This is a genomic window from Gilliamella sp. X-46, from assembly GCF_057063525.1.
In genome coordinates this window covers 1-57,671 of the sequence record NZ_JBXSQH010000013.1, presented here as the reverse complement: position 1 = coordinate 57,671, position 57,671 = coordinate 1, and the positions used below count along the sequence as shown (strand labels likewise).

Genomic DNA, 57,671 nt, shown 5'->3' with positions numbered 1-57,671 from the left:
GTAAACCAATGCCATGTTCTTTCCCTTCTTGAGATGTAACGCCGGGTTCAAAAATGGAATCACGAATATTTTCATCAATACCACAACCTTGGTCACTGATCTCAAGTACAATTTCATCTGTTGCATCACTAAGATATAAATAAATTGTTTTATCGCCATGATCATTTTTTAAACTGGCATTAAAGGCATTATCAAGCAAATTACCTAAAATTGACATAAATTCTGTTTCGGTGATAAGTGAAGGTAATGCACTTAATTGGCATGCAGGATCAAATAGTAGATTTAAACCTATTTCATGTGATTTTGCATATTTACCAATTAACAATCCACATACAGCTGGTACCTTAAAATGTGCGGTAATAAAATCTAAATTACTTTGATTATCTGCAGAATGTAGCGCGATAAAAGATTGCGCTTCTTCATACCGTTTCATATAAATTAAACCAGATAACGTTGCCAACCAGTTTAAATGCTCGTGCCTTAATGCTCTTAAATTATCAACATATTGTGTCACTTGTGTTAATTGCATACTTAATATATTAATATCATCAAAGTTACGAAATGTAATGACCCAACCTTGAGTTTTATCATCAATGACCACACGAACTTTGCTAGCAATGACAATAATGTTGTTGAAATAACAAATATGATCATGTATGTCTTCAGTTTGGTTGTCATTTTTATAAATAAAATCGCTTGATTTAACAAATGTCCTTAAATCATGTTCATGTAATTCATCATCACTTATCTGAATATCTAACATTGTACGAGCAGATTGGTTAATATTGATAATTTTATAATTAAGATCAATTGCAATGACCCCTTCAAAAATCGATTCCATGATCGACTTTTGGCTTTTCACCAATAATGCAATTGCTTTAGGCTCTAAATTAAACATCTGTTTTTTAATTGCTTTTGAAAAGCAATATGAAAAGATAAATAACGCTAAAAACAATAAAGAACAAAAAAAGATAAATGGTATAAATTGCTTTATATGCAATGCATAAATACCATCAATCATGTAACCGACCGAGACTATGCCGATAATTTTACCATGATCGATAATTGGTGCTTTCCCCCTTAATGCTAAGCCAAGAGAGCCTTCACTAATAGAGATGCTACTATTACCGCTAAGAACCTCTTGGTTATCACCACCAACCATTGGCGAGTGTAACGGGCTATTAGCCGTATGAAATAAACGGTTGGCATTCGCATCGCCAATAACAATATAACTTGCGTCGCTTTGTTCAAATATCTCTGTGATTAAATTAGCAATTTTATTTGTATCTTTTTCTTTGACATATTCAATTAAACTTGGTAAAACAGATAACTCTTTTGCTTGAATTTGCGCCTTTTCGCCCAAACTTCTATATAAGTTCGTTTCGGTGGTGTTCCAAATATAGCTTTGTAACAGCGCAAGAACGATCAATGAAAAAAACAAAAGCGATAAAAAAAGTTTTGTTGCAAACGATACCTGTAATTTTTTTCGCATTCTACATTACTATTCAAATTAAATTGAAATAAGTGTAACACAGCATTAAAAAACATATAGCCTTTAAAACCATAAAAACCACAGTTAATTTATGATTTATATCACAAAAATTTCATTAATTTTCTGTAAAGATACGCACCATTAATTTCGAATAAATCAAATCATTTTGGAGAAAAAAAATAATGGTGAATTTTAACTCATCTGAAAAGGACTATAATGGCAAAAAATCAATCAGTAAGCCCTTTGAACAAAAGCTAACTGGTTGGCCATATAATTGGTGGCGACTGATGGATAACTATAAAATCGGTGTTATCCCGCTTCCATTATTCATTATTGCTGGTATTCTTATTTTTGCTGAAGTGCTAATAACAGGTAAATTACCTAGTGAAATCGTTGTAATGATAGTAGCTTGTGGTTTCTTTGGTTTCTTATGTGGTGAAATTGGTAAACGCTTACCAATCATAGGTAAAATGGGCGCAGCAGCAATTTGTGCAACATTTATCCCGTCAGCACTTGTTTATTATGGTATTTTGCCTACACCAATTGTTGAAGCAACAACAAAATTCTATAAAGATACACATATTCTTTATTTATACATTTGTTGTATCATCGTTGGTAGTATCATGAACATGGATAAAAAAACACTTATCCAAGGATTCTTAAAAATTTTCGGACCAATGGTGTGCGGTGAAATCGTTGGTATGTTAGTTGGTGTTGGCGTTGGTTATTTACTAGGTTTAACGCCGTTTGATACATTCTTTTTCTTAGTTCTACCTATTATGGCTGGCGGTGTTGGTGAAGGTGCTATTCCACTTTCAATCGGTTATGCAACAATTTTACATATGAATCAAGGTGAAGCGTTAGGTCGTGTGTTACCAATCGTTATGTTAGGTGGTTTAACTGGTATTATTTGTGGTGGTATTCTTAACCGTATTGGTAAGGCTTATCCACACTTAACAGGTAACGGTCGTTTATTACCAGCATCAGCGGATGATGAGGCGACAGATCAAAAAGCTACTAAAACTGAATCTGTCATTGATGTAACAACATTTGCATCAGGTGTATTATTAGCTGCGATTCTTTATATGATTGGTATGATCGGTCATAAAGCAACCGGTATTCCAGCTCCAGTGGGTATGCTATTTGCAGCAGTTTTTGTTAAACTAATTTCAGGTGTTTCACCTAAAGTATTAAGTGGTTCGCAAGTTGTTTATAAATTTTTCCAAACTTCTGTTACCTATCCAATTTTATTCGCAGTTGGTGTGGCAATCACGCCTTGGGATAAAATTATTTCTGCCTTTACGTTAACAAATTTGACTGTTATCGTTTGTACAGTGGTAAGTTTAGTAACAACTGGTTTCTTTGTTGCTAAAAGATTAGGTATGTATCCAGTTGATGCGGCGGTTATCTCTTGTTGTCAAAGTGGTCAAGGCGGAACAGGTGACGTTGCTATCTTGACTGCAGCTGAACGTATGGAATTAATGCCATTTGCACAAATTGCAACGCGTATTGGTGGTGCAATCAATGTTTCTGTATCATTACTTATTCTCGGCAATTTCTTAGTATAGACTTTACACATTAAAGAACAACCTTAGTTTATACTAAGGTTGTTCATTTTTATTTTATATTTACAATTACACAAACAGCTTTTAAGGAGTTTTCATGAAGCTTGTCAGTTATCTTGTCTCTGGTAGAGCAAGTTTTGGTCTTCTTACTCACAACGGTATTGTTGATTTAAGAAAAAAATTAGACGATAAATACGTTGACTTAAAATCGCTACTTGCCGATGACGAAGGACTAGCTATTGCTAAAACCTATCTTGATGCCCCAAGTGACATTGATGAACAAGACATTACTTATTTACCTGTAATCCCAAATCCAAACAAAATTTTATGTGTTGGCATGAATTATGCTGAAAAACGAGCAGAATTTAATGAAACCAGTTCAGCGCCAACTCTATTTGTTCGCTTTCCTGATTCTCAAACAGGAAATAAGACTAATATTATAAAACCAGCTATCACTAATGAATTAGATTATGAAGGCGAGTTAGCCATTATCATTGGTAAAGCGGGTTTTCGTATTAGCCAAGAAGAAGCTTTATCATATGTGGCAGGATATAGTTGCTATATGGATGGCTCAATCCGCGATTGGCAGTATACTTGGTTTACCGCAGGTAAAAACTGGCCAAATACAGGTGCATTTGGTCCATGTTTAACTACCGCGGATGAAATTCCAGATCCTAAAGTTTTAACACTAGCAACTTATTTAAACGGTCAAGAAATGCAACATGATTCAATCAAAAATCTAGTGCATACTGTTCCCGAATTAATTGCCTATATTAGTACCTTTACCCATTTGTCACCGGGCGATGTGATTTTGACCGGTTCACCTGGTGGTGTAGGTAAAAAACGTAATCCTCCCGTATTTATGAAAGATGGTGATACAATAGAAGTTGAAATTTCTGGCATTGGCCGTTTAACTAATTATGTGGTAGCTGAAAAAAGGTAAATTTATGTACGATTCAGTTGATTATACCGTTGTCGATATTTCTAAATCAGATCAAAACTGTCAAGAAATTAAGCAATTATTATCACAATATGATCTTGATTTAGATTCACAAGTTACCATTTTCATGGTAGCTAAAATGAGCAACAAAATTATTGCTTGTGCAGGAATTGATCGTAACATTATAAAATGTGTTGCTGTTGATTCTGAATATCGAGGTAATCAACTTAATCTAACATTAATGGATCACACCATAAAATATGCCAACGAAAATGGCTATTTTCATCTTTTTTTATATACAAAACCTGAAAATATAGATTTTTTTAAAGGATGTGGTTTTTATCCTCTTGTTGAAATAACAGATCTTGTTGTCCTAATGGAAAATAATCCTGTTGGCATAAAACACTATTGTAAACAACTGCACACACAGCAAAAAGACGGAAAAAAGATTGGTAGTATTGTGATGAATGCCAATCCTTTTACTAAAGGTCATCAATATCTTGTACAATACGCTGCCAGTCAATGTGACTGGTTGCATGTTTTTGTCGTCAATGAAAATGCATCACTATTTTCATTCGATACACGCTTAAAGTTAGTTAAAGATGGCACGAAGCAGATAAACAATGTTACAGTGCATGCAAGTTCACCTTATATTATATCAAGAGCAACATTCCCTACTTATTTTCTAAAAGATAAGGCAAAAATAGATCGCGCTTATATGGGTATCGATCTCCTTATATTCCGAAATTATATTGCGCCAACGCTTAATATAACCCACAGATTTGTTGGAACTGAGCCTTATGATGAAGTTACTAAGGCTTATAATGAAGCAATGCGTTATTGGCTAGAGGATAATACTGTCAGCCATTATTCGCCTATTACCGTTGTTGAGGTTGAACGGAAAACTGAAGGTGATACTATCATATCAGCTTCACTGGTAAGAAAGTTATTAGCTTCCAAGCAATATGAAGAGATAAAAAAGTTAGTTCCATCAACCACGTGGGATTACCTTTCAGCTAATTTAGATAAATTTAAAATTTAATACATTTTAAAAGGTAAAAAAATGAAAATACAAAAAGAAGCCATGGCAGGGACTCTCGAATCAAGCGATTTGTTAGTCAAAGTCATGCCTAATACCGGGGTTGAAATTGTTATTAATAGCGATGTTAATAAACAATTCGGCGATCAAATTCGCGCTGTAGTTGAGCAAACATTACAAGATCTGAACGTAACAGATGGCTTAATTATTATTGATGATAAAGGCGCTCTTGATTGCGCTATCAAAGCAAGAATTCAATGTGCAGTATTACGTGGCGCAGAAGAAGAAAACTTAGATTGGAGTAAATTACTATGAAAAAATTACGTCGAAGTATGTTATTTCTTCCAGGCGCAAACGCAGCAATGTTATCAACCTCTTTTGTTTATAAACCTGATTCAATCATGTTTGACCTTGAAGATGCTGTTTCCATTAAAGAAAAAGATTCAGCACGTTTATTAGTAGCACAAACATTGCTTCTTCCTGTTTATAAAGAGCACGGAATTGAAACAGTAGTACGAATTAACGCCCTGAATACTCCATTTGGTTTAAAAGACCTTGAAGCAGTGGTAAGAGCTGGTGTTGATGTAGTACGTTTACCGATGACTAACAGTGCTGAAGATATTCATGAGCTAGAAGCACACGTTGCAAGAATTGAAAAAGAGTGTGGCCGTGAAGTGGGTAGCACTAAATTAATGGCGGCAATTGAATCCGCTCAAGGCGTTGTTAATGCCGTTTCTATTGCTCAATCTTCTCCACGCTTAATCGGTATTGCACTAGCTGCATTTGACTATCTTGTTGATATGCAAACTGAACGTGGCGATGGTACCGAGTTATTTTATGCTCGCTGCGCTGTTTTACATGCTGCGCGTGTAGCTGGCATTGATGCCTTCGATGTGGTGTATTCAAATGTTAATGATGATGAAGGCTTCTTAAAAGAAGTCAGCCTAATCAAAAAACTTGGTTATAACGGTAAATCACTTATCAATCCACGACAAATTGAACTGTTACACAATGCTTATGCGCCAACAGCCGCTGAAGTTGAAAATGCCCAAAAAGTGGTTGAAGCAGCTGAAGAAGGTGAAAGAAAAGGCCTTGGCGTGATTTCTCTAAATGGCAAAATGATTGATGCACCGATTATTGCTCGTGCTAGAAAAGTAATTGAGTTAGCAAAATATTCCGGTGTACGTAAAGAAATTTGATAGGATTAAAATGATGACTTCTATAAATAAAAAAATTGATGATTTGCTTAAACAGCATCCAGATCTCAAAAATATCACGCCATTTATTGACGCTAACGCTACGACTCCTTATTTAAAAGATGAGTCTAAATATACGCGTAAATTGTGTGACTCTATCGAACAAGCAATCCATAAATGTGAATTACGTGATGGTATGACTATTTCTTTCCATCATGCATTTCGTGAAGGCGATAAAGTTATCAACAAAGTAGTTGAAACGATTAGCAAATTAGGAATTAAAAACCTAACATTGGCATCAAGTTCCCTATTAAGTTGTAACTCAGCACTTATTCCTCATATTGAATCTGGTGTGATCACTAAAATCTATACATCAGGTTTACGTGGTAAATTGGCTGATGCGATTTCACACGGTTTAATGGATAATCCTGTTCATATCCATTCTCATGGTGGACGTGTAAAACTTATCCAAAGCGGTGAAATTAATATTGATATCGCATTTTTAGCGGTTTCAACTGCCGATGAGCAAGGTAACGCGAATGGTGTATCAGGTAAATCACAATGTGGTGCACTTGGTTATGCTATGGTTGATGCGCAATTTGCGAAGAAAGTAGTATTACTTACTGAAGATATCGTTGGTTACCCTAACCATCCAGCAAGTATCCGTCAAGATCAAGTCGACTATATAGTGAAAGTTGATGAGGTTGGCGATCCAACTAAAATTAGTGTCGGTGCTGCTCGTATTACTAGTAACCCTCGTGAACTGATGATTGCACGTTATGCAGCAGATGTTATTGAGTATTCTGGTTATTTTAAAGATGGTTTTTCTATTCAAACCGGCTCTGGTGCGTCATCAACTGCAGCAACGCGTTTCCTCGAGAATCGTATGCGCGCAAAAAATATCACGGCATCATTTGCATTAGGTGGTATTACCGCAAGTATTGTTGATCTTCATGAAAAAGGTTTGGTTAAACGCTTATTAGATACTCAAAGCTTTGATGGCACCGCCGGTCAATCTTTAGGTAAAAATAAAGATCATATTGAAGTGTCAACCAATGTTTATGCAAACCCTGCATCAAAAGGTGCAAGTGTTGATGAACTCGATATCGTTATTTTAAGTGCCTTAGAGATTGACCTTGATTACAATGTGAATGTATTAACGGGTTCTGACGGCGTTATGCGTGGTGCATCTGGTGGTCACTGTGATACTGCTGCTGGTGCAAATTTAACCATTATTGTTGCTCCATTAATCCGTAGCCGAATCCCTACAGTGATTAAGAAAGTCACAACAGTTGTTACACCAGGTGAAAGTGTCGATGTTCTTGTTACTGACCATGGTATAGCAGTTAACCCTGCTCGTCCTGAAATTGCAGAGCGACTTAAAGCAGCTAATTTGCCAGTCATGAGCATTGAAGAACTATATCAACGTGCTGTTTCGTTAACTGGAGAACCAAAACCAATCGAATTTAACGATAAAATCGTTGGTGTTGTCCATTTCCGTGATGGCTCAATCATTGATGTGGTTCGTCAAGTTAAAGACTAATTAACCACAAGTAGCGTGATATTATCAGATATCATGCTACTTATATCTCTTACTATGAACAATATATCAATAAAATTCGACGATGGTACACCAATCACACTTGAACAGATGTTATTGGCTAAAGAAAGACGAGTGCAAAACCAACAAAATGCAATAAATCTTTACCATTATCCGCTTATTTCGCTAAGTTTAGTTATCCCCGGTCCAATAAAAAATAGTAGTGGTGCAAATCGGTTATTTAAAGAAGCAATCACCGCTATACACAAAGCCTTATCAAAAAATGCAATTCCATTAGTACATGAATCTCATTTTCATAATATCACTGGCTATGAAGCAATTATTTCAGCAAAATGCTCTGCCAATGCACTAAAACAATGCTGTATTGATATAGAAGATAACCATCCATTAGGTCGACTATGGGATATTGATGTGATTGATCCAATTACACAACAAAGTATTTCACGCGCTAAATTTGATCATCAATCAAGACAATGTTTAATCTGCCAAGATATCGCAAAAATATGTAGTCGAAGTAAAAAACATACTATCGATGAGATTTTTTCTGCCATTGAAAATAAGATGAAAGACTATTTTGGCGTATCAGTACGTTAAGTTATATCCAAAATATAGCAAGAAGTAAGATTAATGAAATAATCATATTTCATTAATCCAAACAGCCAAGTATAGATGGGTCTTAAGTCTAAATTAGACTTGTTCCAATGCTTGTTCCAAATCTGAAAGTAAATCGGTAATATCTTCTAACCCAACAGAAATACGCAATAATTGATCTGAAACTCCCGCTGTTTTTCGTGCTTCAGCACTAATGCCTGAATGCGTCATTGTTGCAGGGTGGCACACAAGGCTTTCAACTCCGCCTAGAGATTGAGCTAAAGTGAAAATATTGAGTGCTTTTAAAAAAGCAGGCATAACATTAGCATCGCCAGCTAATTCAAAACTGAGTAACGAACCAAAGCCTTTTTGTTGTTTTTTAGCTATATCATGTCCAAGGTTTGAAAATAAAGATGGATGATAAACGTTGGCTACCTTCGGGTGATTGACTAAAAAGTCCACAACCTTTTGCGCATTATCTTGCTGTAACCTTACTCGAGCGGAAAGTGTACGTAATCCACGTAACAAGAGATAACTATCAAATGATGAAGTCATCGTACCAATATTATTAGCCCACCATAATACCTCTGTAAAAAGGTTTTGATCTTTAAATACCAAAATACCTGCAAGTAAATCGGAATGACCATTTAAAAATTTAGTACAAGAGTGAGTAACAATATCAGCACCAAGAGCTAAAGGTTGTTGTAAAATAGGCGTCATAAAGGTGTTATCAACTAAAACTAACGCCCCAACTTTATGAGCTTGTTCTGCAATTTCCTTAATATCCACAACTCGCAATAAAGGATTGCTTGGTGTTTCAATTAGTACCAGTTTTGGACGTAAACTAAGTGCTTCTTTTAATGCTACAGGATCTGACTGATCCACAAATTTAGCTTTAAAATAGCCTTTCTGACTTAAACTATTAAAAAGTCGATAGCTACCTCCATAGCAATCATGTGGTGCAACAACTAAATCATTAGGCGTTAATAATGCAACAGTGATTAAATGAATGGCTGACATACCACAATTTGTTAAAATGGCATCAGTGCCACCTTCTAATTTTGCAATCGTTTGTTCAACCAGCCGACGGCTAGGGTTAGCTTTTCGACCGTAATCAAACGCCCTTGGCTTAGCAAACTCTTCATAGCGATAACAAGTAGAAGGTGTGATAACAGGCACGACACTACCATATTGCTCATCGGTATTTAACCCACCGCGAACCGCAATAGTCCCCTGACTTAAATTTTTAGTTTGAATAGTCATGATAATGCCCTCAAACAATACTTTTAATATAAGATTAGTCTTGTAAGCATAACACATTAAAAAAAGACGTCAACATGTCTAGACGTCTAACTGTCTTGGTGTATAGATTGCAGTAATATGAAAAAAACGATAAAATTATCCATATTATTTGTGATGTATTTTTTGGTGAACAATGATGGAATGGAATGGCGAATACATAAGCCCTTATGCAGAGCATGGTAAAAAAAGTGAGCAAGTAAAAAAAATTACAGTGTCAATTCCACTTAAAGTATTGAAAATTTTAACTGATGAGCGTACTCGCAGACAAGTGAATAATTTACGCCATGCCACAAATAGTGAATTATTGTGTGAGGCTTTTCTTCATGCTTATACGGGCCAACCTTTACCTTGTGATGAAGATTTGCAAAAAGACCGTGAAGATGGCATCCCAATGAAAACACAAAAAATGATGCGCAATTTAGGTATCGATCCAGATTTCATTGATGAGTAAAATAGTTATTTTATCAATATTAAAATTTTATTAAAAAACAAAAAGGCGCATTAAGCGCCTTTCTAGTTATTGCTTATCGCAATATTATTTTTTACCGCCAACCATAGCAAAACGTTGTTTAAATTTATCTACACGTCCACCGGTTGCAACATCACGTTGTTTACCTGTATAGAATGGGTGACACTCACCACATACGTCAAGATGAATATCATGACCAATAGTTGAATGAGTTTTAATCACGTTACCACAAGAGCAAGTTGCATTAATTGCAGTATATTCTGGATGGATACCTTCTTTCATAATAAACCTCTAAAGTTTGTTCGTATCGCTATATAAATGGCTAAAAGCAAAATCTATACACCATACGAGTGTTAAAAAAACATGATAAGGCTGCGAATTATATGCCTTAAAGGTTAAATAATCAAGCTATAAAAGACAAATTAAACTGGTAATTGCCCTATTGTCACTTGTAGTTCAACCTTTTCACCATTCCGCAATACAATAATGGGGACAATCGTACCCGGTTTCAACTCGGCAATTTGATCCATTGTTTCAACAATGGATTTAACTGGCTGGTTATTTACCATAATCAAGATATCATTAGCTTGTATACCGGCTTGTAATGACGGTCCCTCAGTATTGGTTACTAAAATACCTAATACAATTGGCATATCACTTGGATTTTGAGTTGGTGCAAATTCTAATCCATCAATACCAATATAACCGCGAATAATTTTGCCATCCCGAATCAATTTATTCATAATTTTAACAGCTAAAGCTGTGGGAATCGCAAATCCAATTCCTTCAGGAACTTCGTTACCTAAATTTTTTGCAAAGGTAAGAGTATTAATCCCCATTAGTTCACCTTTGGTATTAACTAATGCCCCCCCAGAATTACCATGATTTATTGATGCGTCAGTTTGAATAAAATTCTGTCTTCTGTATGGACTCAACCCATCACGACCCGTTGCACTGATAATGCCTTGTGTTATAGTTTGCCCTATATTGTAAGGATTCCCTATAGCTAAAACAACATCACCAATCTTTGGTTCACGCCGAGGATTAATAGATATAGTTGGAATGTTAGTTGCTTCAATTTTTAACACCGCAATATCAACTAGCTTATCAGAACCGACCGAAAGTGCTTCAAAAATTCGCCCATCTTGCAGAGCAACAATGATTTGTTCAGCACCATCAACAACATGATAATTAGTGATAATATAACCCTGTTCACTCATAATCACGCCTGATCCTAATGGAGTTATAGCACTATCTTGTGACTGCTTAGAAACAGAATTAATTGATCGGCTATATATATTAACCACTGCTGGGGCCGCGATTTTAACGGCATCAGAGTAGCTCAGAGGATCATCATTGAAAATAGATCTTGGAAAGCTTGATTGTTTTCCATTGCGCAAAGATGGAAAAATAGTTAATAATACAATGGCTAACACTGTACCAATCAATATTGGCCACAAAAATTTTTTAAGCATTAGTGTGATTATTCTGATAAAAAATGATTGGATATAATTTTATCATATCTAATCAAAGGTGAATATGTATGTTTTTCGCCGATAAGACTATCGGCGAAATCAAAGCTTGATAAGCAATTAGCGTAAAATTAGATAAATTCGGCTATCACCTCTTATAATATTTAAAGCAATAACTGAAGGTTTACTATCAATAATTTTACGCAAGTCAGCAATGTTATTGACTCTTTCTTTGTTCACACCGGTGATAAGATCACCTTCTTGTAAGCTTAAGCGAGATGCTGGCGAATTTTTAGCAATGCTTTCAATTAATACCCCTTTTTGCCCATTTACTTCGCCATTACTCAAGTTTGCACCATCAAGAGCGGCATGAAGTGATTTGGCCTCAGTAGCTGATTCATCACTGTTTTTCAATTTGACATTAACTGTCATTTGTTTGCCATCACGAATTAATCCTAACTGCACAGTTCGCCCTGCTCCAGTTGTTGCAATTTTGGCTCGTAATTCAGCAAAACTATCAATGGGTTTACCATCCATCGAAACAATAATATCGCCAGATTTAATTCCTGCAGCTTGTGCGGCTGAATTTTCAATAACCTCGCTAACAAAAGCACCTTTTTGAACATCAACATCAAACGCTTTTGCTATATCTGATGTCAACTCATTACCTTTGATACCAAGCACTCCACGCTTTACTTCACCAAATTCAATAAGCTGCGAAGTTAAACTTTTTACCATATTACTAGGAATTGCAAATCCGATCCCAACATTACCACCGCTTGGCGCAATAATCGCTGTATTGATTCCAACAAGTTCACCTTTTAAATTGACAAGTGCTCCACCAGAATTTCCTTGGTTAATTGAAGCATCTGTTTGAATGAAATTTTCAAAACCATTCATATTAAGCCCACTGCGGGCCAAGGCTGAAATAATCCCCGAAGTAACAGTTTGACCAATACCAAATGGATTACCAATAGCAACAGCATAATCACCAACACGCAAAGTATCAGAATCGGCCAATTTAATCGCGGTTAATTTTTTTGCATCATCAACTTTAAGTAATGCAATATCACTTTGCGGATCTTTACCTATTAGTTTTGCTTTAAACTCATGCCCATCATTTAGAACAACTGTAATTTTATCTGCATTATCAATAACATGATTATTGGTAACAACATAACCCTTTTCGGCATCAATAATTACACCCGAACCTTCACCAATAAACGATCTTGATTGGCTATCAGGATAACCAAAAAATCGTCTAAATTCTTCTGGCATATTATTTTGCGTTTGCGCAGTACCCTCAACCTTAATACTAACAACTGAAGGCAATACAGTTTCCAGCATAGGAGCCAAACTTGGTTGCTGTGCATTATTATCGGTTGGGATAGAAGGAAAAGAGGCATAAGAATTCGGAAGCACAGATAAACTGACGCCTACACTTAATGCTAAAATGCTTAACAATTTTTTTTGTTTTTTTAATGAATCAATCATTTTATAACTCTCTCTTTTACAAAAAGTTAATCTATATAAAAATGCTTCGTTATTAATTAACGAAGGATAAAACTATAATAGTTAAGGCTTATTTTCATCTGTTTTAAATAAACCAGAAGGGTTATCAGAATAATCTCTAGGTTGCTTATCAAGTGTAATTTCCTTTTTTTCGACTGAATTGTCGTTAGAATCGGAATCAAAATTCAAAGTTGGAACATTCTCGCTATCGATAAGTTTATTAGAGTTTTCTGCCATATGTTGATAAAGGCGACGAAACTCTTTAGCCATATTATCCAATATCTCAGCACTGTGAGAAAAATGTTTAGCAATCATTTGTTTTTGCATTATTAGTTCATCTTTTGCTTGTTCTAATTCTTGTTTAACCTTGGCATATTTACGAGCCTTAGGGCTAATCACGCTTATAAAAATAAAACCAATAATAAAACCAATTATTAATCCGCTTATAAGATAAGTAAGCATATCTTTATCCATTATTCACTCCTTATATCCTTTAGATATATAATTTTATAAAATTGACATCCAATTATCAGTACTTATTTTGCATGGTTAGCAAGTTTTATCAATTGTTTTTTTAATTTATCTGGCGCATTTTCCGCTAATGCATATAAAAACATTGCACTTTGATGTGTCATCACACTCGAAACTAAAGGTAACTTAGATGCCTCAAAATGGCACTGTGACAACTTTGTCGAAATATTTGGGTTAATCTTATATTGGATAGAAGATAAGGAAGGTAAAATATTTTTCCGTATCTCAGATATTAAATTGCTTTGTTCATATTTTAATCTAGTTAACCAGCTCGCAGAACTCACTTCAAGAACAAGCACACCTTGACGATAATTAGCAACCCGACATTGTTGTTTCAATAAAGACGGTAACAACTCATCGACAATATTGCTTAATTTACTTAATGCAAATGTTCTATCTTTTATCTCAGATAAACACGATTCTTGAGATAAAATTGATGATAACATTTTTGGCTCATTATAACGCATATTTTATATTTACTTCCTAATAAAAAATAAGTCAACTAATCCTGTATAAATTAACAACTCAATCTCAATAATTTACCTCATTTCATTAAAAATGTCCTGTTTAAAAAATATATTTACAGTTTGATAAAGATTTCTTTATTAAAAATAATAAAAATAAAAAAGATTAACTGCTACATTTTGCAGTTAATCTTTTTAAGAAAGGACAATCAAGCAATAATACTTATGATAAGTACAACAGTTAAGCCAACAATTGAATTAACTAATTCTAATAAGCCCCATGTTTTTAAAGTATCTTTAATCGATAAATCAAAGTAACCTTTAAATAACCAAAATGAAGCATCATTGATATGAGTTAACGTATTAGAGCCAGCTGCAGTTGCAAGAACGAGTAGTGCTGGATTAACTCCATTCATAACGCCTGTTGTTGGATCAATCACAGCAGCGCCAATGATTCCCGCAGCTGTCATTGCAGAAACAACACCTTGCCCTGTAGCTAAACGAATTAACACTGTAATTAACCATGCCATAATATATGGTGATACGCCCCCTGTTGACATTAATTGTCCAATAACATCGCCAATTCCAGTATCAATAATAATTTGTTTTAGTGCACCACCAGCCCCGATAATTAATACTACCATTGCAATACCTTTTAAGGGCATTTTTTATTTACTACGAAAATAATATAATTCAAAAATGAAAATTACTCATTTGTAAATACAATTAATTTAATATTATAAAAGTAGTTAACATAATTAATATTTTGTAAACATCGCTCAATAATACATAAAATGCTATTAAATTATAATCACTTTGACTTTTCCAATTTCTGAGCGTTATATATGAATTAGTATCTACATCTAAATAGTTCAACAATAAAAATAGTGGAGAGTGTAATATGGGTATCTTAAATAACATTTTTTCTAAAGTATTTCCTAACGCTCAAGCAGCAGTAGATCATGCAGTTGATGCGGTGAAAGATAAAGTTGAAAATATGACTGGATCAGCCAAAGATACAGTATCAAATGGTTCAGAACAAATTAAAGAAAAGGTAGAACAAAGCGTTTCGGCAGCTAATGTTGATGTCACCTCTATTCTTGATAATTTAGCTAAAAAGCATCCAGAATTGCTTAATTGGAAAACGTCTATCGTTGATCTATTGAAATTATTAGGTATGGACAGTAGTTTAGATGCACGTAAAAAATTAGCGCAAGAACTAAATTATACTGGTAACACTGATGATACTGCGGCAATGAATACATGGCTAATTAAAGAAGTTATGAAAAAAATAGCTGAAAAAGGCGGTAATGTCACTCATCTATTTTCTTAACCTAGCCGATTAAGGTAATTATAATCCACCTGATTTTCGGGTGGATTTTTTTATACAAGCCACTGGGTTTTTTATTAGTATTTTTTGATTCATTAAATAAACTAAGCTTTAAAAGAGTGTAACTGATTCATTGCAGCTTCGACACTTTTCGATAATAAAATATCGGTGCAACGCACTGATTCGTCAATAACTTGATCAATCAAATTTTGTTCAGGTCTAGAGGGTTTATTGAGAACATAGCTAACAACTTTATTTTTATCCCCAGGATGACCAATGCCAATCCGTAACCGATAAAAATTCAAATTATTACCTAATTTGCTAGCAATATCTTTTAACCCGTTATGCCCACCATGGCTACCACCAAACTTAAGTTTGGCTATACCGGGATTCAAGTCAAGTTCATCATGAGCAATTAATATCTCTTCTGGCTTTATCTGGTAAAATGTTGCCATAGCTTGCACCGCTTTACCACTTAAATTCATAAATGTAGTTGGAACCAATAAACGCACATCATGACCTGAAATGTTGATTCGAGATGTGTAACCAAAAAATTTTGGTTCATTTTTTAATGATTGATTATAACGCTGGGCCAATTGATCAATAAACCATGCACCTGCGTTGTGTCGCGTTTCTGCATATTCATTTCCGGGATTGGCAAGACCTACTATCAGTTTTATCGTTGTCATAATATTTTTATTGTCACTGATTTTATTGTGAAAAATGCCCCAAAAGGGGCATTTAACTCAATGATAAAATAGATTATTGATGGAACATAGCTGAAATCGATTCTTCATTACTGATTCGACGAATTGCTTCAGCAAGCATACCTGACAAAGTTAATTGGCGAACATTTTTCAATGCTTTTACTTCGGCCGTTAATGGAATTGTGTCACAAACAACAATTTCATCAATAGCGCAGTTTTTTATATTACTTACTGCTTTACCTGAAAAAATTGGGTGCGTTGCATAAGCAAACACTCTTTTTGCACCTCGTGCTTTTAAAGCATCAGCTGCTTTACAAAGTGTTCCCGCTGTATCAATCATATCATCAACTAAAATACAATCTCTATCAGCAACATCACCAATGATATTCATCACTTCAGCTTCATTTGCGCGTTGACGGCGTTTATCAATAATAGCCATATCAGTATCATTAAGTAGCTTAGCTATCGCACGAGCACGTACCACCCCCCCAATATCTGGAGATACCACAATCGGACGGTCAAAATCACGTTGTAACATATCTTCTAAAATAACTGGGCTACCAAATACATTATCAACAGGCACATCAAAAAAGCCTTGAATTTGTTCTGCATGAAGATCAACGGTTAATACCCTATCAACACCAACTGTTGATAGAAAATCAGCAACAACTTTAGCGGTAATAGGTACACGAGCCGAACGAACTCGACGATCTTGCCTTGCATAACCAAAATAAGGAATAACCGCAGTAATACGACCAGCAGATGCACGACGCATTGCATCGATCATGACAAGTAATTCCATTAAATTATCATTGGTTGGAGCACAAGTTGATTGAATAATAAAAACATCTTCACCACGGACATTTTCATTGATTTGGACATTAACTTCACCATCACTAAAACGGCTTACAACAATGTCACCAAGAGAAGTATAAAGACGATTAGCTATACGCTTTGCTAGTTCGGGTGTGGCATTACCAGCAAAAAGCTTCATATCAGGCACGAGAAATCCTCAAGCATGTTATCATGATTACTTATACGTAATCGGTTAAATCGGAATGACAATTATATAATCATTTACAGATTATGCTCAACCACATTATAAAAATTTATTAAAAATATTTTGTATATATCACAATAATAAATAAAAAAATAAGTAGATAATATGTTTTTTGAAGTGAATTAAAAATCGGTTAAACTATTACTTATTATTAGTCATAGTGAATAATAAATTTCAACAATTCTCAAACCAAAAGACAACGTAATGAATGAACAATTAATTACCAATCAGATTGAAGATATAAAACCCAAAAGAACTATTCGCAGCTTTGTTTTAAGGCAAGGTCGCTTAACCAAAGGTCAACAGCAAGCTTTAGTCAATTTATGGCCAGTATTTGGTATTGACTACAATGCAAACTCAACGGTGAGTTTCGATACAGACAAACCATTAGTATTAGAAATAGGTTTTGGCATGGGTGCTTCATTAGTTGAAATGGCAAAACATGCTCCAAACAAAAATTTTCTAGGTATTGAGGTACATAAACCTGGTGTAGGCGCTTGTTTAATGGCAATTGAAGAAAACCAATTAACTAACTTAAAAGTCATGTGCCACGATGCAGTTGAAGTGTTAGTCAATATGATAGGGAATCATTCGCTAGACAAAGTGCAAATTTTTTTCCCTGATCCATGGCATAAAGCAAGACATAATAAACGCAGAATTATTCAACCAGAATTTGTACAATTAATTCGCCAAAAATTAAAATCCGGTGGCATTTTGCATCTTGCAACAGATTGGCAACACTATGCAGAACATATGCTTGAAGTATTAATCCAAGCAGAAGGGTTCGAAAATTTATCCCCAACAGGTGATTACATCCCTAGACCAGATGATAGACCAATTACTAAATTTGAAAAAAGAGGAAAAAATCTTGGTCATGGTGTTTGGGATTTACAATTTATAAAAAAATCATGATGGATCTCAAAATGAAAAACAACCATTACCGATTAGATAAAATCGTTATACTTAGCCGCCATGGTATTCGCACACCTTTACAAAATACACTTGAATTTCTTGAGCAAGCAACGCCTTTTAAATGGCCTAAATGGCAACATCCTTATGGCTATTTAACAACACGAGGGGGAGCTTTAGAGGTTTATTTTGGCCGCTATTTATCACAATGGCTTGAGAGCCACGGCATTAAACCGTCGGTAACTATGCCAGAAGTATTTGTTTATGCTAATAGCCTACAAAGAACGGTGGCAACCGCACAATTTATTATAGCTGGTGCTTATGCTGGTTATGATATTGCTATTAACCACAAATATCCAATCGAAAAAATGGATCCTATTTTTGATCCAAGTCTAAAGGATGATTCCCTGGAATTAAAACACGCGGTATTAAGTGATATTGAAGAAATAAATAAAGCAGAAGCCATCTTTAAAAATTTAGCACCTGCTTATGAAATTTTATCAGACATTTTAGATTATCGTCACTCAACACTATATGCTCAATACCAATGCCCGCTAGCTGATATCCCGATTGAACTTCATTTTAAGAAAAATGAAGAACCAGCATTGCTTGGCGCATTAGCCATAGGTGCATCTGCGGTTGATGCATTTTTATTACAATATTATTCCGCATTCCCTCAAGAACAAATTGCATGGGGCAGGATAAATGACTTAGCACAGTGGAAACAAATAGTTGAAATTCGTAATCAATATATTAATTTAATATTCCATACTAAAACATTAGCCAAACATTCAGCTGCACTCATCATCAACACCATAAGCGATCTTATGCAACAACAAAATAAAGTCAATCTACTTGTGGGACACGACAGTACAATTGCATCGTTGTTAGGAGCATTAAATTTTGAAACTTACCAACTTCCAAAGCAATTTGAAACCACACCAATTGGCGGAAAACTGGCTTTACAGCGTTTTCAACATTTATCCACGGGCGAATATTTCTTTAAGGCCGAATATATTTATCAAAGTTTTGAGCAACTCTATAACGGACAAGCACTTGATGCTAATAACCCACCTGAGCATTTTCAACTTAAATTGAAAGATGCGCCATTAAACAGTGATGGATTTTATGCTTGGAAAGATTTTGAAAAACGGCTTAACATTTACCAAGCGGAGTGAGTACAACAGTAAAAAGTTATTATTTTGCCATTCTATTTATGGCCATATTTTTAAGTCTAATGTATATTAAAATAAATTTTTGAAGGAGCATATCTAGTTCTTGGCTTGATCGTATTTAATTTTACGCTAATTTATTCCTTCATATTATCAAAGCGTAAGCCATAGGACAGATAGAAATATAAAAAAAGTGAAGATACTGAAAACTAACAGAAGATCACTATAATTATTATAATTAGATGAAGGTTTATTATGAAAATATTAGTAACTGGTGGCTGTGGATATATAGGAAGTCACACCTGTGTACAATTAATTCAATCAGGTTATACTCCCATAGTGATTGATAATTTATTCAATAGCAAAGTGTCAGTATTAGATAGAATACAGAAAATCACCGGGAAAAAAATTGATTTTTATCAAGGTGATGTTTGTGATGCACAATTATTAGAAAAAATTTTTGCAAAACATAGCATTAGTGCAGTTATTCACTTTGCAGGACTCAAAGCGGTAGGTGAATCAGTACATAAACCCCTTGAATATTATGAAAATAATGTTTATGGTAGTATTGTACTTATGAAAGCAATGCGCGATGCAGGGGTTAAACAGTTAGTATTTAGCTCATCGGCAACAGTTTATGGTGAACTTGCACCAGTCCCTTATGTTGAAACTTTACCTCAAGGTTTACCAACTAGTCCATATGGTAAAAGTAAATTAATGGTCGAGCAATGTATCATGGATTTAGCTGTTGCTGAACCTGATTGGTCATTAACTTTACTTCGTTATTTTAATCCTGTTGGTGCTCACCCAAGTGGTTTAATGGGAGAAGATCCTCTCGGTATTCCCAACAATCTTATGCCATATATAACACAAGTTGCTGTCGGCAAACGGGAATCATTAGCCGTTTTTGGTAATGACTATCCAACGACAGATGGCACATGTGTTCGTGATTTTATACATGTTGTTGATTTAGCTGATGGGCATATTGCCGCACTTAAGGCTGATCATAATAAAACTGGCGTACATATTTATAACTTAGGTTCCGGTGTTGGCTACAGTGTGTTACAAGTCATCAATGCCTTTGAAAAAGCCTCAGGAAAATCACTCAATTGGCACTTCGCAGCAAGACGCTCTGGCGATTTACCCGCATTTTGGGCTGATGTAAAAAAAGCTGAACAAAAATTAGGGTGGAAAACAAAACTAACACTTGATGACATGGTAAAAGACTCGTGGAATTGGCAATCAAATAACCCGCAAGGTTATCCTGATTAAGTAATACGAATCAATAAAATCAGCATCAAAAAAAGTAAAAAAGGTTAAGTTTAACCCAGTTAGCTGTCATGCTCCCTACTAGCTAACCAATGGGGATAGTTTCGCCATATTGAGCCAAAGAATTTTGTAGCGTTAAACTAACAATCCAAAGAAAAATTAGGTATGATACAGCTATCATACCTAATGGATAATATGAAATATGAAAAGCAAAGCCTTGACAGCTATTTTTCCGGGCACTTTTGATCCCATTACTAATGGTCATATCGATCTTGTTACACGTGCGTCGTTATTGTTTCCTCGATTAATCGTTGCTATTGCTCAAAACCCTAACAAAAAAACACTGTTTACATTAGAAGAACGTGTTAACTTGGCTTCAACTGCTGTTGAACATCTACTTAATGTTGAAGTTATCGGTTTTAACAATTTAATGGCCAATTTTGCGCAAACACACAATGCCACTGTTATCGTTCGTGGGGTACGCACCACACATGATTTTGAATACGAAAGACAACTTGCTGAAATGAATCGTGCGTTAAAATCTGATTTAGATACTATCTTTTTGATGCCATCTATTGCAATGGGGTTTATTTCATCAACAATCGTAAAAGATGTCGCCTATCATGGTGGTGATATTACAAATTTAGTACCACTGCATGTCAAAACAGAATTATTAAAGCGCTTAACATAAATAAACGTCTATGGTTAATTTTTATACTCCACAGAAAAAAAAGTTCATACCACAAAAATTGACAGTAACAGTCTCATCTTTAGATGCTTTTGGACAAGGCGTTGCCAATCATAAAGGTAAAGCAATTTTTGTTAAATCTGCCTTGCCTGATGAAACCGTTGATATTGAACTAACTGAAAATAAAAAAAATTACGCTAAAGCCAAAGTCATTCGATACCATAATCAAAGCAAAGAGCGTGTGAAACCACAATGTGAATACTATGAAAAATGCGGTGGTTGTGAATTACAACATATGGCTCCTCATCTACAACAACAAGCAAAGTATGATTCATTAATCAAACTGTTACAAAAAGAAACAGGACAACCCTTAGCTAATATTATTCAACATTCGCCCCAAATCATTGCCGATCAACCTTACCATTATCGTCGACGAGCAAGACTTTCGATCAATATTGTTAAAGGTGAATTAGTTATTGGATTTCGCCAAGCCGAATCAAACCAGATAACTAATATTAAGCATTGCCCAGTATTAGTTGTTGAATTAGATTCCTTGCTAGCACCCTTACAAGACGTACTAAATCGCATAAAACAAAAAAAAGCACTTGGCCATATTGAATTAATTTCAGTTGATAGTGGTATCATTATAGTTTTAAGACATACCATACCCTTAACTGAGCATGATGTTAAATTGTTAAAAACATTCGCTGAAGATAATAATATTTCACTTTATTTTCACGGAAAAGATTTAGTACATATTACCGGTAGCACTGAACATTTTTATTTGCTTAATCATTTAAAATTAACGTTTAGCCCTCTCGATTTTATTCAAGTAAATTGTAAAATTAACCAAAAAATGATAGTGCAAACGCTTGATTGGCTATCATTAAGGCCAACTGACCAAGTTTTAGATCTCTTTTGTGGCATGGGTAATTTTTCGTTACCTATGGCAACATTATGCAAAACTGTAACAGGCGTTGAAGGGATTGATGCACTGGTTGAAAAAGCAAAATTTAACACTATATTAAATAATAATAAGATTTGTGCTGAAACCAATTTTTTAACTAGCAACTTAGACGATAACCAACAATTTTCAATATGGAGTCAATCGAAATTTAATAAAGTACTATTAGATCCAGCGAGAGCTGGTGCATTAAATGCAATGATAGAAATTATAAAATTAGCTCCGTCAAAAATCGTTTATATATCGTGTAATCCTGCGACTCTAGCTCGAGATAGTAAACAACTTATCGAAGCTGGATATCAAATTAATCAAGTTGCTATTTTGGATATGTTTCCACAAACCAAACACATTGAATCAATGTTGTTGTTAACGAAATCAGGAACATAAATTATGGTATCGATTAGAGGCGCACACCAACATAGTGAAAATCATTATTCTCTTACCCAATTTGATGTTGAGCGATGGATAAAGCAAGAATTGTTATTAACCAACCCTGCATCTTATAAAAAATTTAGAGAGGTTTTAGATTTTTGTTTTGAAAACAGCGCTGGCGCACCAGAACAGATCCATTGTTTCCAAAATGCAATAGAAATGGTCGAAATTTTATCGACACTGAATATGGATATCAATAGTTTATGTGCTGCTTTGTTACTTCCTTTTGTCGATACAAAAATAATTCGTCGAGAAGATATTCCTGAAGATTTCGATCGTGAAATTTCTCATATCATTTCTAGCATTGTCAGAATGAAAGAAATTCGCCAACTACGAGCGATCCGTAACGGTAGTGCCACTACCGAACAAATTGATAGTATTCGTCGCATGTTACTAGCAATGGTAAATGACTTCCGAAGTGTAGTCATTAAATTGGCAGAACGCATTACCTATTTGCGCAATTTAATCAATGCTCCCTTAGAAGAACAAGTACTTGCTGCTAAAGAATGTTTTAATATTTATGCACCTTTAGCCAATCGCTTAGGAATAGGCCAATTAAAATGGGAATTGGAAGATTTTTGCTTCCGCTATCTACATCCCGATGAATATCGCTTTATTGCTAAAAAATTACAAGAAAAACGATTAGATCGTGAATTATATATCAACCAATTTGTTGACCGTCTACAAGAGCTAATGGACCAAGATCATGTTCGTGCTGAGGTTTATGGTCGTCCTAAACATATTTACAGCATATGGCGAAAAATGGAACGTAAACATCTTGAGTTCGAAGATCTATATGATATCCGAGCAGTGCGTATTATCAGTGATAGTATTGAAGATTGTTATAATGCATTAGGAATTGTTCACAGCCATTACAAACATATCGCCAAAGAATTTGACGATTATGTTGCTAATCCTAAACCAAATGGTTACCAATCTATCCATACTGTTGTTTATGGACCACAAGATAAAACCATCGAAATTCAAATCCGAACTGAACAAATGCACAATGATGCTGAACTTGGTGTTGCCGCTCATTGGAAGTATAAAGAAGGCAGTACCGATAAAATGACAGCTTATGATCAACGGATATCTTGGCTGCGCAAATTATTAACGTGGCAACAAGAAATGTCCGAAAGTGGTGAAATTCAAGAAGCCGTTCGTAGCCAGATTTTCGATGATCGAGTTTATGTTTTTACACCGAAAGGCGATGTTGTTGATTTACCTGCAGGATCAACACCACTTGATTTTGCTTATCATATCCATAGTGATGTTGGGCATCGTTGTATTGGTGCTAAAATAAGTGGACGAATTGTACCATTTACCTACCATTTAAAAATGGGTGATCAAGTTGAAGTCATTACCCAAAAGCAACCTAATCCAAGCCGAGATTGGTTAAATCCTAATACCGGATTTGTTAACAGTAGCCGTGCAAGAGCAAAAATTCAAGCTTGGTTTAAAAAACAAGATCGACATAAAAATATCGCTGCCGGACAACAAATTTTAGAACACGAACTGGAACCATTAAATATTAGTATAAAAAGCGTTGAAAAAATCTTAATTAATAAATATAACGCCCATTCGTTTGACGAGGTACTAGCTGGTATTGGAAGTGGTGATATAAGGATTAATCAATTAGTTAATTTCATCAATGCACAATTTAATAAACCAACAGCAGAGGAAGAAGATGAAGCCGTATTAAAGCAGATTGCCCAAAAATCAAATATACAAACCAAAAATGCTAATAAAACCAGCAGTAAAAAAGGCTGCGAAATTATTATTGAAGGTGTTGATAACTTAATGTACACCATTGCAAACTGCTGCCGCCCTATTCCTGGCGATCCAATTACTGGTTTTGTTACCCAAGGGCGAGGTATTTCAATTCATCGCTCTGATTGTGAACAATTACAAGAACTTAAAAATCACGCTCCCGAACGAATTACTCATGCTATTTGGAACAATAGTACCAACTCAAGCTATACCATGATGGTACAAATTGTTGCCAACGATCGAAGTGGTTTATTGCGAGATATTACTACGATTTTAGCTAATGAAAAGGTTAATGTCCTTGGTCTAATTAGTCGCTCTGATATGAAGCAACAGTTAGCGACTATTGAGGTCGATATGGAAATTTTTGATCAGGACTCGTTAAATCGAGTGCTCAATAAAATAAAACAACTACCTGATGTTATCGAAGCTAAACGTTTTTAAGGTTAATTAATGTATTAACTTGCTACTTTTTAATTTTAGTGGCAAATTTAATCAAAAAAATTAGCCTTTATGGCTTTCTCTCTAAAACTTCAAATTGGTACAAATAACCATTTTTATCGTCGCGTTGATGACTTTCCTGATGAATGACTTGCCATTGCTCAGACAAATAATCAGGAAAATAAGTATCACCTTGTAGTTCTGCATCTATATGAGTCAAATAAAGCCGATCAACTAAAGGTAACGCCTGTTGATAAATATTTCCCCCCCCAATAATAAACGCTTCATCAACATGCCGTGTTTGAGCTAACAATATAGCTGCCTCAATCGATTGCACCCAACTTACATGCGGAGTTGCGTGACCTCCTATTGCTGCTTGTCTTGAAATAATAATATTGTGACGGTTAGGTAATGGGCGCCCAATAGACTCAAATGTTTTTCGTCCCATAATAACAGGTTTATTAAGCGTGTTTTTTTTAAACCAAGCTAAATCCGCAGGTAAATGCCAAGGCATTTGGTTATTTAAACCAATAACACGATTATGCGCCATCGCCACAATAATACTTAAAATCATTTTTGTTCCTTTATACATAACCTAAAGATTTAATACGATTATTTACATTTTCAGGAAACACCGTCTGACTCCAAAGCCGTTCACTTAAAGAAAGTAACGATTCTTTTTGACCTGCAACAATCCAATTAGCTAACTCGGTAGCCACATCAGGATAAATTATTTTTTTTGGAGAAGGTAAATCAAGCCAATACTTAAGTTTGATACAGTTTAAATTTTCCATAACCGTTGCCATATCAAGAGATTGCAGACATTGTGCATTATAAATTTGCTCAAATTGCCCTGAAACAGGTTTAGTCAAAATCTTTTTACCTAGCGCTAAAGCTTCTGAAATTAAGGCAAAACCTGTATTTGAAATAATACCAGAGCAACTAATTAAAGCGTGAGTAAAGCTATCTCGCCCAAGCGGCTGCAAAGATACATTGCTATATTTATAAGACTGCTGGACATCAGGATGGAAACAAATAAAATGTTGATTTTGAAATTGTTTTAACATAGCCATGATTTCATCTAAGCCTTCAAACGGCAAATAAACCACAACATTACCGTCTTCTGTTGGCATAGTTTGGAATGTATCAATCATTGGTGGTAGTAATTTATGCCCAAAATGGAACCAATGTAAACCAATCGGCTTTGTAACAGGTGCATAATATTTCATAATGACATTAGCAATCAGCCCATATTCTTTAGGCTTAAGATATTGACATACCGCCTGATTGCTTATCCCTAAACACTCTCGATGCTGATGATGCGCCGCCCAAGCACTCACTGGTTCAAAATCGCTAATAATGCAATCATACTTTGATAAATCTAGCTCACGCACATCTTTAATAAGCCGAAATGCTCGTATTCGTTGTACAGTCTTCCGAAAATTAATTTTACCATTAAGCGTTGCAAAAGAGACTCCTCGATAAGTTTTATAATCTCCAAAAGCTTGCATATCAAAATAGTCTTTAGGATCTCGCCCACTAAAAATATAATCCACATCAGCACCAGCTATTTTCAAAGCTTTAGCTAATGTTCTACAACGACTGACATGGCCATTTCCTGTTCCTTGAACACCAAAGAGAATTTTCATATCAATATTATTTGCCAATTATTATTAATAAATATCATACCAGAACACTTTATAATTATCTTATTTTTTTACTAAAAAACACATAAAAACCAAAACATAACTTAATATACATAGACAAGCCAGTAAATTATCTAATTAAATTAATAAAGGAAAATACAAATTGGTTAATTAATTAGTTCATATAAATAAAATCAACCATATAAAAATCATTATGAAATAAGCAGTTATAAAAAATAATAAATGTTTTTTATTTTTGTAATAAATGCTAAAATATTGCGTTATGATCGTCATTTACTACTGGCAAAAACTGAACAAACGGTTGATCATTAAAACCGCTTTATCACACTTATTATTAGGTGCAATTGCTGCTGGGTTCAGTTTGTATCAACACGAAACGCTTCCCTCAGAAGCTCCTGTTTCGCAAATTGGGATTATTGCAATTGCATCCATTGTGCAAGATAACCAAGAAGTAGATCGAAAAAAATCACAAACGCTACCGCATGCACAAAAACAATGCATTGTAGCGATCTTTATCACACCCAATGATATTGAACTTTCATCCAGTAAAGTTATTCGACTATCTCCTTATAATGGCATAAGAGCTGGGCCCAACACTACCGCTTAATGCATTTATAACTCAAATAGAACTAATATTTATATAAGGTTAATTCCTTATATCCGCATTGAAAAAACAAGAGAAAAGTTATGTTATTAAAATTATTAACAAAAGTATTTGGTAGCCGCAATGAACGCGTACTAAAAAACATGCGCAAGAGAGTTGAAAACATTAATGCACTTGAACCAACCATGGAAGCATTAACCGATGATGAACTAAAAGCAAAAACCACGGAGTTTAAACAAAAAATTGCTGCTGGAACCCAATTAGATGATATTTTAGAAGAGGCTTTTGCGGTAGTACGCGAAGCGAGTAAACGTGTATTTGGCATGCGTCATTTTGATGTACAACTAATTGGTGGTATGGTACTCAATGAACGCTGCATTGCAGAAATGCGTACCGGTGAAGGAAAAACCTTAACAGCAACATTACCTGCCTATTTAAACGCATTAACCGGTAAAGGCGTGCATATTATTACAGTTAATGATTACTTAGCACAGCGAGATGCTGAAAATAACCGCCCTTTATTTGAATTTTTAGGTTTAACAGTTGGAATCAACCTGCCAAATATGCCTGCACATATAAAACGCGAGGCTTACAATGCTGATATCACCTATGGTACGAATAATGAATACGGCTTCGACTATTTACGCGATAATATGGTATTTAGCAAAGATGCTCGAGTACAGCGTCCACTGCATTACGCTTTAGTCGATGAAGTCGACTCAATTTTAATTGATGAAGCGAGAACACCACTGATTATTTCAGGTCAAGCCGAAGATAGTTCTGACAGATATATTAGTGTTGATAAGATTATTCCTTATTTAACCAGTCAAGAAAAAGAAGACTCTGATCAGTTCCAAGGGGATGGAGACTTCTCTATTGATGAAAAATCACGCCAAGTAAATTTAACTGAACGTGGATTAGTAAAAGTTGAAGAATTACTTATTAAACAAGGCATCATGAAAGGTGATGAATCACTTTACGCACCGAACAATATCGTATTAATGCATCACGTTAACGCCGCACTGCGCGCTCACCACCTATTCCATCGTGATGTTGATTATATTGTTAGAGATAATGAAATTATCATCGTTGACGAACATACAGGCAGAACAATGGATGGGCGACGCTGGTCTGATGGTTTACACCAAGCAGTTGAAGCAAAAGAGCACGTTAAAATCCAAAATGAAAACCAAACGCTTGCTTCAATCACTTTCCAAAACTATTTCCGTTTATACGAAAAATTAGCAGGCATGACGGGGACAGCTGATACAGAAGCATTTGAATTTAACCAAATTTATGGTTTAGATACGATTGTTATTCCAACTAATCGCCCAATGCAACGAAAAGATCAATCTGACCTTGTCTATATGACCGAAAAAGAAAAGATTAAAGCAATTGTTGCGGATGTACAAGAATGTGTAAAACGCGGTCAACCAGTTTTAGTTGGGACAGCATCAATTGAAAAATCAGAGCTTGTTTCGCAAGCATTTAAAAAAGCCGGTATTAAACACAATGTTTTAAACGCCAAATTCCATGCTCAAGAAGCTGAAATTATTGCTAATGCTGGTAGCAAAGGCGCTGTGACTATTGCCACCAATATGGCCGGGCGTGGTACCGATATAATGCTGGGTGGAAACTGGCAAAGCGAAATAGCAAAAATCGAAAATCCAACCCCAGAAGATATCGAAAAAGCCAAACAAGCTTGGCAAGTAAAACACGAAGAAGTGATTGCATTAGGAGGGCTGTATATTTTAGGTACAGAACGTCATGAATCACGTCGTATCGACAACCAGTTACGTGGTCGTGCTGGTCGTCAAGGTGACCCAGGTGCTTCACGTTTTTACCTATCACTTGAAGATCCGTTAATGCGAATCTTCGCCTCTGAACGTGTAGGTAACATGATGCGTAAACTGGGCATGAAAGAAGGTGAAGCCATTGAACACCCATGGGTAACTAAAGCCATTGCCAATGCGCAAAAGAAAGTGGAAAGTCGCAACTTTGATATACGTAAACAACTTCTAGAATATGATGATGTTGCCAATGATCAACGTAAAGTTATTTATCGTGAACGAAACGGCTTACTGGATAATACCGATATAAAAGATACTATTGATTCAATCCGAAACGATGTATTTAATACGCTAATTGACCAATATATTCCACCACAATCAATTGAAGAAATGTGGGATATTCCGGGGCTTGAATCGGCGCTAAAAACAGACTTTGACTTAGATTTACCAATAGCAAAATGGTTAGATGAAGAACAAAATCTACATGAAGAAACACTACGCGAACGTATTTTACAAATGGCACAAGACAGATATTTAGAAAAAGAAAATACTGCTGGTGCTGAAGCATTTAGACACTTTGAAAAAAGTGTTATGCTACAAACACTTGATACGCTTTGGAAAGAACATTTAGCTTCAATGGATTATTTACGTCAGGGTATTCACCTACGTGGTTATGCGCAAAAAGATCCAAAACAAGAATATAAGCGAGAATCATTTAATATGTTTGCCAGCATGTTAGAATCATTAAAATATGACGTTATCGGTATTTTAAGCCGTGTACAAATTCGCTCACAAGAAGAAGTAGACGAAGCCGAACGCCAACGCCTTGCCGAAATGGAAAAATTAATGGCTAAGCAGCAAGCTAACCATGAATCACTAGCCGGTATGAGTGGTGAAAGTGAAGCGCAGCCAACTAGTGCACCACAACCAATGGTACGCTCACAATCCAAAGTAGGACGCAACGATCCATGTCCTTGTGGTTCAGGTAAAAAATATAAACATTGTCATGGTGCTGTTAATTAAGACAAAAATTTAGTATTATCGAATAAATTGATGTTTAAATCACCGATTAAAGTCGGTGATTAAATAAAAAAGGAAAGCTTCTACTTTCCCTAAATTTAAAGATAAACAGACAGAATTATGAAAAAACATACTGAAATTGCTGTAGGTATTATTCGTTCACAAAATTGTCAAATTTTTATCACCCAACGCGGCGAAGATTCCCATCTTGCCGGTTTTTGGGAGTTTCCGGGTGGGAAAATTGAGAACGGTGAAACCCCATATCAAACCTTACTACGCGAAATTGCCGAAGAAGTCGACATTCACATCCATCAAGCCCAATTCTTAAAAGTCTTTAAACACAGTTATGAAGATCGCAACATCACCATCCATGCTTATTTAGTCGAAGAATGGGATGGCGTTCCTTTTGCTAAAGAAGGACAACCAAGTCGTTGGGTTGACCAAGAAGATCTCAATGCTGACGAATTCCCAGACGCCAATAGGCCAATTATTGAGATGCTAAAGAACTTAGATAAGCAAATTTAGTGCTTTTATTTTTATAAAAAACAAATAAAATCAATATCTTTCCTGACCACTTTTTGCAAGCTAAATGGTTGTTATTAGGGGCTCTATTCATGATTTTATGGGTTTGTTAGCTATCAATATCTTGCCTAGGTTGTATAAACGCTTGATTTTACTTGAAAACGTCAAAATAAAAACTTCAATAAAATCAATACCTTTCCTGACCGCTTTTTAAGTGGCAACTAGTCCTCTTTTAACAAAAAAGCAACTCAAAAAAAACACTCAAGGTTATTTGGATTGTATCGTCTCAGAGTCAGCATATGCCGACAGCAAAGCATATTAATACACCACAGGAATGTTTGGCGTATTATTATTTATCAGGAACAATTTGAACATCATAGCAAAACGAAAATGGCCTTGAAGAGACAAGCATCAGGATGATACGATTAGCGTAACCGCAGACTTACATTACGCAGCCAATGACACCTTCGGCGTCGTCTGCCGGGAGGCGCTTTTGGGGATTTCAGTCATTAAAGCGCAAGGCTGGCAAGCCAGCCCCGCTCGGCTCCGCAACTCAGGGACTTGTTTCTTTGTTATATTACTCTCTATTGGATTCATAAGCGTCCCCACGCATAAAGATTAAGAACTAAGGCGTAATGCAAACAGCTGGATGTTCGCCGTCCTCGTATCTGGCGACGTAACCATTCATCGAGTTGACATCAAACTTATTGTCAGATATCACATCACTCGTCCAGTAGCCAGTGAAAAACATGAAGTCAGCATCGGGGTAATTGTTCATTCCACCCCACTCAGTGAAAAAGCCTGCACCTATTCGACGCTGAAAATAATTAGTACCTGACGACGGCGTGGCGCCATCAATCCCTCCTAAACATGGAAAATTCAGATTCACACCACATTTCGCATTGGTTAAATCCTTTATCCTAGGCAGACGATAGCCCAAACTACCACACCATTTTATTTGACCTGAAACAGTATCTATTATACTACTTCGATTGACGAACCACTGCCTCAACTTAAATCCATACTTGACCACCACATTACCTCGACTATCCTTACCCTCTAACTCAAAAACCTGTGGTAAACTAGGTCTACTAAGTGGACTAGGATTATCTGATTGTATTTGAGTGCTATCTGCCCTAGGACCACTTAACTGAACACGAGCGAAAACTTCTCTCCTATCAGGGATAGGAATCCAAGTTTCATTAGGAATTACCATTGTTACGGTAGCCGTTATGCCACTACGCGTGACTGGAGCCCACTTCAACTTACTTACATCAGTCCCACCACCTACAGCTAAATAAAAATACAACCCATCAGCACCCGTAGTAGGAAAATTAAGTCCATAAGATGAAGAACTTGTTGACTGAACCAAAAAACCCTCATAAGTATTCCATATACCAGCAACGTTAGCCCAACCGCCAAGATATGGCCTTGCATAACAAACTCTAGGCTGATTCAAATTGATATAATACGTCTTTTCCTGAGCATCAAGATAAGAAGCACGAGGCACCCCATACCGTGTCATTAAATTATGCCTTGTATTACTTAATATTACCTCATAAGGCCCCTTACATACATCCACTGTATCACTACGACTTACTGTACTACCATACTTATTACGAATACTCATCGATATACTTCCGGTCGCCGTTACACTATACTCCACAGGCGGTCGATTAGTACCCTGACCATCCCCATCATCATCCCCCCAATTACCTTGAGCAATTAAGTCACTAAAACTCATGGTATTTTTCCCCGATGGCACCAGCGTGTGTATATCATCAAAAGTACTTATATTCCTTACCAGCATTGGATTTGTTCTACTTGAGGTATCGGATGAAGGGATGACCCTCGATCCATCTGGCAACGTGATGGCCAATACATCATTTATTGTCGCCCTAGTTCGTCCCCCATCAAACGTCAAATACGGTGCACTACCCTCAATAACCCTTGTGGTTTTCGCCGATAACGCCTGCGAATCAAACGAATACGACAATAACGACAACGGCGCAAAGGCTAACTGAGATAAGGAGGGTAAGAACTTGAACCTCGGCGATTTCTCTAAGTCTCGTGATAAAAATAAGCATTCCATCTGTTTTTGACTACAGAGATAATTAAATAAATTTAATACATAGGCTTGGCAAACCTGAGGTTTGATGCTCAAAATGATACTGAAACAATTCTTCATAATGTCCTACCTATCAAGTAACTTTTGAATTTTATTTTCAATAGTTTTATATTGGTTTTATGCTCTATTTGAGTGATTATTTATTTCAAAGTATAACTAGTTAAAAGCAGATAACCACTTTTTTTTATTAAAGTTTTGTAATGTTTTGTTAGTTTTGGTATTGAAACTTTAATTGGAAAAACTTGTTAGGTACGTGTAAATAAATATTTTTTTATAAGAAAACAGCAATTTAAAAAACATTAATAAAATCAATGATATTTTTGAACGTTTTTTTGGCTAATTTTTTTAATTGTATATATATTAGTTAACAATTGATAGAACAAAAATCGATTAAACGTATCTATTTTTAAACAAACTGATTATGCTCTTGAAAGTAAAAAATTAAAAAGTATATAATTCCTTCCCATTTTTTGGGGGTACTTATCATTAAAAATAATGATTTATAAAAAGTTAAGGAATTAATTATATGAAAGAATATAAGGTTATTGTTTTTCAAGAAGGAACTTTGTCTTCGTTACTTTTGGGTAACGCTAATGTTAATGAGGTTAAATTTACTGAAGCCTTAAATAAGAATGCAGAACAAGGTTGGCGAGTTGTTACGATGGAAAAAGACATGCGTCGCTTATTTTTATTTTGGAAAAGAGAAGCTTATTTAGTGGTACTTGAACGAGAACGAAACTAAATAAACCTAAATTCGCTTATCTATTTTTACACATAATTTGTCTTACAAAGCAAAAATAGATAAGGAATGTCTGATAGTTAGATTGGGAACCAATGCAGTTATTCACTCGCCTAAATAAACTCAACTTCATCTTCATACACAAAGTAATATCGCTTATTTTTTTATAATTAAGTATAAGTTTCGATACAAGAAGCTAAAAAAACTAGGATTTACGCTGCAATCTTTGCTCCGCTAAGGCAAGGAAAATGATGCCAATAATAATACATAACGCGCCTAACAACCGAGTGATGGTAATTTGTTCATCAAAAACAATAACCGATACCAGCATAACTGTAACCACTTGTAAATGAGAAGCCGCAAACGCAGGACCTACTGGTGCTTTTTTTAATAATACCATCCAAGTAATAAAAGCCCCTGTATAGCCCAGCATAACTAAGTAAGCCCAACCATAAGTAAAAATTCGGACTAACCAATCAAAACTAGCTTCAAAAGGCAAGGCTGATAGTGCGGTTAATTTAAAACTAGTTTGCCCAAAGGTGTCAAAAAATAGCAGTAAAATAAAACCGATGATGTAAAATTTTTTCATTAAGTGAGCCCCACTAATACTACACCAGTCGTAATAAAAAATATCCCCACGATTCGGAACAAAGTAAGGTGTTCTTTAAATAAAATCCGCCCAGCTAACATCACTGTGATAATATTAAATGATCCCAATAAAATGCCTGCCGATAATGGCACTTGACTTAAAAACGCCAACCAAAAAATAAACCCAAGAAAGTAAGCACTAAAGCCGATCCAAAGCCAGAGATTTCCAAATAATTTTTGCCAATAATATAAGCCTTGCTTTTTTTGGGATGTGATCGCCGCATACTTGAACGCTATTTGCCCAATAGTATCGCAAACAATATTTATTAACCAAAGGACAATAATTAAAGTTGACACTGCTGACAAAGTCCATGTATTTCAAGCACGCTATGCTTTATTAAGAATTGATTTTGGTGCGCAAGCTGTTTTAGCTGTTCTTCGATTTGCTCAGAGTGTTTTTCAATAATTTGTTGGCATTTATCGCAAATCAATAAAATAGAAATATGTTCTGGGTCTTGAAAATGTGGGCAGATAATATAGCTATTCGAAGATTCCACTTTGTGGATAAAGCCTTGCTCAAGTAGAAATTCAAGCGCACGATAAATTGTTGGCGGTTTAGCTTGTGGTTCGCTGACTTTAAGTAGATCAAGAAGATCATACGCACTCATTGCTTTATTAGCCGTTAACATGATGTCTAAGACAGTTCGACGTTGCGTTGTCAATTTAATACCACGTTTTTTGCATAAAGTTTCAATCTTTTCAATTAGCATATTATGCATTCGGTTTCCTTTGCCTTTAGTGATGATTTTTTTGTGTCGCTTTTTTTCGTCTTATTTCTTTAGGATCATTGATTAAAGCACGGTATAGTTCAATACGATCACCATTTTTAACCAATTCATTAAGACCACAACGCTTTCCATAAATGCCAATTAAATGCTCATCTAATTTTATTTGACATATTTTTAAGATATTGGATTTTGTAATTGCTTGCAAGACGTTCGTTTGCTCGTCGACATTGCAATCAATGACTGTCGAGTTATTCGGTAACGCATAAACAACTTGAATATTAATCATCTTGATAAATCTGCCTTGCTCGTTTTGAAAACGCATTAACCATACCTGTCATGACTTCTTTAAAAACAGGGGTAAAAGTCATACCTAATAATTTATTTTTGAACTCAAAATTTAAATTAAAACTGATTTTACTTTTGTTTTCAGAAATTTCAACAAATTGCCACTGCCCCGATAATTGTTTAAATGGACCATCTAAAAGTCTCATATCAATTGAATTAGGTTCATTGATTTGATTTAATGTCGTGAACGATTTTTTAAAGCCAAACTTTTCAACCTCAATAAATGCAGCAATAGTGTTATCTTGTTTTCTAATAATACCTGTTGCTATACAATCAGGGACAAATTCTGGGTATTTTTCAATATCGTTGACTAAAGCAAACATTTGCTCAATTGAATAAGGTTCGATAACTTCGTGAAAAACATGTGCCATAATAATAAAATAAAAAAATAAAATTAGTAGCATATAATATCACGTAACTCTATAATAACGCACATTATGACTAAGAAAAAATCACACAAGCCAGGTTCAGCAACCATAGCATTAAATAAACGAGCACGCCATGAGTACTTCATTGAAGAAGAAATCGAGGCGGGCTTATCCCTGCAAGGCTGGGAAGTCAAATCACTGCGAGCAGGCAAGGCCAATATTAGTGATAGCTATGTTCTACTCAAAGACGGTGAAGCATGGCTGTTTGGGGCAACCATTACACCGCTAAATGTCGCCTCGACGCATGTTATTTGCGAACCAATGCGTAATCGTAAGTTACTACTAAATGAGCGAGAGCTCAATTCATTATTTGGTCAAATTAATCGCCAAGGTTATACCGTTGTTGCCCTTTCTTTATATTGGAAAAACGCATGGGCAAAAGTAAAAATTGGTATTGCCAAAGGGAAGAAAGAATACGACAAACGCACTGATATTAAAGAACGTCAATGGCAAGTTGATAAAGCACGCATTATGAAAAATGCAAATCGATAATACGTTATTACTTGGTAAAGCATAGGTCTAGTGGTGACGTATATTTTGTGGTTTGATAAAAAATGCATGGTTTTTAATTGATTAAAGTTAAGTAAGTCATCAATTACATTAATACAATGTATGAGCCATACTTTGAAAGTCTTGTGCAATAGCATTAATCGGATAGTAAGAATAATTAAGATAAATATTATAATCATAAGAACACAAACAAATCTGTTGCGATTTGGAGTCTACTTCAACTAAATAGCTCAGCACTTCTTTCAGTAAAGTGCCTGTTGAATGTTGAGTTGGATATTGACTATCATCATCAAGATAGAACTTAAATTCCCCTTCTCCCCACCAGTAACAATCCAAAGCTGTTAATCCTAAGTAAGTACCAACATAATAGCCATAGCCTTCGATATTATCTAATAATACATAATCTTCGGCATAATTAGTTACTCGTTACGCCATTGAACATGAAAATAAAGTAGTACTTCAAATGTTTTAAGCATTAAGGCAATTAATAGTTAAAAAGAAATGCTGTAAATCTGCTTCATGTTCATTTTGAATTTCAATCCTCGCTTTTCTATTAAACGGCATTCTAAAATAGTTATTAAATCCACCTGTTGGATTGACCACAATTGGCATTGAGTTAATATCACACCGTGCGCCAAAATCATTACAGAAAAAATCATCGATTGGGCTTTCGACTGATGGTACTTTTTCATCATCCCAATAAATGTGGATAACAACATCACGTAACACAAAACATGACCGCCGTTTCTAAAAAAACTTGAAACGAATTTAATATGCCATATAACCGATAACAATCATTGATATAGTCAAACTGCTAAATAAAATAAACAGGGAATAGCTGTTGATCATAAATATTATAAGTTCCAAGCATATAAATAACAAATATCCAGAATTTTTCAGTGTAAAGACTGATATAATTTCATTAAAACTTAGCTTGTTTTTTTGGAAGACAGCTTCTGATGATTGACTTAAATCGTGTTTAAAATTGAGATTAAGTAGCATAAAGCAGATACCTACACCCGATGCAGTCCAAAAATTTGTGGATTAAGACTAATTAACATACCGGCAATAAAGGTTCCTACTGCATAAGCGATACACGCCCATGTGCAACATTGACCAAAGTAGAAACCAAAAACGCGGCGATTTTTTCACAGTAAGAGTCAATTAACCCCATTAATACAATCCAACCAAAGCCTAAAAAGAAACTACCAAATATGACACCAACGTAAAAACTATGCTTTAGTAGCAGTTCATAAACATAAATTAATGTAGGCGCTGCTAATGTGATAATAATACTTTGAAACCAGATAAGCTGTTTTTTCAGTACTAATTTATCGTGATAAACACCATCCACAATCATAAGAATGAGCGAGACAAAATAATTAAATAAATAATGCCAGTGTGTTTTACCGTTAAACCAGTCTCCTTATTTAGCATAGCATAAGACGAAAAAACGAAACTACCTGTAGCGTAATTCATAAAACTATAACAGGAAGCAAACCAATAAGACGGCTTATTATAAAATACACTTGTCATAATTTATCCTATAAAGAGTGAACCACTGCAATTGAGTATGCAGAGCTAAAAATTTAGCTTTAAAAGGTTTATTGGATAAATGTGATCAACATCAAAATTATTTTAATATTCTTACTAATAAAAACATCTGAACCATAAAATATAATATTTAATATCAATTATTTATATGAAAATAAAATAAATTTTTTATAAAAAGGGAGATATATTAAAACTAACCAAGATGTAATATAAACGATGAAAAAATAAAAACACAAATTAAAAACAGAAAAATATTATCCAGACCACAATCGAACAAACAATTCCTTATCTAAATAAATTTTTTCTCTACTATCAATATAGCCATTTTAGTGAAATGACTTATTCGTTAGTCATCTTTATGATTGTTACCCAGACTAAGATAACTAAATGAATATATTATTAAATAATTTATAGAAAGAGGTTTTGTATGCCTAAAAAAAATAGTCGTGTTCGATTCCACATAGCAATACTTATGTTATTTGCTATTGTGATTAATTATTTAGATAGAACTGTCATGTCTGCAGCTGCACCTATTATTGCGATTGATTTAGATATTTCACCTGAAGCAATGGGATGGATCATGTCTGCATTTTTCTTAAGTTATGCCTGTTGTCAAATTCCTGCTGGCTTCCTTGCAGATCGTTTTGGGCAAAGAAAAACTCTTGCAGGGTCGGTAACTTGGTGGTCTTTAGCAACTGGTGCAACGGCATTAGCAACCTCCCCTATCGGTTTTATTTTTGCTCGGGTGTTTATGGGCATTGGAGAAGCTGCAGCATATCCTTGTAATGGGGGAATAACCGCAAAATGGTTCCCTGATAGAGAAAGAGGACGCGTAACTGCACTATTTGATAGTGGTTCACGTTTCGGCACGGCATTTGCGATGCCTCTTGTTGTTTGGATTATTGCTGCTTGGGGGTGGCATGCGGCGTTTTTTATTTGTGGAGCTTTAGGTCTTATTTGGGTTGTTTGGTGGATATATATTTACCGAGATCCAGAACAACATCCAAGTATTAGTGCAACAGAATTAAAATATATTCGTGACGGCCAAATCAAAAAAGAAGGGATCGATACCATACAACCAATGAAATGGTATCAATTATTAAAGTATCGCAATGTGGTTGCTATGTGCATTGGATTTTTTATGCTTAATTATGCAGTCTATTTTTTCATTACTTGGTTCCCTACTTATTTAATGAAAGAACGAGGTTTAAGTTTAACAGAAATGGGCTTTTTGGCTATGTTACCGCCTTTATGTGGTATAATTGGACAATGGATTGGAGGGTGGTTAACTGATTTTATTTACATAAAAACCAATAATATCAATCTTGCTAGAAAATGTAATTTGGTCGGAGGAATGTTAATTGCAACCTCAATTTCATTTGCTGGCTTAGTTGATTCTATAACCATAATGATGGCTTTACTTTGTATTTCATATATTGGTCTTGCCTTTGCTGGTTCAGCTATCTGGTGCCTACCTGGCGATGTAGCACCAAGAAATATGACATCCGTTTTAGGAGGGATTCAAAATACGGTTTCAAATTGCGGAGGAATATTAGGTCCAATTGTAACAGGATACATTATTGGCGCAACAGGCTCATTTATGTATGCCCTAGTGGTTTCAGGTTGCGCTTGTGCAATAGGCGCGCTTGTCTACTCACTTGTATTAAAAGATATTAAACCGATTACAGAAAATCAATCTACTTTATAACTTAGCCATTTTATTAGAAAATCCTATTAAAAATATTCGATAGGATTTTCTTAAACTCCTATTATTATAATAACATTATTGAGAAAATAATATGGGCAGAAGTCAAGCATTAAGGCAAAATACCATTAATCAATTTATTGATTGCATTAATAACAAAATATTATCTTTTCCATTACCTTCTATTTCAATTCTGGCTGAGGCTTTTAATGTTAGTAGAACAACTATCCGAGCAGTACTAGAGCATTTATGCAAAAAACAAATCCTACTGTTTAATAATAATGAATACCATTTATTACGAGAACCAACAAATGAGGATAAGATAGTCTGTACTTTTGAAAAAAGAGCGGTACAAGATAAAAATTTTGAAACCTATTTTTACCATTTAATAAATCATAAGAAGTTATTGCCTGGTGATAATTTTAACGAAATCCAACTTGCTAAAGATACAAAAGTAAATCCCGTTGTGGTACGTGAATTTTTATTACGTTTTTTACACTACGGGCTTATTAATAATATAAAAAAAGGGGAATGGGAATTAGTTACATTTGCCAAAGATTATGCAGAAAAACTTTATGAATTTAGGAGTGTGTTAGAAATATTTGCACTTAAAGCATTTATGGCTCAACCAGATAATCATATCAACTGGATAAAAGCACGAGAATTATTACAACGTCATAAAAATTTTCAGAAAAATATACAAGATGAATATACTCTTTTTTCAACACTTGATCGTGATTTTCATCAGTTAATTTTATCTTGTAATGATAATCCGTTTTTCATGCAGTCTTTTGATTTAATTTCGGTCATATTTCATTTTCATTATCAGTGGGATAACAGCAATCTAAAAGAACGTAATAGTATTGCCGTATCAGAGCATATTGCTGTTTTAACAGCAATTTTACAAAAAAATGAACAAGCGGCCATCGCAGCGTTGTGTCGTCATTTAAATACAGCAAAAACATCAATGCAAGAGTCAATTGGTCGAACATTAGCTATAAAAAACAGATAAAAAACAAAAAAATTTTATATTCAACACGAAACAATTAAAAAAATAAATACTACTTTGTATCTTCTTTTATAGTTCTCTTTACTTACTACCTAATAAATTAATTAAAGAGAACTATACCATGGTTAAACAATTAAATAGATCTAATTTTTCTGGACCAAATTACCCTGAAAAGATTATCCAATTCGGTGAAGGTAATTTTTTAAGGGCTTTTGTCGATTGGATCATTGATAATCTAAACCAAAAAACAGACTTCAATAGTGGTGTAACAATTATCAGGCCTATTGATACCCATCACCCCTCAATTAACGAACAAGATGGACTTTATACAACGATTATTCGAGGTCTTAATGAACAAGATGATGCTATTGCTACTCCTCGAATTATCTATTCAGTTAATCGCGAAATATTGATATATCAAGATTATCAGTTATATTTAAAATGTGCACAAAATCCTGATTTAGAATTTATTTTCTCAAATACCACTGAGGCAGGAATAGCATTTAGCGAGAAAGATAAAGCTACCGATACGCCACCAACAACCTTTCCTGCTAAATTGACCTGTTTTTTGCATCATCGATTCAAATTTTTTAACGGAAAGAAAGATAAAGGTTTAATCATTATTCCATGTGAACTAATTGATTATAATGGCGAAAAACTAAAAGAGTTGGTACTAAAATATGCAAAATTATGGCAACTTAGTAATAGCTTTATTGCATGGATAAACGAAAGTAATACATTTTGCTCAACGCTAGTAGATCGTATTGTAACAGGTTACCCAAAGGATGAAGCCACTCAACTTGAACAACAACTAGGTTACCAAGATCGATTTTTAGACACAGCAGAATACTTCTATTTATTTGTTATCCAAGGACCAAATTGGTTAAAACAAAAATTAAAGCTTGATCAAGTAGACCTAAATATTTTAGTTGTTGATGATATTAAACCTTACAAAGAAAGAAAAGTTGGCATCTTAAATGGCGCCCATACAGCAATGGTTCCCGTTGCGTATCTTGCAGGACTACGCACTGTAGGACAATGTATGGATAATTTGCAAATTGAAACGTTTGTGAAAAATTTGCTTAACCAAGAAGTTATCCCAACGCTATCTTTGGATAAAGAACAACTAAAACAATTTGCAGATGAAGTATTAAAACGTTTTAAAAATCCATTCATAAAACATGAATTAATATCTATTTCACTAAATTCACTAACGAAATTTAAAACTCGCTTGTTACCGCAGTTATTAACCTATAGTAAACAATTTAACCAACCACCCAAATATATTTCTTTTTCATTAGCTGCACTTATTGCTTTTTATCGTGGAAAGTACCAAGGTCAAACTATTTCATTAACTGATGATGCTCATTTATTAGCAAAGTTTAATGAATGGCAACCTCTTTATCAAAATGATGTAAAAACACTAGTCACAAATGTCTTAAAAATGACAGAGCATTGGGGAGAAGATTTAAATAACGTCACTGGATTAACTGATTTAGTAACGGAAAATTTGAAAAGTATTTTATCCCACGATATTAAAAACTATATTCCAAACAATTAAACATTAGGAGTCAATTAAATGCCTAAAATGAAATATATTGTTATTCCAGAACCAGGAAAAGTTGAAATTAAAGAGATGGAAAAACCAACGTTACAAAAAGGAGAAGCGATCTTAAAAGTATTATATGGTGGGATTTGTGGTTCAGACATGGGAACGTATAAAGGGACTTTCCTTTATGCCAGTTATCCTCGTATTCCTGGCCATGAATTCTCGGCCGAAGTTGTTGAAGTCCAAGACAATGATCATGGTATCCAAAAAGGCATGATAGTTACAGCAAATCCTTATTTCAACTGTGGTCAATGTTACTCTTGTCGACGTGGATTTGTTAATTGCTGCACAAGTAATCAAACACTTGGCGCACAACGCGATGGTATTTTTAGAGAATATTACAGTATACCAATTGAACGTATTTATGATGGTAAAGGATTAGATGCATTAACACTTTCCATGATCGAACCATTTTGTATTAGCTATCATTCCATTCAACGAACATCAGTAAAAAAAGGAGATAAAGTCTTAGTGGTTGGCGCCGGACCTATCGGCTTATTTGCAGTTATGGCTGCTGTATTAAAAGGTGCTGAAGTTTATGTAAGTGATGTAATGCAATCACGATTAGATAAGGCATTATCACTAGGTGCAAAAGGTGTTATTCGAACAGATAAAGAAAATTTTGAGGAAAGAGTAAAAAAACTCACTCAAAATGACGGTTTTGATGTTTGCATTGAATGTGCAGGACTACCACAAACTTTCCAAAACTGCATTGATGCAGCAGCTTTCCGAGGACGTATTGGTTTAGTTGGTGTAAGCAAACAAAAGTTAGATTTTGCCTTTACCCAAATTCAAACAAAAGAGTTGGATATTTTTGGATCTCGCAATGCCCTAAAAAACGACTTTATCGAATTAATTGATTTAGTCAGTTCAGGAAAATGTGATGTCAAAAAAATCATTACCGATGTATATGAGTTAGCTGATGCTGAAAAGGCATTCCAAGAAATGCGAGATGATCCAAGTGCTCGACTCAAATCAGTCATAAAAATCAGTTAAAACAATAACAATCTGCCAATTTTTTCCGCTACCAAACGTAGCGGAAATGAGCATTTATAGGAATTAGCTATGAAAAAAACAATTAAAATCAATGATAATGATAATGTCATTATTGCATTAGAACAATTACATCAAGGCGATAAAATCATTAGTGAACTATTGGTAGATCAACATCAAATTACTGCATTACAAGATATCCCTGCCGGTCATAAAATAGCAATAAAACCAATTGCACAAGGTGAAAATATTATAAAATATGGTTTTCCAATTGGCCATGCCACACAAGCGATTCAAGTTGGTGAGCATGTTCATACGCATAATGTAAAAACTAATCTTGGTGCACTTAATGAATATCAATACCAACCGGCTATAGGACATATTTCAACGCAATTTAGTGATAGAGAAGTCAAACTTTATCGAAGAAAAAATAAAGATGTTGGTATCCGTAATGAGCTTTGGATTATTCCTACAGTTAGCTGTGTTAATGGTATTGCCGCACAGATTCGTAATCAATTTTTAGCCGATATTTCTCAAGAACTTTTACAAAAATCATATAATTTTGATGGTGTTTATTTACTTTCTCATCCCTATGGTTGTTCACAATTAGGTTGTGATCATCAAACAACCAAAACTATATTACAAGATATGGTTAAACATCCTAATGCAGGCGGAGTTTTAGTCATTGGCTTAGGTTGTGAAAATAATCAACTCAATTCTTTTAAAGAAAGTCTTGGAGAGTATGATAGCGAGCGAGTACGCTTTATGATTGCTCAAGAAGTTGAAGATGAAATAAAACAAGGTGTCAATTATTTATTTGAAATCTACCAAATAATGAAATCAGATCAACGGCAATTAGGTAAACTAAGTGAACTTAAATTTGGGCTTGAATGTGGTGGTTCTGACGGCCTATCTGGCATTACAGCTAATCCTCTATTAGGTAAATTTTCTGATTATATAATTTCGCATGGGGGGACAAGTGTACTAACAGAAGTTCCAGAAATGTTCGGCGCGGAAACAATTTTAATGTCTCGTTGTGTCAATCAACAAATATTTGAAAAAACCGTAAATATGGTTAACAACTTCAAACAATATTTCATGTCATACAATCAACCTATCTACGAAAACCCCTCTCCTGGTAATAAAGCAGGAGGTATTACTACACTAGAAGACAAATCTCTAGGTTGTACGCAAAAAGCAGGTAATAGTACGGTTATTGATGTATTAGAATATGGTGATAGACTCCAAAAAACAGGCTTAAATTTATTATCTGCACCCGGTAATGATGCAGTTGCAACAGGCGCATTAGCTGCAGCTGGTTGCCATATGGTGTTATTTTCTACAGGAAGAGGAACACCTTATGGTGGAGTTGTGCCAACCGTAAAAATTTCAACTAATTCAGCTTTAGCTCATAAAAAACAGCACTGGATAGATTTTGATGCAGGGCAGTTAGTAAATGGCATCAAAATGGATAAATTATTAGAACAATTTATTGATCTGATTATACAACTGGTTAATGGTAAACCCACATGTAATGAAATTAATCAATTTAGAGATTTATCCATTTTCAAAAACGGCGTGACTGAATAATTTCTTTTATTCTAAATCATGGCTCAAATTTAATCACAGTGATAACTCTAGCATAGAACAAAGAAGTCGGTCACAACAAATTAAATTTGAGCAAAAGAAAATCAACTAACGTTGATCATCAATTGTTACACCTGCCGGCGGAGTAAATTTAAATTTATTCGGTTCCACTTTACCTAGTACTTGATGAGACAAATCATAAAAACTACGTTGGCCATCTTCTTCAATGATAGTGAAATTTGAAATCATACCTGTAGGTAATACAGAAATAATAAAATCTTGATTAGATCCATCCGTCGGTTTAAGTGTAAATGAGTCTTGCTTGCGAGTCACTTGATAAACATCCCAAATTGGATTGTGGCTATCAGTAATAAGTAACATTAAACGATTATCAACCGCTTTTTTTAAATCCATTACGCTTACTTGCTCAACCGCTGGCGTATACACCCACATATTTTTTCCATCAGAAATAATTGAAGTTTCATCTGGCTCATTCATTGTCCAATTAAAATAGTAAGGCCTATTAACCCATAAATCTCCTTTACCGTCTTGCACAGGTTGATTATCTTCAGTCTTCACTTTTTGAGAAAAGCTTGCATAAAATCCTTCAATTTTATCTAAACGTTGTTGTAATACTTCTTTATCACCAGCCCATACTGATAAGCTCGCCAATAACCCAATTAACAATAAATACTTCTTCATACCCAATCCTTACTTTTCATCTAACAACTTAAATAAAGTCCAGTAACTAAATTAGTTCAAAATATTAACGTTTTTATTCTGATGGGAAAAGATATTTTCTTTTCTTTTTTCACTTATTAAATAACAAGTATATAATAGATTCAATTTATCAATTTGGATAATGACCTGCCATGCCGAGTATGTCTTTTGAATTTACCACTGATGAGTTTAAACCGTTAGCAGCAAGAATGCGTCCTAGAACCTTATCTGAATATATAGGACAAGCTCACTTGCTAGGTGAAAATAAACCGCTACCAAAAGCCATTGAAGCTGGTAATTTACACTCAATGATTCTTTGGGGGCCACCAGGTACCGGTAAAACAACATTAGCAGAAATTATTGCTCACCATGCGAATGCAAAAGTTGAACGAGTGTCTGCCGTTACATCCGGTATAAAAGATATTCGCGAAGCGATTGAACGAGCTAAAATTGATCAACAAGCCGGTATTCGTACTATTTTATTTGTTGACGAAGTTCATCGTTTTAACAAAAGCCAACAAGATGCTTTTTTACCCTATGTTGAAAATGGCACCATAACATTTATTGGCGCTACGACCGAAAACCCATCATTCGAACTCAATTCAGCCTTACTATCGCGTGCACGAGTTTATTTACTAAAATCATTAACCAACTACGACATTGAACAGATTTTACAACAGGCAATGAACGATCCCGAACGAGGTTACGGTAACCGAAATATTTTGCTGCCCGAAGAAACCAAAAAACAGATTGCTGAATTTGTAGGAGGGGATGCAAGGCGTGCTCTTAATACACTTGAGCTATTGGTTGACATGTCCGATGGTCAAGAGCTATCCCCTGAACTACTCAAGGAAGTAATGGGTGAACGCAGCGCTAGATTTGATAACCAAGGTGACCGTTTTTATGATTTAATTTCAGCTGTCCACAAATCGATTCGAGGCTCAGCACCCGATGCTGCACTTTATTGGTATGCTAGGATTATCTCGGCTGGTGGCGATCCACTCTATGTCGCCCGCCGGTTATTAGCCATTGCATCAGAAGATGTCGGCAATGCTGACCCAAGAGCGATGCAAGTGGCACTAGCAGCATGGGACTGTTTTACCCGAGTTGGTCCAGCTGAAGGAGAACGTGCAATTGCACAAGCAATTGTCTATATGGCTTGTGCACCCAAAAGTAATGCTGTTTATCTTGCTTTTAAACAAGCAATGAGTGACGCCCAATCTAAATCAGATTATGATGTACCCGAACATTTGCGTAATGCACCAACTAACTTAATGAAAAATTTAGGTTATGGTGCTGAGTATCGCTACGCTCATGATGAACCTAATGCTTTCGCTGCAGGTGAAAATTACTTTCCACCAGAAATGGCTAATACAAAATATTACCGGCCTACAACACGAGGGGCAGAAAAAAACTATGCCGATAAATTAGCATGGATAGATGCACAAAACCAAGCAAGTCCAATTCAACGTTATAAGTCTAAAAAAAATCAAGTTTAATTTCATGTTGTTACATAGCAATCCAATTAATCAACTAAAATTTGGTCAATTAGCAATCTTTAAAAAAGATACCATTTGACTAAATATCACGGCCTAATCTAAAATCGGCGACTTTTAAAATATAGTCATCATCTAGTAATTTCCTTAATTTCTTTTAGGATAAAAAATGATGAAAAGGAATTCAAAGATGAATCAAGCAGTAATAAAAAAACATTTAAAATCAGTCATATATACAACAATCTTATCGCAATTTTCCGAAATAAGTTATGCAAGTCTTAGCTCTCAAACAACTCAGGTTATTCACGGAATAAAACCATCTTTATCACCCATAATTGAGCAGCGAATAGATGATTTGAATTTATTTGGTTTAACTGTAGACAATAGAAACTATTATGGAGATGAAGTAAAATACTTACCTATTCAACACAATTACCCTTTTAAAAATAAAATCGATGCGGCACCAATAAAACAGCCAGATAGTCATGAATATTTTGATCCCGATGGAGACGAATTAGAAGCACTTGTACCCAAAGGGCAACAAAAAGTTAGTATGACTTGGTATTATACAGACATAAATAATAAACTCATTGAATTTACCCCTAAAGATACTGATACTTTTTGTAGCTTATCCACAGAAGGTATGTATGCGCCTTTTAAAATAAAATTATCTGCTGATCTAATTTTATCTTCGCAGTATGGTATCCCTAATAGCAATACCTATCCTAATGTGGATGTCATCACTCATCCCTCTAAAACGTATACCATATTAGATGATGCTTTTGTCTGTTATGCTAGACCTTCATTAAATCCATCAGGAATTACAGGAAGTAAAAAAAATCAATGGGATCCAAGATATGGTTTCTTACATCAATCGAATGTTGATCCAACAAAAAACTTCCCAACTACAGGTTTTTATGGTGCTAAATTTGATTTGCTCTTGTCCAATCAGGGCATCGCTTCAAACTACATTTGGACAGTTAAGCAAGGCAGTGCACTAGTTAATGTCACCAATAATACTAATTTTGTCACGATAGCTTTCAATACCGTTGATGCAAAAGATCCAGGCAAAGCTTGGCAATATATTATGGGATCTGACTCTGGATATACTGTTGTCATTGAAGGAAGAAATCAAACAAAAAATACAATAGTTCAATACTCATTTACCCTTACCAAATGGTTTGACGCTTGGAATCAAACGTATAACAATAAAGAAGAGCCTCTCTCTATGAGAGACGAGCTTACGGAGGTAATTGCAGCATGTTCACATAAAAGTGGTCATTATCGCTTAAGTCATGCTGACGAAGTAAGTAATGTGATGTTAAGTGGTAATAACAAAGTAGCGTTATATACACGTGAAATAGGAACATTATTTAGTGAATGGGGCGATCTGGGTCAACAGATTTACCCTGGTTCTTTGGCACCGCATGAAAACCAATCAAATAGTTTTAGGCGGTACTACTTATGGGATACATGGAAAGGAAAGTATTGCGATATACATACTTATAATGGTATATATCATTGTCGCGATAGAGAAAAAGAAAATAAAAATGGCATATGCGTCTCTGTACCTAGAAGATAAAGTATTGTCAATGTTCGTGTAAATTTTAGGATCTATCTATTCATAGGTAGATCTTATCATATACAATATTTTAATTTTTTCCACTTGTACCTATCTTTATGGGACTGTTAATAAAAACTGACAGTACCTTTTAAAATCAATAAAACCTGATTTTCGTTAATAAAATCAGCATTACCGATTAACAAGCACACTATATATAGTAATTAAATGATTAATAGGTACTATATATTGTATATTTTGATAAATATCAATTACTATAGCTATCACAAGAATACATAATTACAGTGAATGAAAAATGAATAAATCAATACTTGTCACAAAGCGAAACGGCAAAAAAGAACCAATAAATCTTGATAAAATCCATAAAGTCATTACATGGGCAGCCGAAGGATTAGATAATGTTTCGGTATCACAAGTTGAATTGCGCTCTCATATTCAATTTTATGATGGAATCCGGACATCAGATATCCATGAAACAATTATTCGTGCTGCAGCCGATCTTATCTCTCAAGATGCTCCTGATTACCAATATTTAGCCGCTCGCTTAGCTATTTTCCATTTACGTAAAAAGGCCTTTAACCAGTTTACACCACCATCTCTTTATGAGCATGTCAAAAAGTTAGTAGAAAGTAAACGATACGACGAACATCTACTTGAAGATTATACTCAAGAAGAATTTGCGGAAATGGATAAGTTTATCGATCATTGGCGAGATATGTCTTTTTCGTATGCCGCAGTTAAACAGCTTGAAGGAAAATATTTGGTACAAAATCGCGTTACTGGAGAGATTTATGAAAGTGCACAATTTTTATATGTTCTAGTCGCAGCATGTTTATTTGCCAATTACCCAAAAGAGACACGCCTTAGCTATATAAAACGCTTTTATGATGCAGTGTCTACCTTTAAGATTTCACTACCAACCCCAATTATGGCAGGTGTTCGAACACCTACTCGTCAATTTAGTTCCTGTGTATTAATTGAGTGTGATGATAGTTTAGATTCAATCAATGCAACAGCAAGTGCTATTGTAAAATACGTATCGCAACGTGCAGGAATTGGGGTCAATGCTGGGAGAATTCGCGCTTTAGGAAGTTCAATTCGTGGTGGTGAAGCATTTCATACTGGTTGCATTCCCTTTTATAAATATTTTCAAACTGCGGTTAAATCATGTTCACAAGGCGGTGTGCGTGGTGGAGCCGCAACCGTTTTCTACCCTCTTTGGCATTTAGAAGTCGAGAGCTTATTAGTCTTACGCAATAACCGTGGAGTAGAAGAAAACCGTGTTCGCCATTTAGATTATGGGGTACAAATCAATAAATTAATGTATCAACGGTTAATTAACAACGAAAATATTACTTTATTCAGTCCATCAGACGTCCCTGGGCTTTATGATGCCTTTTTTGCCGATCAAGATAAATTTGAAAAGCTTTACCACCAATATGAAAAAGATGTCAATATTCGCAAACGAGTAGTTAAAGCCGTTGAACTCTTTGCTCTATTAATGCAAGAGCGCGCATCGACTGGACGCATTTATATCCAAAATGTCGATCACTGTAATACCCACAGCCCATTTAATGCCCTATTAGCGCCTGTTCACCAATCGAATTTATGTATGGAAATTGCATTGCCTACCAAACCCCTTAATAATGTTAATGATGAGCACGGTGAAATTGCACTTTGTACATTATCAGCCTTTAATTTAGGTAAAATTGAATCACTAGATGACTTTGAAGAATTAGCCGATTTAGCAATACGGGCCCTTGATTCACTGCTTGATTATCAAGATTACCCTGTGCCTGCTGCTCGCAATTCCTCATTAAATCGTCGAACATTAGGTATTGGTGTTATTAATTATGCCTATTATTTAGCAAAACATGGAGTCAAATATTCTGATGGTAGTGCTAATAACTTAACTCACCGTACTTTTGAAGCCATGCAATATTACTTGCTAAAAGCATCCAATAACCTTGCTAAAGAAAAGGGAGCATGCCCATTATTTAACGAAACAACGTATGCACAAGGTATTTTACCAATCGATACTTACAAAAAAGATTTAGATACTCTTACCAAAGAGCCTTTACATTATGATTGGGAATCACTACGAGAATCGATTAAAATACATGGGCTTCGTAATTCAACTTTATCAGCATTAATGCCATCAGAAACTTCGTCACAAATATCTAACGCAACAAATGGCATTGAACCACCACGAGGCTTCATTAGCGTTAAGGCGTCTAAAGATGGTATTTTAAAACAAGTAGTTCCAGATTATAACAATCTGAAAAATTTCTACGAATTACTTTGGCAAATTCCAAATAATACTGGTTATTTACACTTAGTAGGAATTATGCAGAAATTTGTTGACCAATCAATTTCGGCTAATACGAATTATGATCCGACTAAATTCCCAAATGATAAAGTACCAATGAAACAGCTATTATCAGACTTATTGACCGCTTATAAATTTGGCGTGAAAACGCTCTATTATCATAATACACGCGATGGTGCTGAAGATATTCAAGGTGACATTATTCCAACAACACACAGTGACGATGGTTGTGAAGGTGGTGCTTGTAAGATTTAACCATTATTAAAACCTAAATGGCAATATACTAAAATAAAATTTTTATGAGGGGAAAATCATCCCCCCACTCATTTACCTTTTACACTGTCGAAAGGTAGCGGTAAAAGCAACGATAAATTAGTAGGAGTTCTTTTATGAGTATGAATTACAGTACCTTTTCGCATGTGCATAACGACCAGCTTAAAGAACCCATGTTCCTTGGACAACCGGTAAATGTTGCGCGTTATGATCAACAAAAGTATGAAATGTTTGAAAAATTAATTGAAAAACAACTATCTTTCTTTTGGCGCCCTGAAGAAGTCGATATTTCTCAAGATCGTATTGATTATGCCGCATTGCCTGAACATGAAAAACATATTTTTATTAGTAATTTAAAATATCAAACCTTGCTTGATTCCATTCAAGGGCGCAGTCCCAATGTTGCATTATTACCTCTAATTTCTATTCCGGAACTTGAAACATGGGTAGAAACTTGGTCGTTTTCAGAAACCATTCACTCACGTTCATATACACATATCATTCGTAATATTGTTAACGATCCATCTGTCGTTTTTGATGATATTGTCACCAATAAAGAAATACAAAAACGTGCCGGTGACATTGCAGGTTATTACGACGACCTGATTAGTTACGCAAGTTACTATAATTTATTTGGTGAAGGTAAACATAACATCAATAATCGCACGGTCTCCATTAATTTACGCGAACTAAAAAAGAAACTTTATTTGTGCTTAATGAGTGTCAATGCACTCGAAGCTATTCGTTTTTATGTTAGTTTTGCTTGTTCCTTTGCCTTTGCAGAACGTGAGCTTATGGAAGGTAATGCAAAAATCATTAAACTTATTGCCCGTGACGAAGCCCTACATTTAACTGGCACACAATTTATGATTAACACACTACGAAGTGGCGAAGATGATCCTGAAATGGCGGACATAGCCAAAGAGTGTGAACAAGAATGTTATGACCTCTTTTTGCAAGCGGCAAATCAAGAAAAAGAGTGGGCTGAATACCTATTTGAAGGTGGATCAATGATTGGTTTGAATAAAGACATTTTATGCCAATATGTCGAATACATCACCAACATTCGCATGCAAGCAGTTGGGCTAAAATTGCCGTTTGAAGCTAAATCAAATCCAATTCCATGGATCAATAATTGGCTAGTGTCTGATAATGTGCAAGTTGCGCCACAAGAAGCCGAAATGAGCTCTTACTTAGTTGGGCAGATTGATGCTGAAATGAATGAAGACGATTTAAGTGACTTTACCTTATAGGTTTTATACTAAAACTTATATTTTCTTGAAAGTTTTTTTAAAAAGGAGCAAATTATTGTTCCTTTTTTATGACAACTATCGGTCATAAATAGTCGTCTTATTCTAACAGTAGCTTGACACTCATTGAAAATCGGGTAAGGATATGGCTATTGAATTATCTTGATTTGATAATATGACCATGACTAAAGCACATCTATTTTACCCTGTATCACCGCTTGATTTCAGCGATGAACAGATAAATATCTCCTATCTAAAGCAACAGCTTGAAGCTTTTCAACAATGGTCTATGGTGCAATTTGAGCAACAAGTTGATATTGATACGCTAGTACATTTACGTAGTCAATTTATCGATCGTTTACTTGATCGATTATGGTGTTTTTACCAAATACCTAAACATGTCTCCTCATTCTTTAAACGCAACCGTATCGCTTTAGTTGCCGTTGGCGGTTATGGACGGGCTGAATTACATCCATTGTCAGATATTGATATTTTGGTTCTTAGTGATTATCCGTTAAATAAAGAAATAGAAAAACAAATTGGTGATCTTGTTCGCTTGTTATGGGATTTACATTTAGATATAGGGCATAGTGTTAGGACATTAAGAATTTGCCTACAAGAAGCGAAAAATGACATCACCATAATGACTAATTTGATTGAATCAAGGCTCATTTCGGGTAATCAATTACTGTTAGATGAACTACATAAACAAATTTTTAGCAATAAAATTTGGCCTTCCCGTGCCTTTTATAAAGCCAAAATTCAAGAGCAACAAGAACGTCATAAACAATATCACAGTACCTCTTATAATCTAGAGCCTGATTTAAAGAATAGTCCTGGTGGTTTGCGAGATATGCAAATCATTCAATGGATCGCAACTCGCCATTTTGGTGGGGAATTTTTGCAAAAAATGTCCGATTTCAACTATTTAACCCCTGAAGATATTGCAGACTTTAAAACGTGTCGTAAATTTTTATGGCGAATGCGTTTTGCTTTGCACTGCGTGATCTCTCGTTATGATAACCGATTGCTTTTTGATCGACAACTTAGCATTGCCAATATGTTAGGTTACCAAGGTGAAGGTAACACACCAGTAGAAAAAATGATGCATGATTATTACCGTGTTGCTCACAATATTACTGAACTCAATCAAATGCTATTACAACTGTTTTATGAGTCTATTCTTGAGCATGGTCCACAAAATAAACCTTATGATATCGATGAATATTTTCAAATTAGAGACAAACTCATTGATGTAAGAGATGATGAGATCTTTAAAAAAGATCCTGTCATGATTATGCAGCTTTTTTATACAATATTGCTTAATCCTCAAGTGGTTGGTCTTTATTCTAATACCATTAGACAATTACGCTCAGCAAGACGATCTCTAACTAATTTACTTTGTGAAAATGCTAAAGCAAGATCGCTTTTTATGTTAATTATCAAACACCCAGATGCAATTGAAAAAGCAATTTTGCCCATGCATAAATATGGCATACTTTCGGTCTATATACCGGGCTGGAAACAGATATCTGGCATGATGCAATTTGACCTGTTTCACGCTTACACTGTTGATGAACACACCATCCGCTTATTGCTTGAGCTCGATAGTTTAAAAACAGAAAGTGGCAAACAAAAACACCCTAATAGCGCAAAAGTCTTTGCTAAATTATCTAAACCTGAATTATTAGTTATTACAGGGTTATTTCATGATATAGGTAAAGGACGACATGGTGATCATTCTGAAATTGGAGCACATCTAGTTGAAGAATTTTGCCAATTACACGGACTAGAAACCAAAGATACCGAGTTAGTTATTTGGTTAGTACGTTATCACCTACTAATGTCGGTAACAGCGCAAAGTCGCGATTTACAAGATCCTGCCGTTATAAACGAGTTTATTCAAATTGTCAAAAGTAAACGTCGTTTACAGTATTTACTTTGCCTTACAGTTGCGGATGTCTGTGCAACAAACGAAACGCTGTGGAATAGTTGGAAACAAAGTTTAATGCGTGAACTCTACCTTAATGCAAAAAATTCCTTTGATTCAGATATCCGCCAAATTCCTGAGCAACGAAGTATAGCACGTAAAAATAAACAAGAAGCATTAGCCATTTTAGTTAATCAAAATTATGATGAACAGATCATTAAAGATCTTTGGCAACGCTATCGTTTTGATTACTTTCTTCGTTATACAAAAGAACAAATTGTATGGCATACACAAATTTTATTACAGCACGATTTGACCAAAATATTGGTAGCCATAAACCCTCGCCCATATCATGGTGGCAGTGAAATTTTTATTTATTCGCCAGATCGACCTTACTTATTTGCAACTGTTTGTAATACGCTAAGTATGCACAATTTAACGATTCACGATGCGCTTATCATTACGAATAAAAAAGGTTTTGCACTTGATACTTTCATTGTATTAGATCCTAATGGACAAACAGTGCAAGAAGATCGGAATCAAGGCCTAGTAAATGCTCTTGACAAAGCACTACAGCAACCTGTTTATAAAGGTGTAACCATTAAACCACCTAAACAACGGTTACGATCGTTTTTAGTACCCACTCAAGTTAACTTTCTTTCTGCTTTCAATGACAGCCAAACTTATATGGAGCTCATTGCACTTGATAGACCGGGGTTGCTTGCTTATGTAGGTGAAATATTTGCTAACTTAGACTTATCATTACGCAGTGCAAAAATTGCAACTATCGGTGAACATATTGAAGATCTATTTATTCTAACAGATAAACACAACCAAGCACTTGATGATGATACTTGTCAAAAGCTTCGAGAATCAATCATTATTGCTCTTGATTCAATGAATTAATGAAATTAACTACAAAAGATATAACTTATGCAATTTTTTATTATTTTATTTCCCATTTTTGCTATTTTTATTGTCGGGTTTATCGCACAAAAAGCCTTAAATTTTGATGTTGCTAATCTATCAAAAATGTCACTTTATGTACTATCCCCATTTTTGGCATTTAAAACATTTTATACGCATACGTTAACTGCCGATTATCTATTTTATATCTGTTATATTTTTGGTCTCTGTTTTTTATTAGTCCTTATCATTTCCATTTGGTCTATAATGATGAAATATTCAGCCAAAGAGCGCTGCGCCATGATTTTAAGTTCGTGTTTTATGAATAATGGGAATTATGGTACCCCAGTACTGTTAGTCTTTTTTGGCTCCGTGGGATTTGACCTTGGCGTGATTATGATGGTATTGCAACAATTTGTAATGAGCACAGTTGGCATCTATTACGCAGCAAAAGGCAGTGCCCGTAGTGATATTGTCAGTCAAAAAGATGTCATCAATAAAGTTATCCGCATGCCAGTAGCTTATGGCGCTTTATTAGGTATGCTTTTTCAGTTGTGCCATATTCCTTTGTCCAAATCCATAATGACATCCATTGGCATGATTGGCGATTCATCAATCGTTGTCATTATGATTATTTTGGGAATGCAATTAGCCAAAATCAAGATCCAACAACTAGATTATCCTAAACTTTCATTTTCATTACTAACCCGAATGATCATTTCACCGATAGTCGCATTTGGCATGGTCTATTTTATGCCTATTTTGCCGATTTATAAGCAAATCTTAATCGTATTAGCTGCCATGCCAAGTGCCGCCAATACAACACTCATGTCAGTACAGTTTGACACTCATCCAGAACTGGTATCAAGTGCAACCTTAGTTAGTACATTATTAAGCTTAATCACATTACCTATTGTGCTATGGCTTGTCGGTGCACCAATACCGTTTTAATCGTAAAAGCGCTCTCTAGTCAGAGAGCGCTGAGCCAGATAGTTTAAAATCCGTTTTGCAGTCGCCAAATCATTGCCCACACTTTACCTTTTATAAAAAATAAAACAGCGACTAATTAATTCTTACCTAGCCACTCTTTTTCAAACTGATTTACAAACTGAACCAAAAAATGATGCCGTTGCTCAGCGAGCTTTTTAGCTATCGGGGTGTTCATTTTATCTTTAAGCAAAAAAAGTTTTTCATAAAAATGATTAATAACGGTATTGGCTTGTTTATAATTATCTTCATTCAATGTAGTTCGTGGTGAAATATCAGGATCGTACATAATATGATGTTTATTGCCACCATAATAAAAAGTGCGAGCAATACCAATTGCTCCCAATGCATCTAACCGATCAGCATCTTGCACAATTTGCCCTTCTAATGATAATGTTTTTTTCTGATTAATATTTTTTCGATATGACATATTTTCAATAATGTCAAAGATCATTTTAATTTCGTTATCGGTTAACGCCTGTAATATTAAATAATCACGCAACTCCATGACAGCTTGATTCACATCATCAACCACTTTTTCATCAATCACGTCATGTAAATAAGCACTAACAATCACAATAAAGCCATTCGCTTTTGGTTCATGCTTTAAAATCTGCTCGGACAATCTCACCACGCGCTCAATATGCGCCATATCATGACCGGAAAAGTCATTAGCCAATTTTTGTTTAACAAAAGCTTGTATGGCTTGAATCACACCCTGCTTATGTTTATTTGTTTTATTATTCATAATATTATATCGACATTTTAATTTACACATATCGTGCCATCACTCGTGTAACCCCAAGTACTAACCATTCCCATATTAGAGTATACTTGAAGATTGATAAGGGGCTGGTAAGAAGGTTTATGTGTATTTTGCGTCCAATAAGTTCGACGATCTGCGAAATTACTACCAGGGTAACCATCGTTAATATTATCATAGCTATAAGTTTCTCCCCATTCTGAAAATAGCCCTCCATCAATACGACGTTGATAATTATTACCCTGACCTGCTAAACCTTGATTCCAATATTGAGAATTAGCATTAGTTAGTTGATCAACTGTAGGTATTTGATAGCCCAACTGATTACAGTATTGTTCAGCCTGAGCATAACTATAACTACTACCATTATCATTCTTTCTTGCGATAAACCATTTTTTAATGGTAAAACTATATACTTTATTAGTTTTGGCTTTATCGGAATATAAGAAAAAGGTCGTCGGTACTGCGGTTGCTGCTTCGGCGGCGCTAGCCCCCTCTTTGGGTCCGACTAATCGAATCTTGGCAATACTACCATTGCCCGTTATAGTTAAATCAATGCCCGATGTTGCTGGTGACTTGTCAAATGTCATCTCACTACCTAAGCTATCAACCATATCCATGGTAAAAAATAGCCCATATGCCCCCATGGTTGGAAAGTTTGATGCTGGATTATTTAAATCTTGACGTTTAAAGCCTTTTGCATCGTCCCATTCGCTCGGTGGCCCTGAATAATTCAACCCACCCCAATTATGTTTGCGACTATTACTTAAATATAAGTTGGGCTTGGCAGAATAAGTACAAGCGCCTTTAGGAGGATTTAGGTAATAAGTGGCGTGAACTGCACCCCAAAAGTTGTACAAAAAAACTAAGCTGCTGGAAAATAATACTCCCGATATTGAACAGGACTCTTTTTGTCCAAGCTTAATTTAATTCTTCTATGATTATAATAATGGATATATTCCTCAATATCCGCTTT

At 35.0% G+C, this 57,671-nt stretch carries 53 protein-coding genes and 3 pseudogenes (1 of these 56 running past the window's edge); 31 read left to right on the top strand and 25 right to left on the bottom strand.

Annotated elements, in window-relative coordinates:
* On the bottom strand, window positions 1–1,492 hold the 5' portion of the coding sequence (locus ACYIAJ_RS08700) for an ATP-binding protein (RefSeq protein ID WP_483560479.1). Its footprint begins 98 nt before the window's first position; the window shows 1,492 of its 1,590 coding nt (coding positions 1–1,492); its start codon is at window positions 1,490–1,492; its stop codon lies beyond the left edge, outside the window.
* Between the two features lie 182 nt (window positions 1,493–1,674).
* Here ACYIAJ_RS08700 and ACYIAJ_RS08695 point away from each other — a divergent pair, with 182 nt between their 5' ends.
* The 7 genes from ACYIAJ_RS08695 (at window position 1,675) to citX (ending at window position 8,387) form a co-directional block, all read left to right on the top strand.
* A complete protein-coding gene (locus ACYIAJ_RS08695) occupies window positions 1,675–3,060 on the top strand; it encodes a 2-hydroxycarboxylate transporter family protein (protein ID WP_483564670.1) in 1,386 nt (461 codons plus the stop codon).
* Between the two features lie 94 nt (window positions 3,061–3,154).
* Window positions 3,155–4,000 (top strand): fumarylacetoacetate hydrolase family protein, encoded by an 846-nt coding sequence (locus ACYIAJ_RS08690; protein ID WP_483564669.1) that lies wholly within the window; start codon window positions 3,155–3,157, stop codon window positions 3,998–4,000.
* Window positions 4,001–4,004: 4 nt separating this feature from the next.
* Complete coding sequence (citC, locus tag ACYIAJ_RS08685) at window positions 4,005–5,039, top strand: [citrate (pro-3S)-lyase] ligase (RefSeq protein ID WP_160403387.1); 1,035 nt, start codon at window positions 4,005–4,007, stop codon at window positions 5,037–5,039.
* A 21-nt stretch (window positions 5,040–5,060) separates the two neighbouring features.
* Complete coding sequence (citD, locus tag ACYIAJ_RS08680) at window positions 5,061–5,351, top strand: citrate lyase acyl carrier protein (protein WP_091346340.1); 291 nt, start codon at window positions 5,061–5,063, stop codon at window positions 5,349–5,351.
* Entirely contained in the window at window positions 5,348–6,235 is an 888-nt protein-coding gene (gene citE / locus ACYIAJ_RS08675) for a citrate (pro-3S)-lyase subunit beta (protein ID WP_091346342.1), read from the top strand. Before citD ends, citE begins: the two co-directional genes overlap by 4 nt.
* Window positions 6,236–6,245: 10 nt before the next feature.
* Window positions 6,246–7,775 carry a citrate lyase subunit alpha gene (gene citF / locus ACYIAJ_RS08670; protein ID WP_237410337.1) on the top strand — a complete coding sequence of 510 codons (1,530 nt, stop codon included), beginning with the start codon at window positions 6,246–6,248 and terminating at the stop codon, window positions 7,773–7,775.
* 33 nt (window positions 7,776–7,808) lie between these two features.
* On the top strand, window positions 7,809–8,387 hold the full coding sequence (citX, locus tag ACYIAJ_RS08665; protein ID WP_483564668.1) for a citrate lyase holo-[acyl-carrier protein] synthase: 579 nt from the start codon (window positions 7,809–7,811) through the stop codon (window positions 8,385–8,387).
* 93 nt (window positions 8,388–8,480) lie between these two features.
* Here the strand turns inward: citX and metB are convergent, their stop codons facing one another.
* Entirely contained in the window at window positions 8,481–9,647 is a 1,167-nt protein-coding gene (gene metB, locus ACYIAJ_RS08660; protein ID WP_483564667.1) for a cystathionine gamma-synthase, read from the bottom strand.
* A 172-nt stretch (window positions 9,648–9,819) separates the two neighbouring features.
* Between metB and metJ the strand changes: the two genes are divergently transcribed.
* Window positions 9,820–10,137: a met regulon transcriptional regulator MetJ gene (gene metJ, locus ACYIAJ_RS08655; protein WP_091346351.1), complete on the top strand. Its 318-nt coding sequence runs from the start codon at window positions 9,820–9,822 to the stop codon at window positions 10,135–10,137.
* A gap of 84 nt (window positions 10,138–10,221) precedes the next feature.
* Here metJ and rpmE read toward each other — a convergent pair whose 3' ends face one another.
* From rpmE to ACYIAJ_RS08625, 6 genes and pseudogenes are all read right to left on the bottom strand, one after another.
* Window positions 10,222–10,437: a 50S ribosomal protein L31 gene (gene rpmE, locus ACYIAJ_RS08650; protein WP_065636780.1), complete on the bottom strand. Its 216-nt coding sequence runs from the start codon at window positions 10,435–10,437 to the stop codon at window positions 10,222–10,224.
* Between the two features lie 140 nt (window positions 10,438–10,577).
* Window positions 10,578–11,630, bottom strand: a complete 1,053-nt coding sequence (degS, locus tag ACYIAJ_RS08645) for an outer membrane-stress sensor serine endopeptidase DegS (protein ID WP_483564666.1) — start codon at window positions 11,628–11,630, stop codon at window positions 10,578–10,580.
* A 117-nt stretch (window positions 11,631–11,747) separates the two neighbouring features.
* Window positions 11,748–13,121, bottom strand: coding sequence for a Do family serine endopeptidase (locus ACYIAJ_RS08640; protein ID WP_483564665.1), 1,374 nt, complete (start codon window positions 13,119–13,121; stop codon window positions 11,748–11,750).
* Window positions 13,122–13,202: 81 nt separating this feature from the next.
* Window positions 13,203–13,613, bottom strand: a complete 411-nt coding sequence (locus ACYIAJ_RS08635) for a Z-ring associated ZapG family protein (protein ID WP_483564664.1) — start codon at window positions 13,611–13,613, stop codon at window positions 13,203–13,205.
* Window positions 13,614–13,675: 62 nt separating this feature from the next.
* Window positions 13,676–14,116, bottom strand: a complete 441-nt coding sequence (locus tag ACYIAJ_RS08630; protein ID WP_483564663.1) for a DUF721 domain-containing protein — start codon at window positions 14,114–14,116, stop codon at window positions 13,676–13,678.
* 227 nt (window positions 14,117–14,343) lie between these two features.
* Window positions 14,344–14,793, bottom strand: a pseudogene (locus ACYIAJ_RS08625) (GntT/GntP/DsdX family permease); the annotation flags it as partial.
* A gap of 242 nt (window positions 14,794–15,035) precedes the next feature.
* Here ACYIAJ_RS08625 and ACYIAJ_RS08620 point away from each other — a divergent pair.
* A complete protein-coding gene (locus ACYIAJ_RS08620) occupies window positions 15,036–15,467 on the top strand; it encodes a DUF3597 domain-containing protein (RefSeq protein WP_483564662.1) in 432 nt (143 codons plus the stop codon).
* Between the two features lie 101 nt (window positions 15,468–15,568).
* Here ACYIAJ_RS08620 and pth read toward each other — a convergent pair whose 3' ends face one another.
* Entirely contained in the window at window positions 15,569–16,153 is a 585-nt protein-coding gene (pth, locus tag ACYIAJ_RS08615) for an aminoacyl-tRNA hydrolase (RefSeq protein WP_483564661.1), read from the bottom strand.
* Between the two features lie 73 nt (window positions 16,154–16,226).
* Entirely contained in the window at window positions 16,227–17,174 is a 948-nt protein-coding gene (locus ACYIAJ_RS08610) for a ribose-phosphate pyrophosphokinase (protein WP_483560487.1), read from the bottom strand.
* A 261-nt stretch (window positions 17,175–17,435) separates the two neighbouring features.
* Here ACYIAJ_RS08610 and trmB point away from each other — a divergent pair, with 261 nt between their 5' ends.
* The 6 genes from trmB to relA all read left to right on the top strand — a co-directional run bounded on the left by trmB (window position 17,436) and on the right by relA (window position 24,876).
* On the top strand, window positions 17,436–18,143 hold the full coding sequence (trmB, locus tag ACYIAJ_RS08605) for a tRNA (guanosine(46)-N7)-methyltransferase TrmB (RefSeq protein ID WP_483564660.1): 708 nt from the start codon (window positions 17,436–17,438) through the stop codon (window positions 18,141–18,143).
* Window positions 18,144–18,154: 11 nt separating this feature from the next.
* Complete coding sequence (locus ACYIAJ_RS08600; protein WP_483564659.1) at window positions 18,155–19,318, top strand: histidine-type phosphatase; 1,164 nt, start codon at window positions 18,155–18,157, stop codon at window positions 19,316–19,318.
* Between the two features lie 249 nt (window positions 19,319–19,567).
* The gene (gene galE, locus ACYIAJ_RS08595) at window positions 19,568–20,584 is read left to right on the top strand and encodes a UDP-glucose 4-epimerase GalE (protein WP_483560490.1); all 1,017 of its coding nucleotides are present in this window, start codon (window positions 19,568–19,570) and stop codon (window positions 20,582–20,584) included.
* Between the two features lie 199 nt (window positions 20,585–20,783).
* Window positions 20,784–21,272, top strand: a complete 489-nt coding sequence (coaD, locus tag ACYIAJ_RS08590; RefSeq protein WP_091346382.1) for a pantetheine-phosphate adenylyltransferase — start codon at window positions 20,784–20,786, stop codon at window positions 21,270–21,272.
* A 10-nt stretch (window positions 21,273–21,282) separates the two neighbouring features.
* Window positions 21,283–22,620, top strand: a complete 1,338-nt coding sequence (gene rlmD / locus ACYIAJ_RS08585; RefSeq protein ID WP_483560491.1) for a 23S rRNA (uracil(1939)-C(5))-methyltransferase RlmD — start codon at window positions 21,283–21,285, stop codon at window positions 22,618–22,620.
* Window positions 22,621–22,623: 3 nt separating this feature from the next.
* Window positions 22,624–24,876, top strand: coding sequence for a GTP diphosphokinase (gene relA / locus ACYIAJ_RS08580; protein ID WP_483560492.1), 2,253 nt, complete (start codon window positions 22,624–22,626; stop codon window positions 24,874–24,876).
* A gap of 67 nt (window positions 24,877–24,943) precedes the next feature.
* Here the strand turns inward: relA and folA are convergent, their stop codons facing one another.
* Complete coding sequence (gene folA, locus ACYIAJ_RS08575) at window positions 24,944–25,447, bottom strand: type 3 dihydrofolate reductase (protein WP_483560493.1); 504 nt, start codon at window positions 25,445–25,447, stop codon at window positions 24,944–24,946.
* A 10-nt stretch (window positions 25,448–25,457) separates the two neighbouring features.
* Window positions 25,458–26,522, bottom strand: coding sequence for an MJ1255/VC2487 family glycosyltransferase (locus tag ACYIAJ_RS08570; protein WP_483560494.1), 1,065 nt, complete (start codon window positions 26,520–26,522; stop codon window positions 25,458–25,460).
* Between the two features lie 262 nt (window positions 26,523–26,784).
* On the opposite strand from ACYIAJ_RS08570, the gene ACYIAJ_RS08565 reads away from it, so the two are divergent.
* The 3 genes from ACYIAJ_RS08565 (at window position 26,785) to mutT (ending at window position 30,479) form a co-directional block, all read left to right on the top strand.
* Window positions 26,785–27,147, top strand: a complete 363-nt coding sequence (locus ACYIAJ_RS08565; protein WP_483564658.1) for a hypothetical protein — start codon at window positions 26,785–26,787, stop codon at window positions 27,145–27,147.
* A gap of 80 nt (window positions 27,148–27,227) precedes the next feature.
* The gene (secA, locus tag ACYIAJ_RS08560) at window positions 27,228–29,957 is read left to right on the top strand and encodes a preprotein translocase subunit SecA (RefSeq protein ID WP_483560496.1); all 2,730 of its coding nucleotides are present in this window, start codon (window positions 27,228–27,230) and stop codon (window positions 29,955–29,957) included.
* Window positions 29,958–30,074: 117 nt separating this feature from the next.
* Window positions 30,075–30,479, top strand: coding sequence for an 8-oxo-dGTP diphosphatase MutT (mutT, locus tag ACYIAJ_RS08555; RefSeq protein ID WP_483560497.1), 405 nt, complete (start codon window positions 30,075–30,077; stop codon window positions 30,477–30,479).
* A gap of 622 nt (window positions 30,480–31,101) precedes the next feature.
* On the opposite strand, the gene ACYIAJ_RS08550 is transcribed toward mutT, so the two are convergent.
* A complete protein-coding gene (locus ACYIAJ_RS08550) occupies window positions 31,102–32,664 on the bottom strand; it encodes a hypothetical protein (RefSeq protein ID WP_483560498.1) in 1,563 nt (520 codons plus the stop codon).
* A gap of 466 nt (window positions 32,665–33,130) precedes the next feature.
* On the opposite strand from ACYIAJ_RS08550, the gene ACYIAJ_RS08545 reads away from it, so the two are divergent.
* Window positions 33,131–33,346: a DUF4177 domain-containing protein gene (locus ACYIAJ_RS08545; RefSeq protein WP_160403544.1), complete on the top strand. Its 216-nt coding sequence runs from the start codon at window positions 33,131–33,133 to the stop codon at window positions 33,344–33,346.
* Window positions 33,347–33,548: 202 nt separating this feature from the next.
* Here the strand turns inward: ACYIAJ_RS08545 and ACYIAJ_RS08540 are convergent, their stop codons facing one another.
* From ACYIAJ_RS08540 to ACYIAJ_RS08520, 5 genes are read right to left on the bottom strand one after another with little or no spacing between them, the layout of a single operon-like run.
* The gene (locus tag ACYIAJ_RS08540) at window positions 33,549–33,932 is read right to left on the bottom strand and encodes a DMT family transporter (RefSeq protein WP_483560499.1); all 384 of its coding nucleotides are present in this window, start codon (window positions 33,930–33,932) and stop codon (window positions 33,549–33,551) included.
* Window positions 33,932–34,288, bottom strand: a complete 357-nt coding sequence (locus ACYIAJ_RS08535) for an EamA family transporter (RefSeq protein ID WP_483564657.1) — start codon at window positions 34,286–34,288, stop codon at window positions 33,932–33,934. Before ACYIAJ_RS08535 ends, ACYIAJ_RS08540 begins: the two co-directional genes overlap by 1 nt.
* Window positions 34,276–34,710, bottom strand: coding sequence for a zinc uptake transcriptional repressor Zur (gene zur, locus ACYIAJ_RS08530; RefSeq protein WP_483560501.1), 435 nt, complete (start codon window positions 34,708–34,710; stop codon window positions 34,276–34,278). Before zur ends, ACYIAJ_RS08535 begins: the two co-directional genes overlap by 13 nt.
* 16 nt (window positions 34,711–34,726) lie before the next feature.
* Complete coding sequence (locus ACYIAJ_RS08525; protein WP_483560502.1) at window positions 34,727–35,005, bottom strand: RnfH family protein; 279 nt, start codon at window positions 35,003–35,005, stop codon at window positions 34,727–34,729.
* Window positions 34,998–35,468 (bottom strand): type II toxin-antitoxin system RatA family toxin, encoded by a 471-nt coding sequence (locus ACYIAJ_RS08520; protein ID WP_483560503.1) that lies wholly within the window; start codon window positions 35,466–35,468, stop codon window positions 34,998–35,000. Before ACYIAJ_RS08520 ends, ACYIAJ_RS08525 begins: the two co-directional genes overlap by 8 nt.
* Before the next feature lie 33 nt (window positions 35,469–35,501).
* Here ACYIAJ_RS08520 and smpB point away from each other — a divergent pair, with 33 nt between their 5' ends.
* Window positions 35,502–35,984: an SsrA-binding protein SmpB gene (smpB, locus tag ACYIAJ_RS08515; protein WP_483560504.1), complete on the top strand. Its 483-nt coding sequence runs from the start codon at window positions 35,502–35,504 to the stop codon at window positions 35,982–35,984.
* Window positions 35,985–36,092: 108 nt separating this feature from the next.
* Here the strand turns inward: smpB and ACYIAJ_RS08510 are convergent.
* The 3 genes and pseudogenes from ACYIAJ_RS08510 to ACYIAJ_RS08500 form a co-directional block, all read right to left on the bottom strand.
* A pseudogene (locus ACYIAJ_RS08510) lies at window positions 36,093–36,731 on the bottom strand (DUF2961 domain-containing protein).
* Between the two features lie 284 nt (window positions 36,732–37,015).
* Window positions 37,016–37,362: pseudogene (locus tag ACYIAJ_RS08505) on the bottom strand (MFS transporter).
* On the bottom strand, window positions 37,359–37,538 hold the full coding sequence (locus ACYIAJ_RS08500) for a hypothetical protein (protein WP_483564656.1): 180 nt from the start codon (window positions 37,536–37,538) through the stop codon (window positions 37,359–37,361). Before ACYIAJ_RS08500 ends, ACYIAJ_RS08505 begins: the two are co-directional and overlap by 4 nt.
* A 445-nt stretch (window positions 37,539–37,983) precedes the next feature.
* On the opposite strand from ACYIAJ_RS08500, the gene ACYIAJ_RS08495 reads away from it, so the two are divergent.
* From ACYIAJ_RS08495 to ACYIAJ_RS08475, 5 genes are all read left to right on the top strand, one after another.
* Complete coding sequence (locus ACYIAJ_RS08495) at window positions 37,984–39,264, top strand: MFS transporter (protein WP_483560505.1); 1,281 nt, start codon at window positions 37,984–37,986, stop codon at window positions 39,262–39,264.
* 91 nt (window positions 39,265–39,355) lie between these two features.
* Window positions 39,356–40,273, top strand: a complete 918-nt coding sequence (locus ACYIAJ_RS08490) for a GntR family transcriptional regulator (protein ID WP_483560506.1) — start codon at window positions 39,356–39,358, stop codon at window positions 40,271–40,273.
* A 118-nt stretch (window positions 40,274–40,391) separates the two neighbouring features.
* Window positions 40,392–41,831, top strand: coding sequence for a tagaturonate reductase (locus tag ACYIAJ_RS08485; protein WP_483560507.1), 1,440 nt, complete (start codon window positions 40,392–40,394; stop codon window positions 41,829–41,831).
* A 27-nt stretch (window positions 41,832–41,858) separates the two neighbouring features.
* Complete coding sequence (locus ACYIAJ_RS08480; RefSeq protein ID WP_483560517.1) at window positions 41,859–42,875, top strand: zinc-binding alcohol dehydrogenase family protein; 1,017 nt, start codon at window positions 41,859–41,861, stop codon at window positions 42,873–42,875.
* A 69-nt stretch (window positions 42,876–42,944) separates the two neighbouring features.
* Window positions 42,945–44,462, top strand: coding sequence for a UxaA family hydrolase (locus ACYIAJ_RS08475; protein WP_483560508.1), 1,518 nt, complete (start codon window positions 42,945–42,947; stop codon window positions 44,460–44,462).
* A 105-nt stretch (window positions 44,463–44,567) separates the two neighbouring features.
* On the opposite strand, the gene lolA is transcribed toward ACYIAJ_RS08475, so the two are convergent.
* The gene (lolA, locus tag ACYIAJ_RS08470; RefSeq protein WP_483560509.1) at window positions 44,568–45,161 is read right to left on the bottom strand and encodes an outer membrane lipoprotein periplasmic chaperone LolA; all 594 of its coding nucleotides are present in this window, start codon (window positions 45,159–45,161) and stop codon (window positions 44,568–44,570) included.
* Between the two features lie 170 nt (window positions 45,162–45,331).
* Here lolA and ACYIAJ_RS08465 point away from each other — a divergent pair, with 170 nt between their 5' ends.
* From ACYIAJ_RS08465 to ACYIAJ_RS08440, 6 genes are all read left to right on the top strand, one after another.
* On the top strand, window positions 45,332–46,678 hold the full coding sequence (locus tag ACYIAJ_RS08465) for a replication-associated recombination protein A (protein WP_483564655.1): 1,347 nt from the start codon (window positions 45,332–45,334) through the stop codon (window positions 46,676–46,678).
* A 352-nt stretch (window positions 46,679–47,030) separates the two neighbouring features.
* A complete protein-coding gene (locus ACYIAJ_RS08460) occupies window positions 47,031–48,257 on the top strand; it encodes a hypothetical protein (RefSeq protein WP_483560511.1) in 1,227 nt (408 codons plus the stop codon).
* 295 nt (window positions 48,258–48,552) lie between these two features.
* Window positions 48,553–50,841, top strand: a complete 2,289-nt coding sequence (gene nrdA, locus ACYIAJ_RS08455; RefSeq protein WP_483560512.1) for a class 1a ribonucleoside-diphosphate reductase subunit alpha — start codon at window positions 48,553–48,555, stop codon at window positions 50,839–50,841.
* A 140-nt stretch (window positions 50,842–50,981) separates the two neighbouring features.
* Window positions 50,982–52,112 (top strand): class Ia ribonucleoside-diphosphate reductase subunit beta, encoded by a 1,131-nt coding sequence (gene nrdB / locus ACYIAJ_RS08450; protein WP_483560518.1) that lies wholly within the window; start codon window positions 50,982–50,984, stop codon window positions 52,110–52,112.
* 172 nt (window positions 52,113–52,284) lie between these two features.
* Window positions 52,285–54,945, top strand: coding sequence for a bifunctional uridylyltransferase/uridylyl-removing protein GlnD (gene glnD / locus ACYIAJ_RS08445; RefSeq protein WP_483560513.1), 2,661 nt, complete (start codon window positions 52,285–52,287; stop codon window positions 54,943–54,945).
* A 27-nt stretch (window positions 54,946–54,972) separates the two neighbouring features.
* Window positions 54,973–55,896 (top strand): AEC family transporter, encoded by a 924-nt coding sequence (locus ACYIAJ_RS08440; protein ID WP_483560514.1) that lies wholly within the window; start codon window positions 54,973–54,975, stop codon window positions 55,894–55,896.
* Window positions 55,897–56,011: 115 nt separating this feature from the next.
* Here ACYIAJ_RS08440 and ACYIAJ_RS08435 read toward each other — a convergent pair whose 3' ends face one another.
* The 3 genes from ACYIAJ_RS08435 to ACYIAJ_RS08425 all read right to left on the bottom strand — a co-directional run.
* Complete coding sequence (locus ACYIAJ_RS08435; protein WP_483560515.1) at window positions 56,012–56,680, bottom strand: HD domain-containing protein; 669 nt, start codon at window positions 56,678–56,680, stop codon at window positions 56,012–56,014.
* Between the two features lie 17 nt (window positions 56,681–56,697).
* Window positions 56,698–57,555 carry a hypothetical protein gene (locus ACYIAJ_RS08430; RefSeq protein ID WP_483560516.1) on the bottom strand — a complete coding sequence of 286 codons (858 nt, stop codon included), beginning with the start codon at window positions 57,553–57,555 and terminating at the stop codon, window positions 56,698–56,700.
* 5 nt (window positions 57,556–57,560) lie between these two features.
* A partial coding sequence (locus tag ACYIAJ_RS08425) for an IS3 family transposase (RefSeq protein WP_483564297.1) occupies window positions 57,561–57,671 on the bottom strand: 111 nt, incomplete at its 5' end.

What these genes read in the sequence shown, in the direction of transcription:
- ACYIAJ_RS08695 (WP_483564670.1), top strand. Translation starts at nt 1,675, where the DNA reads ATGGTGAATTTTAACTCATCTGAAAAGGACTATAATGGCAAAAAATCA.
- ACYIAJ_RS08690 (WP_483564669.1), top strand. Translation starts at nt 3,155, where the DNA reads ATGAAGCTTGTCAGTTATCTTGTCTCTGGTAGAGCAAGTTTTGGTCTT.
- citC (WP_160403387.1), top strand. Translation starts at nt 4,005, where the DNA reads ATGTACGATTCAGTTGATTATACCGTTGTCGATATTTCTAAATCAGAT.
- citD (WP_091346340.1), top strand. Translation starts at nt 5,061, where the DNA reads ATGAAAATACAAAAAGAAGCCATGGCAGGGACTCTCGAATCAAGCGAT.
- citE (WP_091346342.1), top strand. Translation starts at nt 5,348, where the DNA reads ATGAAAAAATTACGTCGAAGTATGTTATTTCTTCCAGGCGCAAACGCA.
- citF (WP_237410337.1), top strand. Translation starts at nt 6,246, where the DNA reads ATGATGACTTCTATAAATAAAAAAATTGATGATTTGCTTAAACAGCAT.
- citX (WP_483564668.1), top strand. Translation starts at nt 7,809, where the DNA reads ATGCTACTTATATCTCTTACTATGAACAATATATCAATAAAATTCGAC.
- metB (WP_483564667.1), bottom strand. Translation starts at nt 9,647, where the DNA reads ATGACTATTCAAACTAAAAATTTAAGTCAGGGGACTATTGCGGTTCGC.
- metJ (WP_091346351.1), top strand. Translation starts at nt 9,820, where the DNA reads ATGATGGAATGGAATGGCGAATACATAAGCCCTTATGCAGAGCATGGT.
- rpmE (WP_065636780.1), bottom strand. Translation starts at nt 10,437, where the DNA reads ATGAAAGAAGGTATCCATCCAGAATATACTGCAATTAATGCAACTTGC.
- degS (WP_483564666.1), bottom strand. Translation starts at nt 11,630, where the DNA reads ATGCTTAAAAAATTTTTGTGGCCAATATTGATTGGTACAGTGTTAGCC.
- ACYIAJ_RS08640 (WP_483564665.1), bottom strand. Translation starts at nt 13,121, where the DNA reads ATGATTGATTCATTAAAAAAACAAAAAAAATTGTTAAGCATTTTAGCA.
- ACYIAJ_RS08635 (WP_483564664.1), bottom strand. Translation starts at nt 13,613, where the DNA reads ATGGATAAAGATATGCTTACTTATCTTATAAGCGGATTAATAATTGGT.
- ACYIAJ_RS08630 (WP_483564663.1), bottom strand. Translation starts at nt 14,116, where the DNA reads ATGTTATCATCAATTTTATCTCAAGAATCGTGTTTATCTGAGATAAAA.
- ACYIAJ_RS08620 (WP_483564662.1), top strand. Translation starts at nt 15,036, where the DNA reads ATGGGTATCTTAAATAACATTTTTTCTAAAGTATTTCCTAACGCTCAA.
- pth (WP_483564661.1), bottom strand. Translation starts at nt 16,153, where the DNA reads ATGACAACGATAAAACTGATAGTAGGTCTTGCCAATCCCGGAAATGAA.
- trmB (WP_483564660.1), top strand. Translation starts at nt 17,436, where the DNA reads ATGAATGAACAATTAATTACCAATCAGATTGAAGATATAAAACCCAAA.
- ACYIAJ_RS08600 (WP_483564659.1), top strand. Translation starts at nt 18,155, where the DNA reads ATGAAAAACAACCATTACCGATTAGATAAAATCGTTATACTTAGCCGC.
- galE (WP_483560490.1), top strand. Translation starts at nt 19,568, where the DNA reads ATGAAAATATTAGTAACTGGTGGCTGTGGATATATAGGAAGTCACACC.
- coaD (WP_091346382.1), top strand. Translation starts at nt 20,784, where the DNA reads ATGAAAAGCAAAGCCTTGACAGCTATTTTTCCGGGCACTTTTGATCCC.
- rlmD (WP_483560491.1), top strand. Translation starts at nt 21,283, where the DNA reads ATGGTTAATTTTTATACTCCACAGAAAAAAAAGTTCATACCACAAAAA.
- relA (WP_483560492.1), top strand. Translation starts at nt 22,624, where the DNA reads ATGGTATCGATTAGAGGCGCACACCAACATAGTGAAAATCATTATTCT.
- folA (WP_483560493.1), bottom strand. Translation starts at nt 25,447, where the DNA reads ATGATTTTAAGTATTATTGTGGCGATGGCGCATAATCGTGTTATTGGT.
- ACYIAJ_RS08570 (WP_483560494.1), bottom strand. Translation starts at nt 26,522, where the DNA reads ATGAAAATTCTCTTTGGTGTTCAAGGAACAGGAAATGGCCATGTCAGT.
- ACYIAJ_RS08565 (WP_483564658.1), top strand. Translation starts at nt 26,785, where the DNA reads ATGCTAAAATATTGCGTTATGATCGTCATTTACTACTGGCAAAAACTG.
- secA (WP_483560496.1), top strand. Translation starts at nt 27,228, where the DNA reads ATGTTATTAAAATTATTAACAAAAGTATTTGGTAGCCGCAATGAACGC.
- mutT (WP_483560497.1), top strand. Translation starts at nt 30,075, where the DNA reads ATGAAAAAACATACTGAAATTGCTGTAGGTATTATTCGTTCACAAAAT.
- ACYIAJ_RS08550 (WP_483560498.1), bottom strand. Translation starts at nt 32,664, where the DNA reads ATGAAGAATTGTTTCAGTATCATTTTGAGCATCAAACCTCAGGTTTGC.
- ACYIAJ_RS08545 (WP_160403544.1), top strand. Translation starts at nt 33,131, where the DNA reads ATGAAAGAATATAAGGTTATTGTTTTTCAAGAAGGAACTTTGTCTTCG.
- ACYIAJ_RS08540 (WP_483560499.1), bottom strand. Translation starts at nt 33,932, where the DNA reads ATGAAAAAATTTTACATCATCGGTTTTATTTTACTGCTATTTTTTGAC.
- zur (WP_483560501.1), bottom strand. Translation starts at nt 34,710, where the DNA reads ATGCATAATATGCTAATTGAAAAGATTGAAACTTTATGCAAAAAACGT.
- ACYIAJ_RS08525 (WP_483560502.1), bottom strand. Translation starts at nt 35,005, where the DNA reads ATGATTAATATTCAAGTTGTTTATGCGTTACCGAATAACTCGACAGTC.
- ACYIAJ_RS08520 (WP_483560503.1), bottom strand. Translation starts at nt 35,468, where the DNA reads ATGCTACTAATTTTATTTTTTTATTTTATTATTATGGCACATGTTTTT.
- smpB (WP_483560504.1), top strand. Translation starts at nt 35,502, where the DNA reads ATGACTAAGAAAAAATCACACAAGCCAGGTTCAGCAACCATAGCATTA.
- ACYIAJ_RS08500 (WP_483564656.1), bottom strand. Translation starts at nt 37,538, where the DNA reads ATGACAAGTGTATTTTATAATAAGCCGTCTTATTGGTTTGCTTCCTGT.
- ACYIAJ_RS08495 (WP_483560505.1), top strand. Translation starts at nt 37,984, where the DNA reads ATGCCTAAAAAAAATAGTCGTGTTCGATTCCACATAGCAATACTTATG.
- ACYIAJ_RS08490 (WP_483560506.1), top strand. Translation starts at nt 39,356, where the DNA reads ATGGGCAGAAGTCAAGCATTAAGGCAAAATACCATTAATCAATTTATT.
- ACYIAJ_RS08485 (WP_483560507.1), top strand. Translation starts at nt 40,392, where the DNA reads ATGGTTAAACAATTAAATAGATCTAATTTTTCTGGACCAAATTACCCT.
- ACYIAJ_RS08480 (WP_483560517.1), top strand. Translation starts at nt 41,859, where the DNA reads ATGAAATATATTGTTATTCCAGAACCAGGAAAAGTTGAAATTAAAGAG.
- ACYIAJ_RS08475 (WP_483560508.1), top strand. Translation starts at nt 42,945, where the DNA reads ATGAAAAAAACAATTAAAATCAATGATAATGATAATGTCATTATTGCA.
- lolA (WP_483560509.1), bottom strand. Translation starts at nt 45,161, where the DNA reads ATGAAGAAGTATTTATTGTTAATTGGGTTATTGGCGAGCTTATCAGTA.
- ACYIAJ_RS08465 (WP_483564655.1), top strand. Translation starts at nt 45,332, where the DNA reads ATGCCGAGTATGTCTTTTGAATTTACCACTGATGAGTTTAAACCGTTA.
- nrdA (WP_483560512.1), top strand. Translation starts at nt 48,553, where the DNA reads ATGAATAAATCAATACTTGTCACAAAGCGAAACGGCAAAAAAGAACCA.
- nrdB (WP_483560518.1), top strand. Translation starts at nt 50,982, where the DNA reads ATGAATTACAGTACCTTTTCGCATGTGCATAACGACCAGCTTAAAGAA.
- glnD (WP_483560513.1), top strand. Translation starts at nt 52,285, where the DNA reads ATGACCATGACTAAAGCACATCTATTTTACCCTGTATCACCGCTTGAT.
- ACYIAJ_RS08440 (WP_483560514.1), top strand. Translation starts at nt 54,973, where the DNA reads ATGCAATTTTTTATTATTTTATTTCCCATTTTTGCTATTTTTATTGTC.
- ACYIAJ_RS08435 (WP_483560515.1), bottom strand. Translation starts at nt 56,680, where the DNA reads ATGAATAATAAAACAAATAAACATAAGCAGGGTGTGATTCAAGCCATA.